The 57,468-nt window shown below is 33.6% G+C and carries 66 protein-coding genes and 1 other annotated feature (1 of these 67 only partly in view); of the genes, 13 read left to right on the top strand and 53 right to left on the bottom strand.

The genetic code is table 11. The features are described 5' to 3' along the window. The 3 genes in view from B5E75_RS05810 to B5E75_RS05800 are tightly spaced (each overlapping or abutting the next) and all read left to right on the top strand, a layout consistent with a single transcriptional unit that may run on beyond the window. A protein-coding gene (locus tag B5E75_RS05810; RefSeq protein ID WP_087357829.1) for an RrF2 family transcriptional regulator crosses the window boundary here: on the top strand, positions 1 to 429 show its 3' portion. The gene continues 9 nt to the left of window position 1, outside the view; only the last 429 of its 438 coding nucleotides appear in the window; its start codon lies off the left edge, out of view; it ends in the stop codon at positions 427 to 429. Continuing rightward, positions 426 to 1,460, top strand: a complete 1,035-nt coding sequence (locus tag B5E75_RS05805; RefSeq protein ID WP_087303440.1) for a M42 family metallopeptidase — start codon at positions 426 to 428, stop codon at positions 1,458 to 1,460. The genes B5E75_RS05810 and B5E75_RS05805 overlap by 4 nt, the downstream gene beginning before the upstream one ends. Then, positions 1,453 to 2,265 carry a Cof-type HAD-IIB family hydrolase gene (locus B5E75_RS05800; RefSeq protein WP_087357828.1) on the top strand — a complete coding sequence of 271 codons (813 nt, stop codon included), beginning with the start codon at positions 1,453 to 1,455 and terminating at the stop codon, positions 2,263 to 2,265. The genes B5E75_RS05805 and B5E75_RS05800 overlap by 8 nt, the downstream gene beginning before the upstream one ends. A gap of 23 nt (positions 2,266 to 2,288) precedes the next feature. Here the strand turns inward: B5E75_RS05800 and B5E75_RS05795 are convergent, their stop codons facing one another. The 6 genes from B5E75_RS05795 to B5E75_RS05770 form a co-directional block, all read right to left on the bottom strand. Next, positions 2,289 to 3,095, bottom strand: coding sequence for an AAC(3) family N-acetyltransferase (locus tag B5E75_RS05795; protein WP_087357827.1), 807 nt, complete (start codon positions 3,093 to 3,095; stop codon positions 2,289 to 2,291). After that, the gene (locus B5E75_RS05790; RefSeq protein ID WP_211962352.1) at positions 3,092 to 4,075 is read right to left on the bottom strand and encodes an alpha/beta hydrolase; all 984 of its coding nucleotides are present in this window, start codon (positions 4,073 to 4,075) and stop codon (positions 3,092 to 3,094) included. The genes B5E75_RS05795 and B5E75_RS05790 overlap by 4 nt, the downstream gene beginning before the upstream one ends. A gap of 66 nt (positions 4,076 to 4,141) precedes the next feature. Next, entirely contained in the window at positions 4,142 to 5,707 is a 1,566-nt protein-coding gene (locus B5E75_RS05785) for an ABC transporter permease/substrate-binding protein (protein WP_087357825.1), read from the bottom strand. Next, a complete protein-coding gene (locus tag B5E75_RS05780) occupies positions 5,707 to 6,828 on the bottom strand; it encodes a betaine/proline/choline family ABC transporter ATP-binding protein (RefSeq protein ID WP_087296980.1) in 1,122 nt (373 codons plus the stop codon). The genes B5E75_RS05785 and B5E75_RS05780 overlap by 1 nt, the downstream gene beginning before the upstream one ends. A gap of 165 nt (positions 6,829 to 6,993) precedes the next feature. Next, the gene (locus B5E75_RS05775) at positions 6,994 to 11,214 is read right to left on the bottom strand and encodes a 2-hydroxyacyl-CoA dehydratase (RefSeq protein ID WP_087357824.1); all 4,221 of its coding nucleotides are present in this window, start codon (positions 11,212 to 11,214) and stop codon (positions 6,994 to 6,996) included. A gap of 81 nt (positions 11,215 to 11,295) precedes the next feature. Beyond that, positions 11,296 to 11,724: a MarR family winged helix-turn-helix transcriptional regulator gene (locus B5E75_RS05770; RefSeq protein WP_087357823.1), complete on the bottom strand. Its 429-nt coding sequence runs from the start codon at positions 11,722 to 11,724 to the stop codon at positions 11,296 to 11,298. A 149-nt stretch (positions 11,725 to 11,873) separates the two neighbouring features. On the opposite strand from B5E75_RS05770, the gene B5E75_RS05765 reads away from it, so the two are divergent. Next, positions 11,874 to 13,190 carry an amidohydrolase gene (locus tag B5E75_RS05765; RefSeq protein ID WP_087357822.1) on the top strand — a complete coding sequence of 439 codons (1,317 nt, stop codon included), beginning with the start codon at positions 11,874 to 11,876 and terminating at the stop codon, positions 13,188 to 13,190. A gap of 34 nt (positions 13,191 to 13,224) precedes the next feature. Here B5E75_RS05765 and B5E75_RS14555 read toward each other — a convergent pair whose 3' ends face one another. From B5E75_RS14555 to B5E75_RS05690, 17 genes are all read right to left on the bottom strand, one after another. Further along, positions 13,225 to 13,383, bottom strand: a complete 159-nt coding sequence (locus B5E75_RS14555) for a hypothetical protein (protein ID WP_158093981.1) — start codon at positions 13,381 to 13,383, stop codon at positions 13,225 to 13,227. A gap of 100 nt (positions 13,384 to 13,483) precedes the next feature. After that, positions 13,484 to 14,275 (bottom strand): hypothetical protein, encoded by a 792-nt coding sequence (locus B5E75_RS05760; RefSeq protein ID WP_087357821.1) that lies wholly within the window; start codon positions 14,273 to 14,275, stop codon positions 13,484 to 13,486. Between the two features lie 244 nt (positions 14,276 to 14,519). Further along, a complete protein-coding gene (locus B5E75_RS05755; RefSeq protein ID WP_055273812.1) occupies positions 14,520 to 14,996 on the bottom strand; it encodes an MGMT family protein in 477 nt (158 codons plus the stop codon). Positions 14,997 to 15,160: 164 nt separating this feature from the next. Continuing rightward, positions 15,161 to 15,832 (bottom strand): methyltransferase family protein, encoded by a 672-nt coding sequence (locus tag B5E75_RS05750; RefSeq protein WP_087357820.1) that lies wholly within the window; start codon positions 15,830 to 15,832, stop codon positions 15,161 to 15,163. 27 nt (positions 15,833 to 15,859) lie between these two features. Next, positions 15,860 to 16,591, bottom strand: coding sequence for an ABC transporter permease (locus tag B5E75_RS05745; protein ID WP_087357819.1), 732 nt, complete (start codon positions 16,589 to 16,591; stop codon positions 15,860 to 15,862). Further along, positions 16,588 to 17,319: an ABC transporter ATP-binding protein gene (locus B5E75_RS05740; protein WP_055273818.1), complete on the bottom strand. Its 732-nt coding sequence runs from the start codon at positions 17,317 to 17,319 to the stop codon at positions 16,588 to 16,590. Before B5E75_RS05740 ends, B5E75_RS05745 begins: the two co-directional genes overlap by 4 nt. After that, a complete protein-coding gene (locus tag B5E75_RS05735) occupies positions 17,306 to 17,884 on the bottom strand; it encodes a TetR/AcrR family transcriptional regulator (protein ID WP_066557107.1) in 579 nt (192 codons plus the stop codon). Before B5E75_RS05735 ends, B5E75_RS05740 begins: the two co-directional genes overlap by 14 nt. A 289-nt stretch (positions 17,885 to 18,173) precedes the next feature. Beyond that, entirely contained in the window at positions 18,174 to 19,145 is a 972-nt protein-coding gene (locus tag B5E75_RS05730) for a helix-turn-helix domain-containing protein (RefSeq protein WP_066557110.1), read from the bottom strand. A gap of 144 nt (positions 19,146 to 19,289) precedes the next feature. Then, positions 19,290 to 20,006, bottom strand: a complete 717-nt coding sequence (locus B5E75_RS05725) for a flavodoxin family protein (RefSeq protein ID WP_021949696.1) — start codon at positions 20,004 to 20,006, stop codon at positions 19,290 to 19,292. A 3-nt stretch (positions 20,007 to 20,009) separates the two neighbouring features. Continuing rightward, positions 20,010 to 20,582 (bottom strand): TetR/AcrR family transcriptional regulator, encoded by a 573-nt coding sequence (locus B5E75_RS05720; protein ID WP_055273826.1) that lies wholly within the window; start codon positions 20,580 to 20,582, stop codon positions 20,010 to 20,012. A 202-nt stretch (positions 20,583 to 20,784) separates the two neighbouring features. Then, on the bottom strand, positions 20,785 to 21,162 hold the full coding sequence (locus B5E75_RS05715; RefSeq protein WP_066557113.1) for a TnpV protein: 378 nt from the start codon (positions 21,160 to 21,162) through the stop codon (positions 20,785 to 20,787). Positions 21,163 to 21,186: 24 nt separating this feature from the next. Further along, on the bottom strand, positions 21,187 to 22,347 hold the full coding sequence (locus B5E75_RS05710; RefSeq protein ID WP_241146632.1) for a plasmid recombination protein: 1,161 nt from the start codon (positions 22,345 to 22,347) through the stop codon (positions 21,187 to 21,189). 288 nt (positions 22,348 to 22,635) lie between these two features. Continuing rightward, on the bottom strand, positions 22,636 to 23,598 hold the full coding sequence (locus B5E75_RS05705) for an AAA family ATPase (protein WP_087357818.1): 963 nt from the start codon (positions 23,596 to 23,598) through the stop codon (positions 22,636 to 22,638). Then, positions 23,591 to 23,737: a hypothetical protein gene (locus B5E75_RS14550; RefSeq protein ID WP_156500714.1), complete on the bottom strand. Its 147-nt coding sequence runs from the start codon at positions 23,735 to 23,737 to the stop codon at positions 23,591 to 23,593. Before B5E75_RS14550 ends, B5E75_RS05705 begins: the two co-directional genes overlap by 8 nt. Then, positions 23,730 to 24,062: a plasmid mobilization protein gene (locus B5E75_RS05700; protein ID WP_066557118.1), complete on the bottom strand. Its 333-nt coding sequence runs from the start codon at positions 24,060 to 24,062 to the stop codon at positions 23,730 to 23,732. Before B5E75_RS05700 ends, B5E75_RS14550 begins: the two co-directional genes overlap by 8 nt. Next, the gene (locus B5E75_RS05695) at positions 24,052 to 25,143 is read right to left on the bottom strand and encodes a site-specific integrase (protein WP_066557120.1); all 1,092 of its coding nucleotides are present in this window, start codon (positions 25,141 to 25,143) and stop codon (positions 24,052 to 24,054) included. The genes B5E75_RS05700 and B5E75_RS05695 overlap by 11 nt, the downstream gene beginning before the upstream one ends. Further along, a complete protein-coding gene (locus B5E75_RS05690) occupies positions 25,143 to 25,331 on the bottom strand; it encodes a transcriptional regulator (protein ID WP_003532935.1) in 189 nt (62 codons plus the stop codon). The genes B5E75_RS05695 and B5E75_RS05690 overlap by 1 nt, the downstream gene beginning before the upstream one ends. A gap of 281 nt (positions 25,332 to 25,612) precedes the next feature. Between B5E75_RS05690 and B5E75_RS05685 the strand changes: the two genes are divergently transcribed. Continuing rightward, positions 25,613 to 26,146, top strand: coding sequence for a helix-turn-helix domain-containing protein (locus tag B5E75_RS05685; RefSeq protein ID WP_066557123.1), 534 nt, complete (start codon positions 25,613 to 25,615; stop codon positions 26,144 to 26,146). A 159-nt stretch (positions 26,147 to 26,305) separates the two neighbouring features. Here the strand turns inward: B5E75_RS05685 and B5E75_RS05680 are convergent, their stop codons facing one another. Then, positions 26,306 to 26,551: a hypothetical protein gene (locus B5E75_RS05680; protein ID WP_087357817.1), complete on the bottom strand. Its 246-nt coding sequence runs from the start codon at positions 26,549 to 26,551 to the stop codon at positions 26,306 to 26,308. Next, entirely contained in the window at positions 26,544 to 27,188 is a 645-nt protein-coding gene (locus B5E75_RS05675) for a YggS family pyridoxal phosphate-dependent enzyme (protein WP_087357816.1), read from the bottom strand. Before B5E75_RS05675 ends, B5E75_RS05680 begins: the two co-directional genes overlap by 8 nt. 135 nt (positions 27,189 to 27,323) lie before the next feature. On the opposite strand from B5E75_RS05675, the gene B5E75_RS05670 reads away from it, so the two are divergent. Beyond that, positions 27,324 to 28,280 (top strand): hypothetical protein, encoded by a 957-nt coding sequence (locus B5E75_RS05670; RefSeq protein WP_087357815.1) that lies wholly within the window; start codon positions 27,324 to 27,326, stop codon positions 28,278 to 28,280. Positions 28,281 to 28,317: 37 nt separating this feature from the next. On the opposite strand, the gene metG is transcribed toward B5E75_RS05670, so the two are convergent. Further along, positions 28,318 to 30,312: a methionine--tRNA ligase gene (metG, locus tag B5E75_RS05665; RefSeq protein ID WP_275086205.1), complete on the bottom strand. Its 1,995-nt coding sequence runs from the start codon at positions 30,310 to 30,312 to the stop codon at positions 28,318 to 28,320. After that, positions 30,275 to 30,473: a binding site (T-box leader), on the bottom strand. It overlaps the preceding gene by 38 nt. 172 nt (positions 30,474 to 30,645) lie before the next feature. Between metG and B5E75_RS05660 the strand changes: the two genes are divergently transcribed. The 5 genes from B5E75_RS05660 (at position 30,646) to B5E75_RS05635 (ending at position 34,739) form a co-directional block, all read left to right on the top strand. After that, positions 30,646 to 30,987: a DUF4299 family protein gene (locus B5E75_RS05660; protein ID WP_087357813.1), complete on the top strand. Its 342-nt coding sequence runs from the start codon at positions 30,646 to 30,648 to the stop codon at positions 30,985 to 30,987. Between the two features lie 439 nt (positions 30,988 to 31,426). Continuing rightward, positions 31,427 to 31,885 carry a hypothetical protein gene (locus B5E75_RS05650; protein WP_087245141.1) on the top strand — a complete coding sequence of 153 codons (459 nt, stop codon included), beginning with the start codon at positions 31,427 to 31,429 and terminating at the stop codon, positions 31,883 to 31,885. Positions 31,886 to 31,896: 11 nt separating this feature from the next. Further along, a complete protein-coding gene (locus B5E75_RS05645; protein WP_087357811.1) occupies positions 31,897 to 33,066 on the top strand; it encodes an iron-containing alcohol dehydrogenase in 1,170 nt (389 codons plus the stop codon). Next, complete coding sequence (locus B5E75_RS05640) at positions 33,056 to 34,426, top strand: aldehyde dehydrogenase (protein WP_087357810.1); 1,371 nt, start codon at positions 33,056 to 33,058, stop codon at positions 34,424 to 34,426. Before B5E75_RS05645 ends, B5E75_RS05640 begins: the two co-directional genes overlap by 11 nt. Positions 34,427 to 34,502: 76 nt before the next feature. Continuing rightward, a complete protein-coding gene (locus tag B5E75_RS05635; protein ID WP_087357809.1) occupies positions 34,503 to 34,739 on the top strand; it encodes a TFIIB-type zinc ribbon-containing protein in 237 nt (78 codons plus the stop codon). 42 nt (positions 34,740 to 34,781) lie between these two features. Here the strand turns inward: B5E75_RS05635 and mscL are convergent, their stop codons facing one another. From mscL to upp, 14 genes are all read right to left on the bottom strand, one after another. Then, on the bottom strand, positions 34,782 to 35,177 hold the full coding sequence (mscL, locus tag B5E75_RS05630) for a large conductance mechanosensitive channel protein MscL (protein ID WP_087357808.1): 396 nt from the start codon (positions 35,175 to 35,177) through the stop codon (positions 34,782 to 34,784). 74 nt (positions 35,178 to 35,251) lie between these two features. Then, entirely contained in the window at positions 35,252 to 36,685 is a 1,434-nt protein-coding gene (locus B5E75_RS05625) for a polysaccharide deacetylase family protein (protein ID WP_087357807.1), read from the bottom strand. 61 nt (positions 36,686 to 36,746) lie between these two features. Further along, a complete protein-coding gene (locus tag B5E75_RS05620) occupies positions 36,747 to 37,619 on the bottom strand; it encodes an N-acetylmuramoyl-L-alanine amidase family protein (protein ID WP_241146631.1) in 873 nt (290 codons plus the stop codon). A 19-nt stretch (positions 37,620 to 37,638) separates the two neighbouring features. After that, positions 37,639 to 37,947 (bottom strand): PTS sugar transporter subunit IIB, encoded by a 309-nt coding sequence (locus tag B5E75_RS05615; RefSeq protein WP_087357806.1) that lies wholly within the window; start codon positions 37,945 to 37,947, stop codon positions 37,639 to 37,641. A gap of 83 nt (positions 37,948 to 38,030) precedes the next feature. Further along, on the bottom strand, positions 38,031 to 38,432 hold the full coding sequence (atpC, locus tag B5E75_RS05610) for an ATP synthase F1 subunit epsilon (protein WP_087357805.1): 402 nt from the start codon (positions 38,430 to 38,432) through the stop codon (positions 38,031 to 38,033). Beyond that, the gene (gene atpD, locus B5E75_RS05605) at positions 38,419 to 39,825 is read right to left on the bottom strand and encodes a F0F1 ATP synthase subunit beta (RefSeq protein WP_087357804.1); all 1,407 of its coding nucleotides are present in this window, start codon (positions 39,823 to 39,825) and stop codon (positions 38,419 to 38,421) included. Before atpD ends, atpC begins: the two co-directional genes overlap by 14 nt. Before the next feature lie 11 nt (positions 39,826 to 39,836). Further along, a complete protein-coding gene (gene atpG / locus B5E75_RS05600; protein WP_087357803.1) occupies positions 39,837 to 40,688 on the bottom strand; it encodes an ATP synthase F1 subunit gamma in 852 nt (283 codons plus the stop codon). A 3-nt stretch (positions 40,689 to 40,691) separates the two neighbouring features. After that, positions 40,692 to 42,215, bottom strand: a complete 1,524-nt coding sequence (gene atpA, locus B5E75_RS05595; RefSeq protein WP_087357802.1) for a F0F1 ATP synthase subunit alpha — start codon at positions 42,213 to 42,215, stop codon at positions 40,692 to 40,694. Between the two features lie 8 nt (positions 42,216 to 42,223). Next, positions 42,224 to 42,754 carry a F0F1 ATP synthase subunit delta gene (locus tag B5E75_RS05590; protein ID WP_087357801.1) on the bottom strand — a complete coding sequence of 177 codons (531 nt, stop codon included), beginning with the start codon at positions 42,752 to 42,754 and terminating at the stop codon, positions 42,224 to 42,226. Beyond that, entirely contained in the window at positions 42,754 to 43,257 is a 504-nt protein-coding gene (atpF, locus tag B5E75_RS05585) for a F0F1 ATP synthase subunit B (protein ID WP_087357800.1), read from the bottom strand. The genes B5E75_RS05590 and atpF overlap by 1 nt, the downstream gene beginning before the upstream one ends. 35 nt (positions 43,258 to 43,292) lie before the next feature. After that, positions 43,293 to 43,535, bottom strand: coding sequence for an ATP synthase F0 subunit C (gene atpE, locus B5E75_RS05580; protein ID WP_087357799.1), 243 nt, complete (start codon positions 43,533 to 43,535; stop codon positions 43,293 to 43,295). 56 nt (positions 43,536 to 43,591) lie between these two features. Further along, entirely contained in the window at positions 43,592 to 44,257 is a 666-nt protein-coding gene (locus B5E75_RS05575; RefSeq protein ID WP_087357798.1) for a F0F1 ATP synthase subunit A, read from the bottom strand. After that, positions 44,258 to 44,623 carry an ATP synthase subunit I gene (locus B5E75_RS05570; RefSeq protein WP_087357797.1) on the bottom strand — a complete coding sequence of 122 codons (366 nt, stop codon included), beginning with the start codon at positions 44,621 to 44,623 and terminating at the stop codon, positions 44,258 to 44,260. Between the two features lie 74 nt (positions 44,624 to 44,697). Then, complete coding sequence (gene upp / locus B5E75_RS05565; RefSeq protein WP_087357796.1) at positions 44,698 to 45,324, bottom strand: uracil phosphoribosyltransferase; 627 nt, start codon at positions 45,322 to 45,324, stop codon at positions 44,698 to 44,700. Between the two features lie 286 nt (positions 45,325 to 45,610). Here upp and B5E75_RS05560 point away from each other — a divergent pair, with 286 nt between their 5' ends. After that, complete coding sequence (locus tag B5E75_RS05560; protein ID WP_087357795.1) at positions 45,611 to 46,021, top strand: hypothetical protein; 411 nt, start codon at positions 45,611 to 45,613, stop codon at positions 46,019 to 46,021. 84 nt (positions 46,022 to 46,105) lie between these two features. Here the strand turns inward: B5E75_RS05560 and B5E75_RS05555 are convergent, their stop codons facing one another. The 7 genes from B5E75_RS05555 to B5E75_RS05525 form a co-directional block, all read right to left on the bottom strand. Further along, positions 46,106 to 47,344, bottom strand: coding sequence for a serine hydroxymethyltransferase (locus B5E75_RS05555; protein WP_087357794.1), 1,239 nt, complete (start codon positions 47,342 to 47,344; stop codon positions 46,106 to 46,108). A 1-nt stretch (position 47,345) separates the two neighbouring features. Further along, a complete protein-coding gene (gene rpiB / locus B5E75_RS05550; protein ID WP_087357793.1) occupies positions 47,346 to 47,786 on the bottom strand; it encodes a ribose 5-phosphate isomerase B in 441 nt (146 codons plus the stop codon). Then, entirely contained in the window at positions 47,783 to 48,385 is a 603-nt protein-coding gene (locus B5E75_RS05545; protein WP_087357792.1) for an L-threonylcarbamoyladenylate synthase, read from the bottom strand. Before B5E75_RS05545 ends, rpiB begins: the two co-directional genes overlap by 4 nt. Before the next feature lie 178 nt (positions 48,386 to 48,563). After that, positions 48,564 to 49,034, bottom strand: coding sequence for an IS200/IS605 family transposase (tnpA, locus tag B5E75_RS05540; protein ID WP_087357791.1), 471 nt, complete (start codon positions 49,032 to 49,034; stop codon positions 48,564 to 48,566). A gap of 170 nt (positions 49,035 to 49,204) precedes the next feature. Further along, complete coding sequence (locus B5E75_RS05535; protein ID WP_087357790.1) at positions 49,205 to 49,411, bottom strand: hypothetical protein; 207 nt, start codon at positions 49,409 to 49,411, stop codon at positions 49,205 to 49,207. Positions 49,412 to 50,005: 594 nt separating this feature from the next. Then, entirely contained in the window at positions 50,006 to 51,031 is a 1,026-nt protein-coding gene (locus tag B5E75_RS05530) for a zinc-dependent alcohol dehydrogenase (RefSeq protein ID WP_087296951.1), read from the bottom strand. Between the two features lie 82 nt (positions 51,032 to 51,113). Continuing rightward, the gene (locus tag B5E75_RS05525; RefSeq protein WP_087296950.1) at positions 51,114 to 51,665 is read right to left on the bottom strand and encodes a TetR/AcrR family transcriptional regulator; all 552 of its coding nucleotides are present in this window, start codon (positions 51,663 to 51,665) and stop codon (positions 51,114 to 51,116) included. Positions 51,666 to 52,322: 657 nt separating this feature from the next. On the opposite strand from B5E75_RS05525, the gene B5E75_RS05520 reads away from it, so the two are divergent. Continuing rightward, positions 52,323 to 53,246, top strand: a complete 924-nt coding sequence (locus B5E75_RS05520) for an alpha/beta hydrolase (RefSeq protein ID WP_241146630.1) — start codon at positions 52,323 to 52,325, stop codon at positions 53,244 to 53,246. 24 nt (positions 53,247 to 53,270) lie between these two features. On the opposite strand, the gene B5E75_RS05515 is transcribed toward B5E75_RS05520, so the two are convergent. The 6 genes from B5E75_RS05515 to B5E75_RS05490 all read right to left on the bottom strand — a co-directional run. Beyond that, positions 53,271 to 53,822: a DUF5714 domain-containing protein gene (locus B5E75_RS05515; protein ID WP_087357788.1), complete on the bottom strand. Its 552-nt coding sequence runs from the start codon at positions 53,820 to 53,822 to the stop codon at positions 53,271 to 53,273. Between the two features lie 87 nt (positions 53,823 to 53,909). Further along, positions 53,910 to 54,560, bottom strand: a complete 651-nt coding sequence (locus B5E75_RS05510; protein ID WP_087357787.1) for an ABC-2 transporter permease — start codon at positions 54,558 to 54,560, stop codon at positions 53,910 to 53,912. Beyond that, positions 54,554 to 55,420 carry an ABC transporter ATP-binding protein gene (locus B5E75_RS05505; protein ID WP_087357786.1) on the bottom strand — a complete coding sequence of 289 codons (867 nt, stop codon included), beginning with the start codon at positions 55,418 to 55,420 and terminating at the stop codon, positions 54,554 to 54,556. Before B5E75_RS05505 ends, B5E75_RS05510 begins: the two co-directional genes overlap by 7 nt. Before the next feature lie 2 nt (positions 55,421 to 55,422). After that, positions 55,423 to 55,797, bottom strand: a complete 375-nt coding sequence (locus B5E75_RS05500) for a GntR family transcriptional regulator (protein WP_087357785.1) — start codon at positions 55,795 to 55,797, stop codon at positions 55,423 to 55,425. Positions 55,798 to 55,925: 128 nt separating this feature from the next. After that, positions 55,926 to 56,546 (bottom strand): flavodoxin family protein, encoded by a 621-nt coding sequence (locus tag B5E75_RS05495; RefSeq protein ID WP_087357784.1) that lies wholly within the window; start codon positions 56,544 to 56,546, stop codon positions 55,926 to 55,928. Between the two features lie 136 nt (positions 56,547 to 56,682). Further along, positions 56,683 to 57,468: M17 family metallopeptidase (locus B5E75_RS05490; protein WP_206413962.1), on the bottom strand; the 786-nt coding region annotated here is incomplete at its 5' end.

The raw sequence follows: 57,468 nt of genomic DNA, 5'->3' as shown, positions 1-57,468 counted from the left end.
AGAAAGAGTTTTGAACAAGCTATTTGTATATTACTTTTAATAGGTGCTAATGATAAACCCATTAAAAGTCATGAACTGAGTGAAAAACTATTGGTATCAGATTCTTATCTCAAAAAAATCACCAGACAACTTGTTGTTTCTGGTTTGATTCAATCTATGGCTAATAAGCGTGGTGGTTTTGTTTTAACAAAATCGCTTGAAAATATTTCTTTATTGGATATTTTTGAAGCTATGGAAGGAAAAGAACCTTTTGTGAAAACAACACATTTGGTTGATAAGGTTTTTGATTCTCATTTAAAGGTTAAGGAAACAGAAGATTTTATTGTTGATTATTTAAATGCTGCTGAATATCAATATAAACAAAAATTAAATGAAATCACTTTATCACAAATTATAAATGCAGCCCATCAAGGAGGAGAAAATTTATGAATGAATACATACTTTCTATTTTAAAAGATATTATGGCGATTGACAGTCCTTCTGGTTATACTAAAGAAGTCATTGAATATTGTCAAAAAGAAGCACAAAATTTAGGATTTGAAACAAAACTGACTAAAAAAGGTAATCTACAAATATTCGTAGATGGACAAGATGATTATACAATTGGGTTCTGTGCTCATGTTGATACACTAGGATTAATGGTCAGAAGTATTAAAGATGATGGAACTTTAGCTTTTACGAATGTTGGTGGTCCTATTATTCCAACATTAGATGGTGAATATTGTCGTATTATGACAAGAAATCATGATGTTTATACAGGAACAATTCTTTCCAATTCACCTGCTGCTCATGTTTATAAAGATTCTAAAGACAAAGAAAGATCATGTGATACAATGCATATTCGTCTTGATGAAGTCGTTAAAACAAAAGAAGATGTAAAAAAGCTTGGTATTGATAATGGTGATTATATTGCGATTGAACCTAAAACAACATTCACTGATTCAGGATTTATTAAGTCAAGATTTTTAGATGATAAAATGAGTGTTGCGATACTTTTTGGTGTTTTGAAATATTTATCACAAAATCATATTCAACCTCAACATAATCTTTACTTTATGATTTCTACATTTGAAGAAGTGGGGCATGGTAGTAGCTATGTTGATTCAAATGTTGATGAATTGATTGCGGTAGATATGGGATGTATTGGAGAAGATTTAGCTTGTAGTGAATATGATGTCAGTATTTGTGCGAAAGATTCCAGTGGTCCTTATGACTATGAAATCACATCTACATTTATAGAACTTGCAAAAAGAGAGAATTTACAATATGCAGTTGATATTTATCCATTCTATAGTAGTGATGTTTCTGCTGCTTTAAGAGGTGGACAAAACATCAAAGGTGCTTTAATAGGACCGGGCGTTCATGCTTCACATGGTATGGAAAGAACACATATCCAAGCTGTAGAAAATACGTATCGCTTAGTTCTTGCCTATATTCATCAAGGTGAAAATCATGAATAAAAAATTACTATTATTTGATGTTGATGGTACACTGATCAGCTATGATGGGACCGTTCCTCAAAGTTGCAAAGATGCATTAAAACAAGCGAAAGATTTAGGACATTATGTATTTGTTGTGACAGGAAGAACACGTAATCGTGCAACTGTAGGAGATATTGAAGTCAGTGGTATGATTTGTGGAAATGGTGCTTATATTGAATGTGAAGGAAAGGTGCTAAAAGATCAAAAACTTTCATTAGCACAAGTGAAAGAAATTACTGATTATTTAGATTGTCATGATTTATGTTATTTCATGGAAGGGAATGATGGTTTATATGGTTCCCATGATTTTGAAACAAGAGCGGTTCCTACTTATCAAAAATATGGTCATCAAGGTGATATTAAAATTCGTGATATTTATCCAATGATGACATTTCCTGAAAGCATGTATCAAGAAAATATTACAAAAATCAATTATATTTTAAATAGTTATCAAGATTATCTTGATTTCAAAGAGCATTTTCCACAATTTCAATGTTTAACTTGGGGTGGACAAGGAGAAGAAGCTTTATTTGGTGACTGTGCTTTACCTCATATTGATAAGAAGAAAGCCATTGAACAATTAATAGATTATCTACAAATAGATCAAGTTGATATTTATGCTTTTGGTGATGCTGAAGTGGATATTCCTATGTTTGAATGTGCTGGTACAAGTATCTGTGTAGGCAGTGGTAGAGAGGCAGCCAAAAAAGCAGCCACTTATGTCACTGATGTTGTTAAAAATGATGGCATCTTCAAAGCTTTAAAACATTTTCAGATTATTTAAAAAGGACAAAAATTTTGTCCTTTTTATAGTCTATTTACTTTGATCCATTCATATGCAAAATCACAAAGAGGTTTTATTTCTAAATACCTCGTTTTTGCTAAACCCACAGTTCCAGCTTCGATATGATATTGGCTTTCATAAGCCTGACCTATATCCAAAAAATCACTATCATCATAAGCAATCTCTAAAAACTCTTTCCACACACGTTTGCCATTTTCAATGATGGCTGCCCCATTGGTATACCATTGAGGACACTCTTGCCAAACTTCAGCTAAATGCATACAAGTACAATGCTCATAGCTGACTCCTAATAGTAAAACATGTGCATTCAAGTCATATAATCTTTGTAAAGGTGAATCTTTGCCAAATCCTGGTGATAATGGATGTTTTTCAACAATCATGTTTGCCATTTTTCCTCTAGCACTAAATGATACTTCTGGATGATAGGAACGCAAAACTTGAGGATAATGCCAAAAGGCTTCCGCAATCTTTCCCATTTCTCTTGTTGGTGTTTTATCACATTCAAAAGGAGGCATATAATCTTTAATCACAGATATCCAATCGGCTGGAACAGGAGGATTTTGCCACAATTCTGGCTGACTGTTTTCTCCACTAAAGCTTGGCATAACAATTGTTCCTTCTTCTCCCACTGTTTCAATTAATGCTTCAATCACAGCTATTTCTCGTCCAGCAATCCATCCTATTTGTGACATGGACGAATGCACTAAAACAATATCTCCTTTTTGTATTCCTATCTTTTGAAAATCTTCTTTCAAAGTATCTTTAGTTTGTGGTCTTATACTCTTTTGAATAACACTTGCTTCACTCATAATGTTCCATCTTTCCAAATGTTTTGATCAATAAAATCAAACACTTTATTCCAATAGTCTTCAACATCATAGTCTTTTGCTTGAGCATGACCAGCTTCTTTTACAATATAAAGCTCTTTCGTCGTAGGACAAGCATCATAGACTTCATAAACCATATCTACAGGCACAAAATCATCTTTACCCCCATGAATAAATAACATTGGTGCATTCGCTTTTTTAACCTGTTCTAAACTCGAAGCCTCTTTAAAATCATATCCTGCTCTTATTTGTGCCATAAAATTGGAAATATCTAATACTGGAAATGTTGGTAAAGAAAAACGCTTATCCAGTTCACTAGCAAAAATATCCCACACACTTGTATAACCACAATCTTCAATATATCCAACCACATGTGGTAAATGATCTCCTGAAGCCATCATCACTGTTGCTCCACCCATTGAAACACCATGTAAAATAATTTGAGCTTGATTATCTTTTTCAATAATCCAGTTAACCCAACAGGCGATATCATCTTTATCTAGCCAACCCATACCAATATATTCTCCATCACTTTTCCCATGAGCACGATTATCTGGTAAGACAACATTATATCCATGTTCATAATAAGTTGCCCCATAAGACATCATATTTTCATTACTTGATTTATAACCATGAATCAAAATGACCCATTGGTGTGTATTTTCATGATCTAAATATTTACCTTTTAAATTTAGTGAATCATCACTACTCACAATCATAGGTTTCGTTTGACTTTCAAAATCAATCCCTTTCACCATTTCTTTTTCTTGATTTTGATCAATCTGTTTTTGAACAGAATCACTGAGTTGAACTTCATCACTTTCATCTATTTCTCTTTGATCAGAAGAACTACTTGGCGATAATGCATAATTTACAAAATAACTCCCTACTCCATATCCAGCACTTAAAAGAATAGAAACAACAATAAAAGTGATAATAAACCATCTTTTTTTCAAAACCATCATCCTTTCATACTGGCTTATTGTACTGAAAAAATATGAATTCTTCAAGAAAATGAGTAGGAATTCCTACTCATTAATTAATTTATTTTCAATTAAAAACTGTTTTGCAACATCACTTGTTTTCTTATTTAATTCATCAACTTGATAATTCAATTCTACCATAACATCATCATTTAAATAATTCTGTAACTGATTAATCAAATCAACAACTTCTGGATATTCATCAACAATAGTATTATTGACAATCGGTATCGCATGATATGGCAGGAAGAAATTTTTATCATCTTCTAAAACCTGTAAATCAAACTTCTTTAATAGTCCATCAGTTGAATAAGCATCAATGACATCACATTCATTGTTCATTAATGCTGTATAACGTGGTGCTCCATCAATAGGAACAGTCTGTTTGAAATGAATAGGATATGCTTTTTGTAATCCTACCCAGCAATCTTCTCTTTCCATAAACATTAATGTTGGTGAAAATGTGAGTTGTTGAGAAACTTTACATAAATCACTTATTGTTTTGATATGATACTGCTCAGCTGTATCTTTTCTAATCGCAAGTGTATAAGTATTGTTGAAGCCTAGAGAATCTAAAACATTTAAATCATATTGTTCTTTCATCTGTTCTTTGACAGTGTTATAGACTTCATCAACATTTCCATTAGGTTCATTTCCTAAGACATTACCATAAATTGTTCCTCTATATTCTACATACATATCAATGGATCCCGTACGCACAGCATCTAAGACAATAGAACTTGAACCTAGAGATAATGACTGTTCCACATCTATGTCTGTATTCCCTTCAATATAATACTTCAACATATAATTTAAAATCTCTTGTTCAGTAAAATCCATGCTTCCAATTCTAATGACTTGACTGCCATTTGTCTTTGCTAAGCCTGTATAAACAAAGCTGGCTGCTAAAGCAAGACATGAAATAACAATGACAACTTTATCCAATATACCTTTCATTTTGGATCTTGGTTTTGATAATTGGAAACTCTTTGGTGTGACTAATCTCTCTAAAATAGAAAATATATAATCTATAAGTAATGCCAGTAAGCAGGCAGGTATAGCTCCAGCTAAGATTTGAGCATTATTGACCGTTCGAATACCCGCATAAACCAAATATCCTAAACCATCAGCGCCAATAAAAGCTGCCAAAGTCATCAAACCAACCGAACTAACTGCACTGACTCTGACACCAGCCATGATAACAGGTGCAGCTAATGGAATCTGAACTTTATATAAAACCTGAAATTTATTTAAACCAATACCTTTAGCTGCTTCTAAAGTTTCTCCGTTAATATTGTCCAGTCCTGTGACTGTATTTTTAATAATAGGTAATAAAGAGTAAAGTATCACCATGACAATGGCTGGTTTTGTTCCAATGCCTAAAAGAGGAATCATAAAACCTAATAAGGCCATTGATGGAATCGCCTGAATAATATTTGCTAATGCCATAATTGGTTTTTTAGATGGCTTAAAATAAGTAATAAAAATACCTAAAGGGACACCTATAATAATCGCAATCAAAATAGCCATAACAGTCAATTGAACATGACCTATTAATAAATCAAAAATCTGCATATAGTTTTGGGAACAATAATCTATAAATGCCTGCATTATTCTCCCTCACTTTCATCATATTTTTTAGAAAGCGTTGTAACCAGGGTACTCTTGGTAATTAAACCTTTTAAGATCCCATCATCTACAACAGGAATTGTATACATATTCTTCTCTTTGGTGATATTTAAAACATCAACGATTGATTCCTGTGAAGAAACTGTGATACATTCCTTTTGCATAACATGACCCACAATTTCATCTTTATTTTTTTCATCAGCTGCATCAGCCGCATGAATAACACCTTTAAAATGTCCCTGACGATCTATTACCATCAAACTATCAACGCTTGAATTAAACATCATATTTAAAGCTTTTACACATTTTAAACGATCATAACAGGTAATTGGTCGATCTATCATAATGTCTGCTGCTTTGATTAATTCTGGTGAATCCCAGATACGCTTTTTCCCAACAAAGTTTAAAACAAAGTCATTGGCAGGATGTTTTAAGATTTGTTCTGGTGTATCGTACTGTTGAATCTTTCCACCACTCATAATACATATACGATCTGCTAATTTGATAGCTTCTGCCATATCATGTGTCACAAACACAATCGTCTTTTGAACACTATTTTGTAATGTCAACAGTTCATCCTGTAATTGATTTCTCGTAATAGGATCTAACGCACTAAAAGGTTCATCCATTAAAATAATATCTGGTTCACTTGCAAAAGCTCTTGCAACACCTACACGTTGTTGTTGACCACCACTCATCTGAACAGGATACTTATCTAAATATTCATCTGGATCTAAACCAACCATATTTAAAACATCTTTCACTTTTTCCAAAAGATGTTTATCATTTTTATTTTTTAACTTTGGAATCAGTTCAATATTTTCTTTCACTGTCATATGAGGAAATAATCCTGTTTGTTGAATAACATAACCAATATTACGTCTTAATTCAATTTCATTTTCCTCACTAATATCCTTTCCATTTACATAAATTGTCCCCTGGCTTGGTTTAATCAACCGATTAATCATCTTTAAAGCAGTCGTTTTTCCACACCCACTGGGTCCAATCAAACAAACAAATTCACCATCATTCACTGTAAAATTGATATCTTCCAATACATGTTTATCTTTAAATGACTTGTAAACATTTTGAAATTCTATCATAAGCAAAACACCTCACTTAAATACATTTTATATCTTAGATGTGACTCTTATGTGAATTCTTTAATTATCTATATCTTTATATCCTTAAAATATAGAGTTTTTTTATTTATATCCTAAATAATAACATAGATATCATTTGAATTTTGACGAAAAAAAGAATATGAATTACGACTTCATATTCTTAAATGCAGTTGAAAGCATCAACTTAATTCTATTTAATTGGTTAACTTCACTCGCACCTGGATCATAATCCACAGCCACAATGTTACTTTGTGGATATTTTTTACGTAAGGCTTTAATAACACCTTTACCTGTTACATGATTTGGTAAGCAGGCAAATGGCTGCATACACACAATATTTGGTGCACCTTCTTCAATTAATTCAATCATTTCTCCAGTTAAGAACCATCCTTCACCTGTCTGATTTCCAATAGAGACAACTTCACTTGCTTTTTTCGCAATTTGATCAATAGGTGTTGGTGGATCAAAACGTTTTGAATCTCTTAATGCCTTAATCATATCTTTTCTTAAGAAATCAACAAACCAGATGGCAAAATTACATAACCATACTGAAGATTGTGAAGCATCAAAATGTTCATGTTCATACCAAGTGTTATAGAAACAATACTGGAAGAAATCAATTAAATCAGGCATAACGGCTTCTCCACCTTCTGATTCAATGATTTTCACAATTTCATTATTGGCAGTAGGATGGAATTTAACTAAGATTTCTCCAACCAATCCAACTCTTGGTTTTTTAATATCTAATAATGGCAATTCATCAAAGTCTTTGACAATTTGATAAACATTCTTTTTAAATTCTTTCATACTACCATTTTTCACATTTTCCTGACATTTTGCAACCCATGATTCATAAAGTTTATTGGCTGAACCTTTGACTTTTTCATAAGGACGTACACGATAAAGAACGCGCATAAATAAGTCCCCATACATAGCACCAATGATTACTTTTTTAGCAATCTTATATGTAATCTTAAATCCAGGATTACTTTCTAATCCAGATAAGTTTGCAGAGATAACTGGAATTTGTTCCATATCTGCATCTTTAAGAGCTTTTCTGATAAATGCAATATAGTTCGTTGCACGACATCCTCCACCTGTTTGAGAGATAATCAACGCCACTTTATTCAAATCATATTTTCCACTATTTAAAGCATTCATCATTTGTCCTACAACCAAAATACTTGGATAACATGCATCATTGTTGACATATTTTAATCCCTGTTCTACTGCATCTTTATCAACTGAAGGCAACACTTCAAAGTTATAGCCTTCCGAATTCATTGCGGTTTCAACAAACTGGAAATGAATCGGTGACATCTGTGGACAAAGAATTGTATAACGATCTTCTTTCATCTGTTTTGTAAAAGGTACTTTCACCTGTTCATACTTCTTAGATAAATCAATAATATCTTCTTTCTTTTCAATTGTAGCTTTTAAAGAACGAATACGGATACGAATAGCTCCTAAATTGCTTCCTTCATCAATTTTAATTAAAGTATATATTTTATTTCTTGCTTTTAAAATTTCAGCTACCTGATCAGCTGTAACAGCATCCAAACCACAACCAAATGATGTTAATTGAATCAACTGTAAATCTTTTTGTGATGATACAAAAGATGCGGCTTTATATAAACGAGAGTGATAAGTCCATTGATCAACAACACGTAATTTTAAATGTTCTTCATCTAAATAACAAACACTATCCTCACTTAAGACAACAAATCCTTCACTCGTAATTAAATCTGGAATTCCATGATTAATTTCAGGATCCACATGATAAGGACGACCTGCCAAAACAATACCTTGCATATGGTTTTCACGCATATATTCCATGGCACGTTTTCCTTCTGCACGAATATCCTGCTGACAGTGATCCAATTCTTCATACGCCTTATCAATGGCATGATGTAATTCCTGATCTGTAATATGAAATTCACTTAATTCTTCTTTTAAAACATTGAATAATGTTTTCTTATTATTTAAAGAAATAAATGGATTTTTAAATTTTATATTTTTCTGCTCAAGATTATCAACATTATTTCTAATGACTTCTGGATAAGAAGCCACCACAGGACAATTGTAATGATTTCCGGCATTTTCATTTTCCATTCTTTCATAAGCGACTGATGGATAGAAGATAAAAGGCACTCCTCTAGCAATCAGATTTTCAATATGTCCATGTGTAATTTTAGCAGGATAACAAGCACTTTCACTTGGAATAGATTCAATTCCTTTTTCATAGATGGCTTTAGATGAACGAGATGATAAAACAACTCTAAATTTCAATTCTGTAAAGAAAGTATGCCAGAAAGGATAGTTTTCATACATATTTAAAGCTCTAGGGATACCAACAATACCTCTAGGAGCATCTTCAATTGGTAAAGAACGATAATTGAAAACACGACGATATTTATAATCAAATAAGTTTGGTAATGATTTAGATTTTAATGGTAAATTAGCTCCTCTTTCACATCTATTTCCACTAATAAACTCTCTTCCATCATTAAATGAAGTAATTGTCAACATACAGTTATTTGTACATTTACCACAATTTTTCATACTATTTTGATATGTTAAATGTTCTAATTCTTCACGTGTTAATAAAGTTGTCCCTTTGCCATCATCTTTTTCTTTCGCAATTGTTGCCATTCCATAAGCACCCATCAATCCTGCAATATCAGGTCTAATGACTTCAATACCTGCTTCTTTTTCAAAAGCACGTAAAACGGCTTCATTATAGAATGTTCCACCTTGTACAACAACATTTTTACCGATTTGGTCTTTACTTCTTAACTTAATAACTTTATATAAGGCATTCTTAATAACGGAATATGATAATCCTGCTGAAATATCTGCTAAAGATGCACCTTCTTTTTGAGCCTGTTTCACTTTTGAATTCATGAAAACTGTACAACGACTTCCTAAATCAAGTGGATGTTTTGACATCAATGCCATCTCGGCAAATTCATCAATTTCATATCCTAAAGAATGAGCAAATGTTTCAAGGAAAGACCCACATCCAGATGAACATGCTTCATTCAATGTAATATCTTGAATGACTTCATCCTTAATGGTGATAGCCTTCATATCCTGTCCACCAATATCTAAAATAAAGTCAACATCAGGTTCAAAGTGTTTAGCTGCTGTGTAATGAGCAATTGTTTCTACTTCACCATAATCCACTTTTAATGCTGCTTTAATTAAAGCTTCACCATATCCAGTGACACCAGTTTTTTGAATATGACATCCTTCAGGAATTAAATCATAGATTTCCTTCATAATTCTAATAATTAAATCTAAAGGATTTCCTTCGTTAGAATTGTAGAAAGAATATAATATTGATCCTTCATCATCAATTAATACAACTTTAGATGTTGTTGAACCAACATCAATACCAACATAAATATTGCCTTGATATTTTTTTAGATTTCTTTTCTTTGTCATTGCTTGAAGATGACGATCTCTAAATCCTCTTAATTCATCTTCATTATGAAATAAAGGTTCTAATGTATGAGCTGCTTCTGTTCCATTATCTTTTAAAACTTTTAAATCATGAATCAATTTTTCTAATGAAAGTGATTCTTCAACATCTTTTGCATTTAATGCAGCTCCCATAGCTACAAACAATTGGGAATTATCTGGGAAAATAATATCATCATCTTGAAGCTCTAATGTTTCAATAAAACGTTGTCTTAGTTCACTTAAGAAGTATAAAGGTCCTCCTAAAAAAGCCACTTTTCCTTTAATCGGTTTTCCACAGGCTAACCCACTGATAGTCTGATTCACAACTGCCTGAAAAATAGAAGCCGCTATATCTTCTTTTCTTGCGCCTTCATTGATTAAAGGCTGAACATCAGTTTTCGCAAAAACCCCACAACGAGAAGCAATTGGATAAATACGCTGATGATTTTTGGCTAATTCATTCAATCCTGAAGCATCAGTCTGTAATAAAGTGGCCATCTGATCAATAAATGCACCTGTTCCACCGGCACAAGTTCCATTCATACGTTGTTCTAACGAACCTTCAAAGTATGTAATTTTCGCATCTTCTCCACCTAATTCAATGGCAACATCTGTTTGTGGAATATAAGTTTCTATTGTTTTGGTACATGCAATCACTTCCTGTACAAATTTGACATTCAATGATTGAGAAATTGACAATCCTCCTGATCCTGTAATAACTGGATAAATATTGATTCCTGGATATTCTTGATGAATTTCTTCTAATAATGTAAGTATTGTATTTCTGACATCTGAGTTATGTCTGACATAACGTGAAAATAAACAGACATCCTTTTCATCTGTTAAATAAGCTTTAACTGTTGTAGATCCCACATCAATTCCTAAATAATATTGACTCATAACACTTCTCCTTTAAACATTACAACTTATCTATAATTTTTAATCTTATCTTATTTCGACATTATCTTCAATTGATATGCTTTACTTCAAATCTTTAATAATTTGATTAATCTTTAACGATAAACGTAAATATTCTTTAGTATCTTCTTCTCCTAAACATTCTAAAAGATGACCAAAATAGGCTTCAATTTCTTTTTGTTTTTCTCTAGCAAATGCTTTCCCTTTATCCGTAATAAACACCTTTATTTTTCTTTTATCTAATGGATCGACTATCCTTTGGATATAACCTTTTTTAGATAATGTATTAAGCACTGCTGCAACTCTTGACGTATTAATATCAAAACGCTGACTAATCTCGGAAGCATTGACTCCATCACCATCCATCAAATAAATAAGAACTGCACATTCCCCTCTGGCAATTTCACTGATATCACGATGACAAAACTTAAATGCCTGTTCATTTTCTATCATATAACCTATTAATTTTCTAGCATATTTACGATAATCCATTTTATTTACCTCACACTATGAGCATTTTATACAACTTTATTACTTTTGTCAATTTTTTTGTTTATTTGTCTATTTGTGAAAAATAAGCGATATTGTTTGATGTTCAAATTTGATGTTGATACAATAAAGAAAAGAGGGGGGAGATACATATGTATGAAAAAATAAAAGAACTTGCAAAGTTATATTATCCTGATACTGTAAATTGTCGTCGTGATTTACATAAGTATGCTGAAAAAGGCTGGTTAGAAATGCGAACAGCCTGTTATATTGCTTCTACATTAGAGGAATTAGGATACGAAGTGCTTGTTGGTGAAGATATTATGAAAAAAGAAGCACGTATGGGTGTGCCAGCAGAAACAATTTTACATTTAAATTACCACCGTGCTCAAAAGCAGGGAGCAAATCCTTACTATTTGGAAAAAGTTAAAATGGGAATGACTGCCGTGGCAGGTGTTTTAAAATGTGGCGAAGGTCCAACACTTGCTTTAAGATTTGATATTGATGCTTTAGGCCTCATTGAAGAATCATCATCAAGTCATTTTCCTTTTACGAATGGTTTTGCATCTGTACATCGTGGAACAATGCATGCCTGTGGTCATGATGGTCATACTGCAATTGGTTTAACCACAGCGAGAATACTTATGCAAATCAAAGAACATTTACATGGAACAATCAAACTTATATTTCAGCCTGCTGAAGAAGGTGTCATGGGAGCAAGAAGTATTGCTGAAAGTGGATTCTTGGATGATGTTGATTATATTTGTGCAGCTCATATTATGCCTCAAGAAGATCAACCTTATGATTTGTATTTTGGTATGGATGAATCTTTTGCGACAACAAAACTTGATATTACTTATCATGGTGTTTCGACTCATGCTGCTGAATCGCCACAGTTTGGAAAAAATGCTTTATTATCAGCTGCCAACTGTATTTTAAATTTACACTCTATTCCTCGAAACAGTGATGGTCAAACACGTGTGAACGTTGGAACTGTTCATGCAGGAACGGGAAGAAACGTTGTACCTGAAACAGCTAAACTTGAAATTGAAGTTCGTGGGGTGACAAGTGAACTCAATCGCTATATGGAAATCTATGCCAGAGATATTATTGAAGGTTCTGCACGTATGCATGATACTGTTGTAGAAATCAAAGAAATGGGTAAAGCCTATGCTCTCAACTGTGACGATGACTTCATGAATACCATTCGCTCTATGTGTCAACAGTATCTTCCTGATCTAAAATTACCACCTTATAATTTAAGTCCACTTGGGGGTAGTGATGACTTTTCATATTTCATGGAACGTGTTCAAGCTCATGGTGGTAAAGCCACTTACATGAAACTTTTAACACCTATGACTTCTTCCCCTCATAATGATGCTTTTGATTTTGATGAAAAAGTTCTAGCATTAGGACCTCGCATCTTTGCAAGTCTTATCTATTATCTTTCTCATGAAAACAAGGCATAAGAGATACAAATCAAGTATCTTTTATGCCTTTTCATTATTTATTAGCTTTCTTATAACGTTTTCCTTTGGTTACACCATTATCAATAAGTTTTTCATTTTCTACTAGTTCTTTTAATAATGTTTGAACACGTCTTTCCTTAACACCCAAAATATCTATAAAATCTTTTACCTTATACCATTGTCCATATTCCATATAAGAAAGAATTTGTTCATATTGTTTGAATGTTTTTCCTGAACTTTTTTTCTCGCACTTTTTTCTCGCACTTTTTTGAAAATATTCTAATGAAATAATTTTATATAGCTTTTATATAACGTTCAAAATTATCACTTAAATATTCCTGAACGAGTGCATTGAGCTTTGAATCAATATCTAAAATACGTTGATGATTGACTATAGGATTAATATATCTTTTTTTAGCGTTCACCTTTAAATATCCAGTTTGAGGAAATGAAGATCTCAGAACTTTATGAAAGTGTGTATAATTTTCATAAAGTTCTTTTGTTAAGGAATGACTTATTAATTTTTGAATAACTTGTGTTTCGGTTGTATATAAATCATCATATGAACAAACATGAAGATTTATAGCTAAACGCATTAATCTTGCAAGATATTCCATACAATAACGATTTTCATCACTTGTATAACATAAACTGCATTTCAACATCACTTGAGTAAATAGTCTAGCTATCTTGAAATCATCAAAAATCAATTCGTCTTTGGAATCATTGACTTGAACATGTTTATAAATATTGCCTATTTCTTCTTTAGTCATTATTTTATAATAGACTGCATTTGATAATGTATATTCTAAACGATCAGCTGATAATTGGGGTGTATCATTATCAGCAATGGGATAATCATGATAATTCATGACTTTATCACTATCAATATGATAATATTCAAAAATAGATTGAAGTTCTAAACTCTTTTGAATCATTTCCTCTGTTAAATTTTCTGTTGTTTCTTGATGTATATAATCATGATACATAAAATCAATCACATGAGCAAATACAGGTGTGGCTATATCATGAAGTAATGCAGCAATCGTTTGATGTTTATCGTGTGTAAAATGATAAACAATCAAAGCGACTCCTATACGACAAAGCCTAATCAATTTTGTTTAGAGATTATTCTCTGTCGTATTCGTGGTACTTTTGATTATTTGATATATCCATATTATCCTGCCTATATGGGCTAATGTTATCAATTTGTTATCGGGGTTGATAACACTGGCTCTGAAACTGCGGATAATAACAATATGTTCTGGCTCACATTATAAGCGATTTTGTTTAGAAAATCAAGATATTAAAATCGTTTCCCAAAAACATCTATAACACAAATAGAGCTCTTTCATAGTCTTTAACATAGTATCTGATATTTTTCCTGCCTTTTTGGACAATCGTATGTCCTTCCGCTTCCAACTTTTCTTTCTGAGCTTCTATGCCGCCGGGATATTTGGCGTTTAATTCCCCATTCGCCTTTAAGGTGCGCCAATAAGGTGTTACATCCTTGGAACGCTGATAGCTCGCCCACGCAACAATCGAAACAAATATTCCTGCTGTAATCGGCTCTGTAAAATCGGCTCCATTTTCATTTGCAAAATATTCTCTTATCGCACCAACAGTAAGCAGTTTTCCATACGGCACAAGACGCATAACCTTATCATAATCAATCGGCGGCGCAAAATACATTTTGTTTCCGCCATACTTCTCTATGCTTTTTTCATCTGTGATCGTCTGAAATTTGGGCATATCCTTACTATCATGCAGCATCGCATTAAAATCTTTTTTATCTTCATTTGCCATTGTAAGCACCTCCTGTACACAAGTATAAGTCAATGAAAAAACCTATGCAATGAGACGGTTTTAAAATTTCCGTTTTTAAATTTAATACTCAGTTCTCCAGCTCTGCATCTTAGCTGATAGCAATTTAATCCCTGTTACCTTTTTCTAAATAATATAATTTAAGACTACCAAATATAAGGTATTAACCTGTATTTAACTTTCTTTTTATAATCTGCATATCCGTCAAGTTCGGTTTCAAGTACCTGTTCTTCGTTTTTTATTCTTTTTGCGAAAATCAGAGGATAAAAGAGAAACACAACGAAAGAGAGTATTGATCCAAGCATCAACGGCATTGTAAGGAAAAGAATAATTGTTACACTATACATTGGATGTCTGACAATACCGTAAAGTCCTGTATCAATTACCTTTTGATTTTCCTGCACCTCAATCGTTCTGGAGAGATATGTATTTTCCCGTAAGACTTCTGCATAAAGCAAATACGCAATCAAAAATATAGCAGCCGCTATGTAAGGCACTGTTTTAGGAAGCGACAGCCAGCCAAAACGAAAATCAAGCCCTGCCAATACAAAGCCAACAACAAACATCAAGCCGCTAAGTTTTATTACAAGACTTTGCTCGCTTTGCTGTTCCTTAGCGTTAAGACGCTTACTTAATAATTGGGGGTTTTTGAACATCATCACAATACCGGCGACAAACATAGGAACAAACAAAACTCCCATAAGCAACCAACCGTTGGGATATTGCACTGTTCCCGCAGGCAGAAACAGAAGTAGCCCTACAAGAATAATTCCAAGCACAAATTTTATGATTGCATTGCAAAATAATTTTATTGTCATTGTACCGCCCTCCTTTGTCGGCTACTATTATTGTTTTTTCATCTGCCGCAAAAATAAAAGCACAGCCCCTGCAACAGCCACAATGGTATAACCGAGCACCCACCAAAGGTGCGACAGGATACCCGAATAATCCGCACTAAAGACAGCCCGTTCCAATTCAACAGCATGGATGAAAGGCAAAGCATTTGCGATTTTCTTAAATACGCCGCCTACAAGGTCTACATCAAACCAAATCCCCGACATCCAAGCGGACAAATTGGTAAGTAACGCTCCACAGATACCGCCGACCTGCTTTGAATTAAAAACGCTTCCGCAGATAAGCCCCAAAGCAATATAAAACAATGCTACGGGAATGAGAAACAGCAAGGCATATAAAACAGTGATTGTCAGCTTCAAGCCGAGCAGAGCCGCCGCTATGTAGCAAATAACCCCCTGTGCTACTGCAATCGGTAAAATTGGCAGGGTATAGCCGAAAATAAAATCCGAAGCGGTAAGCGGAGTAGTATAAAGCCTTTGCAGCAATGCACTTTCTCTATCCTTTGAAATAAGGACAGCGGCAAACAAAGTCATAAAGGATAATCCAAATACCGTTATGCCGGGGGTTAGATTGTCAAGCTCAAACATCGGCACAGGAATATTTGCCTGTATTGCAGTAAGCAAACCGATAAGGACAAGAGGAAAGCCTAAGCCAAAAAACAGGTTAAGCGGGTCACGCAGTATTTCTTTTGCCGTTCTACCCGAAAATGCAAGCAATCTCATAATTTTTTACTCCCTTTTACAATAGCAACAAAAGCGTCCTCGAATTTTTCCGTTCCCGCCTTTGCTTTCAATGCCTCCGCTGTTCCGAGCGCAAGCAGCTTGCCGTCCTTCATAATACCGATACGGTCTGCAAGAGCTTCCGCTTCCTCCATATAGTGCGTGGTCAAGATAATGGTTATTTTCCCTTTAAGTGTACGAATGGTATCCCATAAGTCGCTTCGTGCCAGAACATCAAGCCCTAATGTCGGTTCGTCAAGAAAAAGTATCTGCGGCTCGCTGATAAGAGCCATTGCAATGCTTAACCTGCGTTGCCACCCGCCCGATAATTTACCTGCCCTTTTGCTCAAAATAGCGGTTAAATCAAATTGTTCGGAAAGCTCCTTGGTTTTAGCATGCATCTTCTCTTTTGTAAAACCGTGAACACCGCACATCAGCTCAAGGTTTTCCCTTACACTTAAATTTGGGGCAACGGCTGTCTCCTGCGGAGATACGCCTATGATACTTTTCACCGCAGCCACATCAGTAACAATACTGTTGCCGTTCACAAAGGCGTTGCCGCTGTCGGGCTTTGTCAAGCAAGTAAGCATTTTAATTGTGGTCGTTTTTCCTGCCCCATTTACGCCAAGCAGAGCAAATAATTCGCCTTGCCGGGCCGTCAAATCAAGGCCGTCAACGGCGGTTACATCCTTATATTTTTTTGTAAGCTGAACAGTTTTAATTGCCTGCATTGTCTTTTCCCTCCGTATAGCGGTATTTAAGTCCCATATAAGCATCGGTAAGCACTCTGCTGATAAATTCATCGTCCCAATCAAGATAGGAAGTGGCTATCATCGTAGCAATACCGTGAACATAGAGCCACATTTCCAGATGAAACAAATATGCTTCATCTTCACTAATCCCTAAATTTTGCTGTATTAACTGCATAAGGGGTCTGATTTCTTCTTTGTTTTCTTCTATTTTTTCACGGCTTCGGTCACGCATAAAAAGCAGCTTGAAAAGCTCCCTTTCTTCTTTGGCAAAGCGGATATATGCCATGCCGCTTGCCTTATAGGGGGGATATTTTCCCTTAGCCATATCTTCACGCAAATAATTCTGATACAGCAGGTCAGAAGCTATAAAAACCTCCTGCCCGACTTCCTCCATATTTTTGAACAGTCCGAAAATCGGTTTGACAGAGCATCCAAGCTCCGCAGCCAACGCTCTTGCGGTCAATCCAGATATTCCATTCTTCCGTGTTACATTCAAAGCGGCATTAGTTATTTCATCTCTTGTAAACTTAAATTTCGGGGGCATTTGTTCATCTCCTTAAGGCAACATTTATTACGCAACATTTGTTTCTTATTATATAGAAATAGCTGCTTTTTGTCAAACAGCTATAACAGTGAAACGGAATATGTAACGCTTTTGGGTGTCAAAACGCCCTGTTTAAGCGTTTAAGAGAGCAAAAAAGACGGGTAAGGAGTTTATCCCTACCCGCCACAATTTTACAGTTGTATGCGTTACATTGCGTTATTTGCAGTTGTCATTCTTCGTCTTAAGCGTGTTAATATCACTTCTGCCCTTAAAATGCGATAGGATTTTATCAATCTTTCTTGTCTGTGAATAAACGGCAGATCGCCATAACACCTGCAAACAAGACCCCTGCCACCGGCCACACAATCCAGGTAGTCTCCCATGCGTTTGTTAAAAAGCTCCAGACAAGGTATATAGCTGTTGCTGACAGCCAGTACGCTGTTGCAATCGTTTCCTTAATGTAGCTTTTCCTTATCTCTTGGGGTGTATATTCACCCTCTTTCAGCAACTTCTGCATACTCGCCCATCGAACGCCGGCTATGATAAATATTCCTGCTCCGATTCCGGCGAGCAGCAAAGTAATTGCCAGCATGATAACGATTAAAAATTCGTTTTCGGTAAACGCACCGACCAGCAGAGGAACGGGGGATAGAATACAGATACCGGTTGCAATCATATTGCTCCTTACATAGACAGGTCTATATTCTTTTTGTCTTTCTTTAACCATTCCCGTTACGCCATATTCTGTTTCAAAAGGTTCTTTATCAATGAAGTCATAGGGTGCATTTTTAAAGCCGCAGTGCAGAAAGATCGCAACTGCAACAGCAACAAAAACGAACAGAGAAACAAGCCCGATCCCTCCGGCGACATTTTCAGATATGGAGAGAGCAACCTCGGACACCGCTCCCAAAAGCAAAAGAGGGATTACCGCAATAACGCAAAGAAAAGTTGCTACGGCAATTTTTACGGACGCAGACTTTCTCCATTTCAAAAAATGATCTGCCTGTGACAAAGTAATCCGTTTCACAGGTATATCTGTTTCATCTGTGAACTCCTCATCTTCCATTTCGTCCTTGAGAAGATAATCGGTCGTCACGCCGAACAAATTTCCAAGCTGAAGAATTTTTTCTAAATCCGGTGTAGTCTGTGCAGCCTCCCATTTGGATACCGCCTGACGGGACACATTCATTTTTGCAGCCAGTTCTTCCTGAGACCAGCCATTTCTTTTTCTCAATCGAATAATCTTATCCGCTAAAATCATAATCATTTACCTCCGTTTGATACTGTAGTGCAATCGCCCTATTTCTATGTATAGGATACTCTTTTCAAAGGTTGCATACCACCAAACGGCGGTTTGAAATGTGTCAACCTGCGGTTGCAGAAGTATTTTTCCATACAATACAAACTATTTCCACGGTCTGCTGTCGGCAAGCCAGCCTTGCTCCGCCCAATACTTTCCGTCAAGGTATTCGGGATCTGATCTATGTATGGATTTCTGCATCATACGGCAGAAGAAAAACTTAAATTTCGTAATCAAATTTGTATGTGCGGGCTTTGTATAATCTATATGAGCAAACTTCCGAGACAGCTTTTGAAGCTTTCCCGCAAGCTCGGCTTGTTTCTTTTGCGGCAATTTTTCCCAGACGATATCGCTCATCAATGCACCGGTAAATATCTCGATTTTGGAAATGCCCCACCACGATAAGCTGTGCTTCATATCTTTTGCCGCAGATTTTGCTCCGCTGCCCAAGCATTGTGTTATGATGACAGCTCGTTTTCCAAACATTTCAGGAGCAGGACGGTGCGGTATCCAACGATAGGCAAAATGGTCAAGTAACGCTTTCATTGCACCGGTCGCATGAAAGACATATGCAGGCGATGTCATCACAATCAAGTCCGCTTCCAAAAGTGATTTTTCAATTTTCCTGATATATTCAGCATCCTTGCATTTCTGTTCGCCCTTTAAGATACAGTTTGTGCAGCCAGCGCAGAAAGCGGGGCAATCCTTTGGAAGATAATATTCTGTAATATTCGCATTATCACTAAAGTCTGCTAAAAACATCTCTTTTAGACGATAGGTAACGCCGTGTTTTTCCGTTCCGTTTATCACTGTTATATTCACTCTTTATACCTCCAAAATATCGTGTAAAACTTGTGTGTGAAAATTCCTGCGGTTTTCTTTCTGTCTAAGGTCAATCCCCAATATTTGCGATATAATTTCGTATCGTAGGAACATTTGCTGCATAACGGTAATCAAATACAGCGTTTTTCGTCTTATCGCCGCTTCATCAAGGTCAGGACGGCAGGCTGCAACAAGCGGAAGATATGCCGCATAAGTTCTGTAAGTGTTGTCATTTTCTTTCGGTGACTGCATATCGGTAAGAACAGAAATTTTGGAAATGGCATAATGTTCAAACAGAAAATCAAGGGTTATATTGCCGAGATAAGTGAGCTTCTCAAAAGGAGTAAAGCCGTCTGTTTTCTCTCGTATATTCTGAAAATGCTCAACTGTTCCGTTTATCATACGCTCAATACATTGCTCGATGAGTTGATCCTTGTTTCCAAAATGATAATTTACAAGGCCTAATCCAACGCCTGCTCTTTTGCATATCTCACGGACTGTAACTTCGTCTAAATGTTCCCCTTTTTCCTCAATTAGTTTAATCGTCGCCTGTATAATGGCTTCTTTATTATCCACACTATACCTCCTTTTGAACATTGTTCAAATACATTATGCTGAACGCAGTTCAAAAAGTCAAGAGATTGTGACTAACAAGTGAAGTATGTAACGCTTTTCGGTGTCAAACCGCCCTGTTTAAGCGTTTAAGAGAGCAAAAAAAGACGGGTAAGGAGTTTATCCCTACCCGCCACAATTTTACAGTTGTATGCGTTATAATGCTTTAATTATAGATAATTTCCTCGTTTACAATATCCATTGCTCTATTACGAATACTGTTCATTGTCTGTACCCACAGCATTGAATTTTCTGCCTTTAGCTGTTCAGTTAAGCCCTCTCGCTCCGCTATCTGTTTTACCAGCCGAAGAAACGTATCTTCCGCCTGCTCGTCAATATCCACAAGATAGCTGTTCAGCTTGCCGCTTGTAAGCAGGTTGGTATAAAGCACCTTGCGGTGCTGTTTGAGATAGCGCAAATGCCGCTGCCCCCATACGCCGATAGGCTTGGTTTCTTTTTCGGCGGGTAAAGACAGACAAGGAAGAAAATAATCTCCCTGCTGTATATAAGTGCCGCCCAGTTCTTCAAAAATCATCTTTGCCATTTTGTTTTCCTCCTGAAAAATGATTTATCTTGAGCGTGTGTAATCACGCTTTTGACCTTTGAGATTTCTCGCCTGTTCAAGCAAGCTGTCTATCTGTTTGTGTCCGAATACTCTGCGAAGCAGCGAATAATCTTTGTTTTCAGCCCTCAGCCTTGTGTTTTCTTCGGTAAGCTTACCGTTAATTTTTGAGAGCTTTTCGTTTTCACGATATAGATTTCCGTTTGTGATGTTCAAGCTGTGATAACTGTCCAACGCCTTGAAATATCGTGCAAATAAGGTGCTGATTAAAGATTTAAATCGGGCTACAAGCGGCTCAACAAACTTTGTCTTGTAGCTCCTTGCCGACATCATCGCAGAAGGCTCAGGGAGCTGATATTCAGGCCCGTTCATGATACTCTCATCAAGATTTTGCAACGCTCTTTCGCCATTATCAAAGTTTTTAATACGGTCAGCCATAACACGAAACTCATCTTTTTTCTCGACAAGCTTATCTTCAAGAGCGTTAATTTCCTTTTCTCGCTCCTGCTTTTTGTAATCCAAAACAGAGAGATGTTTTTCATGAGTCCCCTTGTGTTCCCACTCAATTCCGTGGCGTTCCATAACAAACGCTAAGGCGGATTTTTCTGCGCTTACCCATTGATTCCACTCGGTATCTCCACGAGTACCGCCCTTGAAGCCCTGTGCTGCAAGCGCCTGTTTCAACGACACTCTTGTATCCAGTCCACGCTTGCTGCCGGTGGTAAAGGGAACAAAATCAATGTGCAGATGCGGTGTTGCCTCATCCATATGCAGATGAGCCGAAAATACTTTTAACTGCGGATTTCGCTCCTGAAACCCACGATAGTATTCATCTAAAATCTGTCGGGCAAGCGTCCCGTTTTCGCTTTCAGCGCTCATATTTTCCTTATCGCCTATCTGCAAAATCAGTTCGTGAAACGGTTTTTCCTGTTTGGAACTGCGGATTTTTTCATAGTAGTTTTCTATCTTTCGGTCAGCTCTTGTCTGCCTGTCGTTGTATCTTTTCAGCGCATCATCGAATAATTCGTGATACACTTTCCTTATCGGCTCGTTGCAGTAATCTATATTGAGATGAGTGCGGTTGCCGTCTACATTCTCCGCTTTGAATTTGCGGCTGTTGTGGTTGACTGAGCCTTTTCCGACCATTGCGCTGATCGTTCTTTGCATAAATTACACCTCCAATCTCTTAAAAATCGTTCTTCCTCGGTTCTGTTACTCTTGCCAAGAGTAACGCAAAAGCACTTTTGACAGCCTACTGCCATCAAAAGCTGCTATTGCGCTCTCCGAGGGGGTTATGGGGCGTTGCCCCGTTGTCTGCGGACAACTCCCCCGTAAGGGCTGTCCTTTGAAAAGGACACCCTTGCAACCCCGTCCAAACTTTATCACTTCCCGAAAAAGGAACATTGCAAGGTTGCAGATGTGCTAGCTTTTGCAATGTTGCAACCTTGAAAAAACTCACTCCATTTTTTCGGGAAGCTGCCAGTACCACTGACTGCCTTCCCTAACCGATTGGACATTCAGCGCTTTCTTTGCCTCATCCAGCACACGCTTCGAAATACCCATCGCCTGTGCTTTCTTTACCAATTCTTTCTGCGGATATCTCCCCTTTGAAAGATATTCAAGGATAAGATTTTCCGCTTGCTCGGATTTCTTTTCTTTTGGAATCCCGCTGAGTAAATCGTCCACTGATATATCGTAATGACCGAGCCAGCGAAATCCGTTTTCCCTGTCCAGCTCAAAAGCAATCGCTTCGCCCTCTGGAGCAAGGGAGGATTTGTCCTGTACCATCACTCTGACCTGTGGATTGTCTTTAATTCTCCCGACAATCAGAACACTTCTCGCCGAAGCCTGAAAGTCAATCGAACCAAGTCCACGGTAGGAAGATTTATTTCCGCTGCCTTTGTTCATATGACCAACAAGCAAAATAGAACAGTCATATTTTTCTGCGACTCGTCCGAGCTGTGCCATCACATTACGGACTTCGTTAGCGTTGTTCATATTGATATTCGCACCAACATACGCCTGAATCGGATCAAGGATTACCGCCCTTGCACCGACTTCTATAATTGCTTTTTCAATTCGTTCATCCAGCATACTGAGTGCAGCTTCCGATTCATCTATGACTTTAATTTGCGTACAGTCTGCCTCAGCGGATTCCAGTCTCGGCTTGATGGTATCTTCCAGTCCGTCCTCGGCAGTTTGATAGATAATCTTAACAGGCTCACGCTTGGCATCATCGTAGGGCAGCGGCTCTCCTTTCGAGAGAAGCGCCGCCAGTCTTAACGCCAAAGTTGTTTTGCCCTCGCCGGGATCGCCCTGAATGATTGTGATTTTCCCGTATGGAATATATGGATACCAGAGCCAATTTACTTCCTTGCTCTGTACTTCGTCCATACTGATGATTTTCAGTTCAGCCATTCCTGTCACCGCCTTCCAGAAGAAAAGCATTGATATTTCTGCCTTGATTGGTTATACTATTATTGGTTACATGGAGTGACTGCCTTTCATCTGCGCCAACAGATGATGTTCGGGCGGTCATTTCTTTTTGCTTATTCATTCTGTTCCTCTCCTTTCAAGCCGCCGAGAATGACGGAAATCAGCTCAATGACATTGAGTAGTTCCTCATCTACACCATTTCCCACTTCAATCCTCTGTAACTCCGTAAGGACGGCGGAAAGCTCCTGCTTCAGAGCCTTATACACCCTCGGATTGCCCTGCACCACCACATCCTGATTGAGACAGCGACGGTAGCAGTATTCCTGCTTCGGCAGTCCCGATAAGGCGACCGCTTTGTTAATGCGTTCATTTTCTTCGGGCGATACCCGAAATCCCACCGTGATATTTCTCCAACGGTTTTTGTTGTCTCTGTTCTTAGCTGACATTTTCAAAATCTCCTTTCCCTAAATCGTCTAATCGCTTCGCCATTTCCGTCTGTTTGGACGGGAACAGATGAGCGTACTGATAAGTGATTTCAATGCTTTCGTGTCCTACACGGTCGGCAATCGCCACCGCCGAAAATCCCATATCAATCAGCAAACTGATATGGCTGTGACGAAGGTCATGAATACGGATACGCTTCACGCCTGCGGCTTTTGCACCTCTGTCCATCTCGTGATGAAGATAGCTTTTCGTTACTGTAAAGATACGGTCTTTCTTTTTGAGTCCGTAGAGCATACCGAGATATTCCTGCATTTCCTCACAGAGAAAATGCGGCATTTTAATGGTACGGTTGCTTTTCTTTGTTTTCGGCGTAGTAATCACATCTTCCCCGTGCAAACGCTGATAGGATTTGTTGATCGTGACCGTTTCCTTGTCAAAGTCGAAGTCCGAAGGAGTCAGCGCCAGCAGCTCGCCCTCACGGATACCGCACCAGTAGAGCATTTCAAAGGCGTAAAAGGAAACGGGCTTGTCCATCATCTCAAAGGCAAACTTCTTGTATTCCTCTTTCGTCCAGAACAGCATTTCCCTGTGTTCCTCGCTTCCCATATTTCCCACCTTTGCGGCGGGATTGGAACGCAGCTCGTAGTAACGCACAGCATGGTTGAAGATAGCGGAAAGCTGATTGTGCAGCGTCTTCAGATAAGTCTGTGAGTACGGTTTTTTCTTCTCGTCACGATAGGCAAGCATTTCATTCTGCCAAGTGATGATTTCTTTTGTAGAAATCTCGCTGATTTTTAGCTTGCCGAAAAAGGGCAGTATCTTCGTGCGGATAATATGCTCCTTCGTCAGCCAAGTGTTTTCCTTCAGACGGTTTTTCACATCTCGGATATACAGCTCCGTAAAAGCCTCAAAGCTCATATCAAGGTCAGATGAGTTCTGCAACTGGAACATTCGCTCCCATTCCTGCGCTTCTTTCTTTGTGGCAAAGCCACGCTTGCATTTCTGCTTGCGCTCGCCTTTCCAGTTCACATACCTTGCCATCACATACCAAGTACCGTTGTCCTCATTTTTAAATACCGGCATTATTCCTTCTCCTTTCCGGCTCCGTAGAGCCTTTCATAAAAATACTGGCGGTTGACACGCCCCGCAATCGTAATAAATCCCTTCGCTTTCAGTTCCTCGTTCAGCTTCCTGATGAGCTTATAGGCATAGGGCTTGGATACATTCAGTTCCTGCGCCACATCGTCGGCACGGATAAACCTGTTTTCCATATACATCACCTTCCCTTCTGTTTTTAGTTTCATTTATTTCGTGTCGGAATACTTTCTTGCCGCCTTCCGATTTGCCCGGGCGGGTACGCCATTACCGTGACGCACGACGGATATTTAATTAAACTTATTTGCTTAATTCCATTTCATTATACTAAGCATATTTGCTTTTGTCAAGCGGTTTGCGAGAAAATATTAAACTTTTTTGTTTCGTTTTCTCTTGACTTTTACTAAACATATCTGCTATACTAAATACACTACATAAAGCAAGGAGCGATAACACTATGGCTATTGGTGAGAGAATCCATTTTTTCAGGCTTCTGCGTGGCATGACGCAAAAATATCTTGGTACGGCTGTCGGTTTTCCCGAACGAAGCGCCGATGTGCGATTGGCGCAATATGAAACAGGCTCCCGAAAACCAAAAGCAGACTTAACGGCTGCATTGGCGCAGGTGCTTGATGTTTCCCCGCAGGCTCTTGATGTTCCCGACATTGACAGCTACATCGGTCTTATGCACACCTTATTTACCCTTGAAGATATTTACGGTCTTACTGTCAGCGAAGCAGACGGAGAAGTCTGTCTGAAAGTCAATAAGGACAAAGGCAAGGACGCTGCCGAGCTATCAAAAATGCTCTGTGCTTGGAAAGAGCAGGCGGACAAGCTATCTTCCGAGGAAATCAGCAGGGAAGAATACAACAACTGGCGTTACTACTATCCGAAATACGATACCTCGCAGCTCTGGGCGAAAGTGCCTTCGCAGGAGTTAAGCGATACGCTGGTGGAGGCGTTTCAGGACAAGCTCAAAAAAGATGAATAAGAACGACAAAAAGCCCTTAGCTATGAGTTATTACCCACAGCTAAGGGCTTTCTAATATGGATTTCTTTCGCCATACAAGCCGCCTTTTATCATTCTGTAACCCGTAAACCACTGGGCTACAAGAATAATGGCTCTTGTATGGCTGTTATCAAATTGTTATCAAAAGACTTCTTGAAACGCCGCAAGCCCGCATAAATACTGGGTTTTTGCGGTGTTTCGTTTTATTCCCACTCTATGATTATATCTTGATACACCTCGACAATCTTTAAATGGTTCAAACTGAGTATACTCCATACCACAATTCATACCCACATCTTTCAATCTTTGAAAAAGAGATGTTTTCATTATATCCTGTACATAATCAGGAATAAATTCATGATATAAATTATAAAGACTGTTACTCATGAAATAAAGCTCTGCCAATTCTGACTATTGTTGCCCCTTCTTCTAAAGCAATCTGATAGTCTTGTGACATACCCATTGATAATTCATGTAATGGATATTGTGGATATGTTTCTTTTAATCTTTCTAATAATTCTCTTGTCTGTCTAAAATAAATACGTGTATCTTCTGGTTCAATATTTGGTGCCATCATCATCAGTCCATCAACAATCAAAGATGGACATTTCATCAAATAATTCATCACTTCATCCATTTCTTCTATATCAAACCCATGTTTGCTTTCCTCTCTAGCAATATTTACTTGTAATAATATATGAACTTTTAAATCATGTTTTTTTGCCTGTTTTTCTAATTCATCAATCAAATGATAACTATTCACAGAATGAATCAAATCAACCTTATCAATAATATATTTCACTTTATTCTTTTGTAATGTTCCAATAAAATGCCAATGTCCTTGACCATGATATTGTTCATATTTATCTAAGAAAGCCTGAACTCTATTTTCTCCAAAATATAAACAACCACATGCTTCCAGTTTTTCTATTTCTTTTTCATCTATATATTTCGTTGCTGCAACAAGTTTAGCTGGTTTCACTTTCTCTAATATTTCTTTTACTGCTTGTTCATTGACATACATAAAAAAGCCTCCCATCTTTATTCGATATTTCTATTATATAATCTTTTTAACATAACTTAAATTATAAAATCATACATTTATCAAAAAGAGTTCATAAAATCGTGTTATAATGGATGCATAAATGAGGTGAAGTCAATGAATGATTTATTAGAAAGATATCTAGGTGCTGTGTGTTCTTATTTTTTTGGAAGAAAACGCCAATATGTTTATCATGATTTAAAAACTCAAATCAGTCAATCGGTACATCAATATGAAGATATGGAAGACTTATTAATGAGTTATGGACATCCACTAAGTGTTGCTTACTCATATGGCTATCGTCCTACAATTTATCATCATTTTAATCCTAAAATAGTTAATTTCATTGAAAAACTTGTTTTTTTAATTTCAGGTATTTATCTTTTTTTATCAACCCTTTATTATCTTGAACAATTTGGTTGTTTATCATTTCAATCAACAAACAATGTTGTGACAACAATGAATACTTCATCTATCTTTGAAGCTTTTCTTTCTTATCCAATCATTATAATGATTGGTATCATTGCCATAGCAATCTTAGCTTTAATCATATTGGATAAAAAAGAGCCTATTCCTCAAGATTTAAATCTCCGTTGGAATATACAAGATCTGGATCATTTACCCCATCCATCCCATTATCCAAATCATACTATTGAAACCATCTTTATGATTATATTTATTGCTTTCTTTATTTGTTATGGTTTTTTCTTTTCTAGTGATATTATTATTAAAATACAACATGAATCATATCAAATGATTCATATGATGACCTATTTCTTTCAACCATTTATTATGATCATTATTTTTGATTATTTTATAGATATGACCAAAAAAATATACACCAAAAAATATTTAAAATATAGCTTTATCATTAATTTATTTACTATTGTTTCTTTAACAATCTTTGTTGTGAATTCTCATTTTTTGAGTCAATATTTATTACCTATAAATACAAATTTTCAATATATTCTTGTTAATGCATTTATTATTACAGCTTTATTCTTTATCTACTTTATTTCATTATATAAATTAGTGAGAAACATAAAATCATATCGTTTCTTATTTAAAAAATAGACCATAGAAATGATTCCATTTCTATGGTCTTGTGTTTTTATCTTATTTTTGTACCATTTGGTAAGTTTTCTACAGACACAAGTTCTAACATTTTTTTCTTAGATCCTGCAAGAATCATACCTTGAGATTCAACACCTCTTAATTTTGCAGGTTTCAAGTTAGATACAACAATAACTTTCTTACCAATCATATCTTCTGGTGTATAGAAATCTGCAATACCACTGACAATTTGTCTTGTTTCTTTACCGATATTGATTTGAGAAACTAATAACTTATCAGCATCAGGATGTTTTTCACATTTTTCAACTGTTCCTACAACCAATTCAATTTTTGCAAAATCATCAATTGTAATTTGATTGTCATCCTCTTGTTTTTCTTCTTTTTGAGGATATAAAGCTGCTACTTTCTTTTCTACTTCTTTAGGATCTAATCTTGCAAATAACTGTTGAGGTTTTTCAGTGACTTTTGTTCCTTCTTGATATAAACCAAAAGCATTTAAGTCTAAGAAGTTTCTTTGATCTGTATTGATTTGATCTAAAATCTTTGTAGATGTTGAAGGCATATAAGGTTCTAATGCAATAGCAGCAAAACGGATGGCTTCAATTAAGTTATAAAGAACTGTTGCTAGACGATCTTTCTTGCTTTCATCTTTTGCTAGTGCCCAAGGCATTGTATCATCAATATATTTATTTGTTCTTCTTAATAAGACAAAGATTTCATCTAAGGCTTTAGATGCTTTAAATTCATCCATGTAAGCCTGAACTTTCTTTGGCATAGCTAAAGCAATTTCTTTTAATTCATCATCAACAGGTTCACTCACACCTGGATTTGTTACAATACCATCAAAATATTTATTTGTCATGGCAATGGTTCTATTGACTAAGTTACCTAAAATATTAGCTAAATCAGAATTAATACGTTCAACTAATAAATCCCATGTGATACTTCCATCGTTGTCATAAGGAATTTCATGTAAAACATAGTATCTGACAGCATCGACACCAAAAATTTTAACCAAATCATCTGCATAGATTACATTTCCTTTAGATTTAGACATTTTACTTTCACCTTGTAATAACCAAGGATGTCCAAAAACTTGTTTTGGTAAAGGAATATCTAAAGCCATCAACATAATAGGCCAATAAATCGTATGGAATCTCACGATATCTTTACCAATTAAGTGTAAATCTGCTGGCCAATATTTCTTATATAATTCACCATGATTTCCATCAACATCATAGCCAAGTCCTGTAATATAGTTTGTTAAAGCATCAATCCATACATACACAACATGTTTAGGATCAAAGTCTACAGGGATAGACCATTTGAACGAAGTACGTGAAACACATAAATCCTGTAAACCTGGTTTTAAGAAGTTATTCATCATTTCATTTTTTCTTGAAATAGGTTGAATAAATTCAGGGTGTTCTTCAATATGTTGAATTAAACGATCAGCATATTTAGATAATTTAAAGAAATAAGCTTCTTCTTTTGCATCATGAACTTCTCCACCACAATCAGGACATTTTCCATCAACCAATTGAGATTCAGTAAAGAATGATTCACATGCTGTACAATATTTACCTTCGTAATGTCCTAGATAAATATCTCCCTGATCATATAATTTTTTAAAGATTTTTTGCACTTGTTTCACATGGTATTCATCTGTTGTTCTCATGAAACGATCATATGTTGTATCCATCATATCCCAAATTTCTTTGACAACAGCTGCTTTTTCATCAACAAATTGTTTAGGTGGGATACCAGCTTCTTGAGCTTTTAACTCAATCTTTTGCCCATGTTCATCAGTTCCAGTCTGAAAATAAACATTGTATCCTTCCTGTCTTTTACTTCTTGCGATAGCATCAGCTAAAATAATTTCATATGTATTTCCAATATGAGGTTTTCCTGAAGTATAAGTAATCGCCGTAGTTAAATAATAATCTTTTGGATCTTTCATCATATCTCCTCCTTCAAAATAAAAAACGTCCTTATAAAAGGACGTATTATACGCGGTACCACCTTTTTTTATATCTGTCGATATACCCTCAAAACTTTAACGCAGTTAACGTTTATCTCTCACTATTCAAGATAACAGCTCCCAGCCCATCTTCATAAAAGTTATGTCCTGATTTGCACCAACCATCAGTTCTCTACAACGCCCTTTTAATCTCTGCTGTTCTTTGCCTTTTTTATACTCTTAAACATTATCAAATATTTTTTTTAAAGTCAATAAAGTTTCATAACTATTTTTATAAACCACAAAATAAAGATCTATCTTTTCTATTTAAATAAACGAAATAAATGATTTCATAACAATTATAATGATATAATAAAATAAATAAGAATAGAAAGGACTGATTTTATGGGTTTATTTAACAAAAAGAAAAAAATTGACGTTTGGGAAGATGCTTATAAAGCCACACCCCATTTTTATAAGCAGTCTGATGGGAATGTATTTGGTGCGATGAGTTTAACTGAAGGTGTGAAAACAATGTTCTTAAAACAGCCTCAAATACATTTTGAAGTTGAAGGTCAGCGTATATCACAATGGAGAATCGCTCTTATCGATGCGACAAATGATTCTATGATAGGTGATATGGATTATTTTATGGCTTTAAAGAAATTACAGCCTTATATCCTTGCTGAAGATAGCAATTTTATTTTAGTAAGAGGATTAACTTTAGATGAATTAAAGAGCTTATAAAACAAGACATCATAATGATAATCTTGTTATTGTTTGAATGATCTCATCAAAAACAGATATGGAATACATGAAAGAAAGGTGAAAAATAATGATTTTAGGTATTATTTTAGAGTTCATTGTTGTTTCTTGTATCATAGTCAAGATTTTGAATATAAAATATCGTGACCAAGAGCATTTAAAAAAAGCTAATTCTCTTTTCACTGCTTTGTTATTGATTTATCTACTGATTATCAACACGCAAAGAGATAGTGTCATCTCTTTTATTTCTTCTTATTCTATTATATATATCATAACTTTGATTATTTATATTGTTCTTATCATTATTGAAACAATAAACATAATGAGGGGAAAAGGATAATGTATAAAAAATAATGGTCAAGTTTTATCTTTTTACTATCACTTTTTTAAATGTTATAATATTGATAAGGAGTGAGTGCATATGAAAAAGCTGATTATTTGGGTTGTGATGCAGTTTTTATATCGCGGTATGAAAGTTCTTTATCATGATGATCCACGTATGAAAGAGGAATTAGACGGATGGAAACAAGATAAAGTTTTAACATTACAAGTCATGCATGGACCTTCCATCACAATCAAGTACACATATCAAAAAGGATTACAGAAAGTCAAAAATGTAAAACCTGATATTTGTATTACCTTTAAAAGCATTCAGACAGCTTTGCTTGTTTTTACAGGTATGATGAGTGTCAAGAGTGCTTATTTAGAACATCGTTTTTCTTTAAGAGGAGATGTTTTTGAAAGCATGAGATTTGTCAGATGTGTGGATTTGGTGGAAACTTATCTTTTCCCTCGTTTTATGACAAAACGTATTTTAAATCATCAGGAAAAGAAATATAAACCGACTTTATTGATTTATATAAAAGCTTTATTTGCTTAGGAGGGATCATTATGTATTTTGAATTTGTCAATAAAACAAAGGTATGTGCTGGGCAAAATGCTTTAAGCCAACTTGAATACGAATGTCAACAATATCATATGAAACATCCTCTGATTTTAACAGACCATGTTTTATATCAACTCAAATATGTTGATATTCTTACCAAACATTTATCATTAGATTATAGTCTATATACAGATATTCCTGTTGATTCTTCTATTCATACCATTGAAAATATTACAAATTATTATTTAAAAGAAAATTGTGATGGATTGATTGCTTTAGGTGGTGGAAGTGTTCTAGATACTGCTAAAGGTGTTTATTTGATGTTATCACAGGAATGTGAATCCATTGAAGATATTTTAGGTTTTGAAGATTTAAAACTTGGTAAAGATGTGCCATTCTTTGCTATTCCAACAACAAGTGGTACTGGTAGTGAAGCGACATGTGTTGCTGTAGTCAGTCATCCTGAAAAGCAAGTCAAACTAGAAATTATTTCTCAACACATTCAAAGTCATGTGGCTTTTCTTGATCCTGTTTTAACACAAAATCTTCCATTAAAAACAACAGCTTCTACTGGTATTGATGCTTTAACACATGCGATTGAAGCTTACACATGTTCACAAAAAAATCCTATCAGTGATGCCTATGCAATTTTAGCTATCCAAACCATATCACAAAATATTTTAAAAGTTGTTGAAAACCCTAAAGATGAAAACATTCGACTGAATTTAGCTTTAGCTTCTTATGAAGCAGGATGTGCTTTTTCAAATTCAATGGTTGGTATTGTTCATGCGATTGGTCATGCTTTAGGTGCTGTCTGTCATATTGCACATGGTGATGCAATGAGTATGTTATTAGTTCCTTGTATGCGTTATAATCTTGAAGTCAATAAAGACTTATATGGGGATTTATTATTATATCTTGGACAAAAAGAACTTTATAGTCAAACACCAAAAGAACAATTAGGACAAAAAGCTATTGATTATATTGCTTCTTTATTACAGACTTTACATGAAAAGACAAATCTTCCTATTTCTTTAGAAAGTATTGAAAATTTAAATGAACATATAGACGAAGTCATAGAAAAAGCATTAAATGATGGGGCATTGATTGTTAATAATAAGTATGCAAATAAACAAGACATTCGTAATATATTGGAGGGTCATTATGGATATTAAAGAATTAGTTCAAACACAACGTGAGTTTTATCAAACACAATATACAAAAGATGTAAACCATAGAATACAAACACTTAAATCTATAAAAACTTGGATTTTAGAACATCAAAATCGTATTATTGATGCTTTAAAAAAAGATTTAAATAAAGATGCAGTAGAATCTTATATGTGTGAAATTGGTTTGGTTTTAAGTGAATTAAATTATCAGTTAAAACATATTAAAAAATGGAGTAAAAACAAATATGTCTGGACACCTTTAGCTCAATTTTATGGAACAAGCTTTGAATCTTATGAACCTTATGGTGTCACATTAGTTATGAGTCCTTGGAATTATCCTTTTATGTTATCGGTTGAACCAGCAATAGGAGCTATAGCTGCTGGAAATACTGTCATTATTAAACCAAGTGCCTATGCTCCTCATGTATCACATGTCATTAAACAAATGATTGATGAAAGTTGTAATGAAAAATATGTGGCAGTTGTAGAAGGAGGTAGAGCTGAAAATACTGAGCTTTTAGAACAACGTTTTGATTATATATTCTTTACTGGTAGTGTGACTGTAGGTCAACTTGTTATGGAAAAAGCCAGTCGCTATTTAACGCCTGTTACATTAGAATTAGGTGGTAAGAGTCCTTGTATCGTTGATGATGATAAAAGCTTAAAACTGGCTGCTAAACGTATTGCTTTTGGTAAGTTCTTAAATGCTGGTCAAACATGTGTTGCTCCTGATTATTTATTGATTAAAAAAGAATATAAGGATATGTTCATTCAACATATGAAAGATATTATTCAAGAGTTTTTTGGAGATCAGCCATTAAATAATAGTCAGCTTGTCAAGATTATTAATCAAAAACATTTTGATAGACTCTCTCATTTATTAGAAAATCAAGATATCGTGATTGGTGGAACAGGAAATCCAGAAACTTTACAAATAGAACCAACGGTTGTAGATCATGTTGATCAAAATAATCCATTAATGCAAGAAGAAATTTTTGGTCCTATTCTTCCTATTCTGACTTATTCACATATAGATGAAGCTATAGCTTTTATCAACCAAAGAGAAAAACCTTTAGCTTTCTATATCTTTTCGCATGATAAAGCCATTCAAAAGAAACTATTAAAACATTGTAGCTTTGGTGGTGGTTGTATCAATGATACAATTATCCATCTTGCAACAAGTGAACTTGGTTTTGGTGGTGTAGGGCATAGTGGTATGGGTGCTTATCATGGTAAAAAGAGTTTTGAAACTTTCTCACATACAAGAAGTATTGTAAAAAAAGCAACATGGATTGATTTACCAATGCGTTATTATCCTTATAATTCTTTTAAAGATAAATTGATTCGTATGTTTGTGAAATAATTTTACACAATCTTAACATATCCTTAAACAAAATCATGTATAATATCTTTATATCATTCATTTGGAGGTATAAATTATGAAATGTCCCGTATGTAAAGATGTCACATTATTAATGAGTGAAAAGCATGGTGTTGAGATTGATTATTGCCCTGAATGTAGAGGTATCTGGTTAGATCGTGGTGAACTAGATAAAATCATTGCAAGAGCTTCAGGAGAACAAAAACAACATGCATCTAAAGATCATGACAAATCACATAAAAAGAAAAAAAGCTCTACCTTATTAGATATTCTTGAAATCTTTGGTGGAGAATAAAAAAGCTGCAAGAATAAGCGACATAAGCTGTTCTTGCGGTTTTTATTTTTCTAACTGTGATGTACAATGTGGACAACGTGAAGCTTGTATATGGATTTCTGATTGGCAATAAGGACATATTTTTGTTTTTGGAGCAACTGGTTCTTCTTTCTTACCAATTGACATTAATCTATTAAACATCTTTAATAAACAAAACAAAATAAATGCCATAATCAAGAAATTAACAACTGATGAAATGAATGATGAAGCAAAACCAGCTATATCTTGTAAAGAATAGATTCTTCCACCAGTAAAGAAATTTAAAATAGGGTTTATAAAATTATCAGTTAATGATGTCACTATTCCCGTAAAAGCACCACCAATGATAACCCCAATAGCCATATCGAGCATATTTCCACGCATTGCAAATTGTTTAAATTCATTAATAAACTTTTTCATAAACTCGCCTCTTTTCTTTAGACAGAATAACATATTTTTTGATAATAGAAAATAAAAAGAGTCAGTTTTTGACTCTAATTATTAACCCCATGATGAGGTGTAAATGATGTATCATCAATACCTTTAAAAGTATATCCTAATTTTTGATAATGTTCAATAATCTTTGGTAAAGCTTCCACTGTTGTTGATTTTGCAGCTGTATCATGCATTAAAAGATTAATATTTTTTGCTTTACTTGATGTTCCATTTTTCACTAGGACTGAAACAGCCTGATTGTTTCTTGCAGCATCTGTTGAATCAGCATTCCAATCATAATACTGATAACCTCTATTTTGGACTTCTGTCACTAATGTTGTCATTAATCCTTTACAATAACTTGCAGATTTTGTATTTGAACTTCCTCCCGGAAAACGAATATATTTAGGAACAAATCCTATTTGTTCTTTAACCATTTGTCCAATTTTATTTAAGTCTTCAAAATAAGCATCAACAGAAGCATAAACTTGATCATATTTATGTGAATAAGTATGTAATCCTATTGTATGTCCTTTTTCATAAGCTTCTTTAATATATTTGTTATATTTCTTTCCATTACCAGTGACAAAGAATGTTGCTTTTGCATTATATTTTTCCAATATATCAAGAATTTTCTTTGTATTTTGTGATGGTCCATCATCAAATGTTAGATAAACAATCTTTTCTTGAGAAGCTGGTACAGCTTTGGAAACAACCTTTTTTAAAACTTTAACATTTCTTGAAAAAGTTGCTGTATTTCCACTACGATCTTTAACTGTATATTTAACTTTATAAGTCCCTTCTTTTTTCAAATTCACTTCACTTGAATCAACTGTCACTTCAGGCTTTGGATCTCGATTATCTGTTGCTGATAAACCAGAAAGATAATCTACTTCTCCATTCACTTTTACAGTCAAATCATGTAATCCTTTTAATTGAGGCTTTTCTTTATCCTTAACAATATTCACTTCTATTTCTTTTTCTGTTTTATTACCTGCTTCATCTTCTACAACAACAGTCATTTTTTGTTGACCTTCTTTGGTAAAATCATAATCCTTTTTAAAATATGCTTTTGTTTTTGTAGAATCTTTAATATCAGATACAACATCTTTTATATCAACTTTCATTCCAACATCAATATCTAAATTCTTTGTTTTATATGTTGGTGCCTTTGTATCTACAACATGAACTAATAAATCATATTCTTTATCATTCAGTGTATATTTTATCTTATACTCACCTAATTTTTTTGTATTTACTTGACTTGAATCAATTTTAATATCACTCTCTTTATACTTTCCATTCACCTTTTCAATATAAGTCAATGGATCAGCTAATTTCTCATTAATTTCTATATCTATTTGATTCTTTTTAAACTGAATGTTTGGCTTATTGAATAATCGAAACACAAAAAACATCATAACCACAATACATAAAACACCAGCTAATAATATGAAATTTCTTTTTACATTTTTCTTTAATTTTAAACTCATATTTAACACCTTTCCTTACTGACCATCATATCAAATAGTTTTGAAATTTTTGTGGATATTTCTACTTATTTATATTATTCTGTGTTGAATTGTCTAAAAGATGAGTTTGTACTTCTTCAATAATTCCTTTTGCGATAGCTTTTCCCATTTCCTGTAATTTTTCATCATTACTTAAATAACTATAATCATTATCATTATTTAAATAGCCCAATTCTATAAGGACTGATGGAACCATATTATCTCTTAATACTTGTAAAGACTTTCCTCCATCTAATATTCCCCTATTTTTAGAATAATTTAATGTTTCAATGTTTTTACCAATATTTTGTGCTAAGCTATGACTTTCATCATTTTTTTTATAAATTTCAAAGCCTGATACTTCATCAGATTCATCAAAAGAATTCACATGAATAGAAACAAAATAATTGGCATTATTTTCAGCACTTTTCGCAGCTCTTTTTTTCAGATCATCAATCTTATTATCGGATAATGAAATATCCGTTTCTCTTGTTAAAACGGCTTTAATATTTGCTTCATCTAAAGCTTGTTCAATTGCTTTTGATGTTGTAAGGGAAATATCTTTTTCTAATACATTACCCACATTAGCTCCCGGATCCCAATCTCCATGTCCCGGATCAATCACAACTGTTGCAATATAATTTTTAGGTTTTTCAATTTCTGGCTCTACGACTTCTTCTTGAACATCAGGTGTTAATAATGACGTTATACTTTGAAACGCCCATGTTATTCCTTTATATAGACCAAACCCTATAACCAATGCAATAACACATACAATAATAACTCTTTCTACTCTTAATTTTTTCTTTTTTCTAACCACATCATCACTTCCTTTTATAATCGTTGTTATTTTATCATTTTTTGTCATATATTCAAATAAAATAATTTTTTTATTTATTGAGAAAATAAAAATCATACCGAAAATCTCGATATGACTATTTTTTAGATTCAATTAAATCTAAAGCATCTTGTAAAACTTTTTTTCCATTCATCATTCCATAATCTTTCATATCAATAACAGCAATTGGTTTTGTTTTATCAAATAATGAACGAATGTGATCTTCTTGAAAACGAACTTGTGGACCTAACATAATTGCATCTGCATCTTTTCCATAAATAACAGTATCAGCAATTGGTCTGGCTTCAATATCAACATTTAAATGTCTTTCTTTTGCAGATGCCAACATTCTTTCAACTAATAAACTTGTTGACATTCCTGCAGAACATACTAATAAAATTTTCATAGCTATTCCTCCATCTATAACTATACCAATTTCAATTGAAGATGTAAAATATTTTAAAAAAACATAGAGAAAAAATCTCTATGTTAGTGTGTTGTTTTCACGTTAATTCTTGTGATTGCTTTCTTTAATGCTATTTCAGCACGTAAAACATCAATATTTTGTGATGATTTCAATCTTTCTTCTGCTCTTTGTTTAGAACTTTTCGCACGTTCTAAATCAATCTCATCTACTGATTCAATAGCACTAGTGATTATTGTCGTATCATTTTCACCAACATATACAAAACCACCTGCAATTGCAAAATATTGTCTTTCATGATTTTCATCAATATAATTCATTTCAGATATTTCAATATGACTTGCCAAAGGAATATGATGAGCAAGAATACCAATTTGTCCCGTTGCTGTTCGTAGATTTAACATCTCAACATCAGTTTCTTTATAAACACCAGCAGGTGTTACAATCTTTAATTTAAATGTTGTCATTTGTTAATGTCTTTGCCTTTGCAACTGCTTCTTCAATAGAACCTACATTATGGAAAGCCTGTTCTGGTAAATGATCCCATTTCCCTTCAAGAATTTCTTTAAATCCTTTGATTGTATCTTCTACACGTACATATTTTCCTTCCAATCCTGTAAATTGTGAAGCAACAGTAAATGGTTGTGACAAGTAATTACGAACACGTCTTGCCCTAGCAACAGTCACTTTGTCTTCTTCACTTAATTCATCCATACCCAAAATAGCAATAATATCTTGTAAATCTTGGAATCTTTGTAAAATCTGTTGAACACCATGAGCAACTTCATAATGTTCTTTTCCAACAATTAATGGATCCAATGCACGTGATGATGAATTCAATGGATCAACGGCTGGATAAATACCCAACGCAGCAATAGAACGATCCAAAACAACTCTAGCATCCAAATGGGCAAAAGTTGTCGCTGGGGCAGGGTCTGTCAAGTCATCAGCAGGAACATAGACAGCCTGTACAGAAGTAATAGACCCTTTCTTTGTTGATGTAATACGTTCTTGTAATTGTCCCATTTCTGTCGCAAGTGTTGGTTGGTAACCGGCCTGTGATGGAACACGTCCTAACAAGGCAGATACTTCTGAACCTGCTTGAGTAAAACGGAAAATATTATCAATAAACAATAAAACATCTTGATTTTGTTCATCTCTAAAATATTCTGCCATTGTCAATCCTGTTAAACCAACTCTTAAACGTGATCCCGGAGGTTCGTTCATCTGACCAAAGACAAGTGTTGTTTTATTTAAAACACCACTTTCTTTCATTTCATAATACAAATCATTACCTTCTCTTGAACGTTCTCCAACTCCAGCAAATACTGATAATCCACCATGTTGTGTAGCAATATTATTAATCAATTCCTGAATTAAAACTGTTTTACCAACACCTGCTCCACCAAATAAACCAATCTTTCCACCTTTAATATATGGACAGATTAAATCAATAACTTTTATTCCTGTTTCTAAAATTTCTGTTTCTGTTTTTTGATCGGCATATGATGGGGCATTTCTATGAATTGGCATTTTTTGAATATCATCAGGTAATGCTTCTTTTTCATCAATAGGTTGCCCTAAGACGTTAAACATTCTTCCTAACGTTTCATTTCCAACAGGTACACAAATAGGATGTTGTGTATCTTTAGCTTCTAATCCTCTTTTTAAACCATCAGTCGATCCCATCGCAATACAACGTACAACATCATCACCAATATGTTGAGCAACTTCTACCGTCAATAATTCATCATTATTTTGAATTTCAATTGCAGTATTTAATGATGGTAAATGTCCATCATCAAAAACAATATCAACAACGGGTCCGACTGCACGTACGATTTTTCCTATATTTGACATGCTGCACCTCCTTATTGAGCATTAGCACCAGCGACTATTTCACTAATTTCATTCGTAATAGCACTTTGTCTAGCTTGATTATATTTCAATAATAATTCTTCTATTAAATCTTCTGCATTATCTGTTGCATTTTCCATAGATGTTCTTCTTGAAGCATTTTCACTTGTTATAGACTCTACTAAATATCCATAGATCACTGATTGTAAATACATTGGTATTAAATCATTTAAAACAGTTTGTGGATCTGGTTCAAATAAAGTTGCTTTATGTGTTAATGATTTCTTTTCAAAGTTTTTTGTATCTACAGGTAATAGTTTCATCACATAAGGCTGGAATGTCAAATTGTTAATAAACTTTGTATAAATCATTTGAATACTTCCAATCTCATGATTTTGATAACGCTTTGTTAATTCTTGAACAAGTCTTATCACATCTTTAAAATCTAATGTTGTATTTAAATGAAGATATTGATCATGATAAGGAATCTGATGATGTGTTAAATAACTTGCTCCTTTACTTCCTATCATATATATTTCATCTTCAACTTGAATATATTCACTCATTGCTTTAAAGACATTCGCATTATAACCACCACATAAACCTAAACTGGAAGTCACAACAATATAAACTGTTTTTCCTTGTCTATTTTCCTGTAAATAAGGACTTTCAACCATCCCTTGATTACTTGTAAGAATCTCACTAACAACTTCCTGTGTTTTACTATAGTAAGGTCTTAACTCATCCATCTGTTTTCTTGCTTTTCTTAATTTAGAAGTTGCAACTAATTGCATAGCTTTTGTAATTTTCTTTGTTGATTCTACTGATTTTATACGTCTTTTAATAGACTGCATATCATTAGCCATAGACTAACCATCCTTATTCACTTTTAAAAAGTTTTCTACAAAAGCTTTCATTACTTCTTTCATCTTTAATGTTAATTCATCATCAATAGATTTTTCTTGTTGTATTTGATCAATAATTTCTGGATGTTGATTTTGTATAAACTGATATAATTCATCCATAAACATATTGACTTTTGTTACTGCAATTTGTTTTGTATATCCATATTTTAAAGCAAACAATGTTACCACTTGTTTAGCAACACTTCTAGGAGAGTATTGTGCCTGTTTTAAAACTTCACGAACTCTTTGACCATGTTCGAGTGTCGCTTTTGTTGCAGCATCCAAATCACTACCAAATTGCGCAAATGCCTGCATTTCAGTATATTGTGCAAGTTCTAATTTTAAAGAACTTGATACTTGTTTCATAGCTTTGATTTGAGCTGATGAACCAACACGACTGACAGATAATCCCGTATCAATAGCCGGTCTGATTCCTGAATTAAATAAATCCTGCTGCAAGAAAATCTGCCCATCTGTAATTGAAATCACATTTGTTGGAATATAAGCAGAGATATCTCCTGCCTGTGTTTCAATAATTGGTAAAGCAGTAATAGAGCCTCCACCATGTTCTTCATTTAAACGACAAGCTCTTTCTAATAAACGTGAATGCAAGTAGAAAACATCTCCCGGATAAGCTTCACGCCCCGGTGGTCTTTTTAATAATAAAGATACAGTACGATAAGCAACCGCATGTTTAGATAAATCATCATAAACAATCAAGACATCTTTACCTTCTTCTAACCATTCTTCTGCCATTGCACAACCTGCATAAGGTGCAATATATTGAACAGGTGCTAATTCACTGGCTCCAGCAGATACAACTGTTGTATATTCCATTGCTCCACCTTGTCTTAATTTTTCTACAATTTGGGCAACTGTTGAATTTTTCTGACCAATCGCAACATAAATACAATATATATTTTGTCCTTTTTGATTTAAAATAGTATCAATCGCAATCGCTGTTTTCCCAGTCTGACGATCTCCAATAATCAACTCACGCTGTCCTCTACCAATTGGAATAATCGCATCAATACATGTAATTCCTGTTTGAAGTGGCTGATCAACAGATTTTCTTGTCATAACACCCGGTGCAATCTTTTCAATAGGACGTGTATGCTGATAAACAATTTCTCCCTGTCCATCAATTGGTTGTCCCAAAGGATTAACAACTCTACCTAAAAGTCCATCACCTACAGGAACTTCAATAATTCTTCCTGTACGCTTCACTTCATCTCCTTCTTTGATTGTTCCTTCATCACCAAGTAACACAGCTCCAACAGCATCTTCCTCTAAATTCATGACCATTCCATACACTTGACCCGGAAATAACAACAATTCTCCAAGCATTGCATCATCTAAACCATGAATTAAAGTGACACCATCACCTACTGTCATAACTGTTCCAATATCTTTAGATTCCAGCTGATCAGCAAAATGTTTAATTTGTTCTTTAATTAATGCACTAATCTCATCTGGTCTTAAATCCACATTCTCACCTACTTTCTTAATAATTCCTGTTTCAATAATCCCATCTTATAAGCAAGAGAATTATCATAAACATGATTATCAATTTCAACTTTAATTCCACCTATTAATTGTGTATCTACTTGCTGTTTTAACAATACCTGCTTATTCAATTGAGTAGACAAAGCATCTTGAATCTTTTTAATCTGATCTTCTGTCAATTCATAAGCACTCCATACTTTTCCTACTTGAATACCCAAGGCATCATAACACAACTGCTGAAATTGTTGACAAATCAAAAGAACACATTGAATTCTTCTTTTTTTAATTAATAATAATAAAAACTGATAAACATATGTTTGTATCTTTCCATGAAAGCTTTGTTTCAAGACTTGATATTTATCCTCATCTTGAATCGCAACATGACTAAAAAACTGAAGAATACTTTTATCATGAAAAACAGCTTCAACTGCTTCCATATCTTTTTGATATTGCTTGATGGCATTTTCTTCTTTAGCTAAAGCAAATAAAGCTTCAGCATATCGTAAAGCAACTGTATCCATTAATGGACAACCTGATCAACAAATTCTTCAACCATCTGTTGATTTTCCTGAGAATTCATTTCTTTACTCATCACTTTTGTTGCTGCCTCAATTGCAATATCCACCATTTCTTTTTTCATTTCTTCTCTTGCCTGTTGTTTTTCAGCTTCTATTTCTTTTTGTGCCTGTTCTATTTTGCGAGCAGCTTCTTCTTTTGCTTTTGTTAGTAAATCATCACGTACTCTCAAAGCATCATCTTTCGCTTTTTCTATAATATCATGATACTCCTTAGCTGATTGACGTGCCTGTTCTTCACTTTCAAGCATTAATTGCTTCGCTTTTTCTTGAGATGTTCTCGCATCTTCAATCTGTGATTCTATAAAATCAGCACGTTTTTGAAAATATTTTTGTACTGGAATCCAAAAGAACTTCTTAAAAATAATCAATAAGACACCTGTTGATATTAATTGAATCACAATCGTCGCAAGATTAGGAAACAACTTTCCTGCCACATCAATACTCATTGTATGCCTCCCTTCTTATAAAAAGCTTTTACTTTTTATAAATATAAAGATGGGAATACGAAGATTAAAATAATTGCTATTAACAATCCATAAATCGCAACAGTTTCTGTTAAGGCAATACCTAAAATCATCATTGTTCTGATTTTACCTTCAGCTTCAGGATTTCTCCCTACAGCTTCAACAGCTTTACTTGCTGCAATACCTTCACCAATACCTGTCCCTAAACCTGCACATACTGCAATCCCTGCAGCAATCGCAACTAAACCAAAATCTGTCATATGTTTTTTACCTCCATTATATTTTTTATCTATCAAAACTATTTCTATAGTTAAGATCAATCCTCATTTTCCATCATAATTAATATAGATGAAATGGTTACAAATACTAATGTCTGAATAACACCAGCAAATAAATCAAAATAAACATGAAATACCGGAGCAATCACTGGCCCTAAAAAGTTGACCGTTGTTGGTAAAATCAAACCAGATAACCAAGCAGTAAACTGATAGAGCAGTGACATTAAAATACTCCCACTTAAAATATTACCAAAGATACGGAAAGATAACGAAATTAAAGGAGCTATCGTTCCAAAAATATTCGTTGGTGGCCATATATTACCGACAATATATGATTTGACCCCTTTTTTTCTAATAGCATTAAACTGTATCAAAACAAATGTAATGATTGTCATTGCAAGTGTAATCGAATAATTGGATGTTGGTGCATCAAAACCAATCAATCCACTAATATTCGCAACAATCAAATAACAAAATAACATTGCAAAATAAGGATAATAATTCTTTTCAAAATGACTAGGCATAATAGATTTAAAATAGTTATAAATCATTTCTACACCTGTTTCTACAACCAATACCAATCCCTTAGGTCTTTTGGTCGCATCCGCCAAAGCAACTTTTCTACCAGCGTAAATAAAAAAGATTGCTAATATAGCCATGATAATCAAAGAAAATATCAACTCTACCTGTATAACAATATGCATCTATTTCAACTCCTTTCTTGTTTTTAAATTTAACCATTGTATCGTAATTGGGGTAATTAAATAACCAAAGAATACACTCAAAAGATGAATATAATCTTTAAAAAGAATAGCACTTAAAAATCCCAACGTCATTAAAATTAATTTTGACAAAAACATCAAAATAATAAGTAAAATATGATGTCCTTCCTTTAAAATTATATCACTGGATTGAATAGTTAAAATAAAATTGATATAACATATCATATATCCCACAATGACACCAATAGGATAAGAAAGACTTTTGAATAGAAAACCTACAAAACAAAAAATGAGCAACATGATTAAAAAGATTTTTTTTGATTCTCTTTGAACATCTTTTTCATTCACATTGCTCACTCCTTTGAAATATCATCTTTATTATACCCTGTTTCAAAATCATTGACAATTTATTTGATATTCCTTTATTGATCTGTACCAAATAAACGATCCCCTGCATCACCAAGACCGGGAACAATATATCCTTTTTCATTCAATTTTTCATCCAATGCTGCAACAATCAAATCCACATCAGGATGCTTTTGTTCCATCACTTCAATACCTTCTGGTGCTGCCACTAAACAAGCAAACTTAATATTCTTCGCTCCACGCTTTTTGATATTTGTAATAGCGGCGCAAGCACTACCACCTGTGGCTAACATTGGATCAAGAACAAGCACATCTGCTTCTTTTAAACATGATGGAAATTTCGCATAATATTCTTCTGGTTGTAGAGTTTCCTCATTTCTTGACATACCAATATGTCCTACTTTGGCAGTTGGAATAATTGTTTTAAAACCATCAACCAAACCAAGTCCAGCTCTTAAAATAGGTACTAAAACAACTGGTCTTATTAATTGTTTTCCTGTCATAGGGCATATAGGTGTCACAATTTCAATATTTTGTAATGGTAATGATTTTGTCACTTCATATGCCATTAACATTGCAATTTCATCTAAATTTTGTCTAAATTCCTTTGTCCCCGTTTCTTTATTTCTCATAATTGTGAGCTTATGGTCAATAAGTGGGTGATTTAAAATTGTTGTTGCCATGAATCAAACCTTCTTTCTTTTATTTCTACTACTTTTTATTATATCAAATTATAAATACAAAGCCTACCATAATAACAACAAACTCAAAAAGAGAGTATTTTCTACAAATCTATTTGACACTGGTATAATCAATTGATAACATGTGTTTATAGGGAGTATACGGTTATATAAAAAGAGAGGAAGTGATGAAAATATTGGAATAAAAGCCATGAAATTATGGGGTTAATCTCATTTTATATATGTAAAGCATCATATATAAAATGTAACTATATAGAAAGAGGTCATTATGAAAATACGCTTAAAAATATTATTTATAATTGTTGAAATTTTATTATTCGCATCATTTTTTCTAACTTGGTTTGGTGATGGAGATATGGTTGTTTTAAGAGGCGTAGATTTTGATGTATTTATGGGTTGGCTTATTTTCTTTTATATTGGGACATGGTTTTCGCTATTTTCTACATCAAAAAAGATTCATGTTACATCTCTAATAGCGTCTATCTGTGTTTTCTTATTAGAAATATATCAATTCTTAACTTGGCACTATTTAACTATAACCGGATATATAAGCCTCGCATTTTCTTTTGATATGACATCTCTTGGATTTTATTTATCTTTATTCATTTGTTGTATCAATATTGTTTGTAAAATCATTGGGATGAAATTATGTACTCATTCCATAATAGAAAAGAAATGATTTGATACTGTTGATGATTCATCAACAGTATTTTCATATACCAAAAAGGATTAACTTCATTCTTGAAATTAATCCTCATACTTATTAAAGATAAGATTTCCCTTGATACATTCTCACTTTATCTGTTAATGCTTTCACTCTTTTTAAACATGCTTCTTTAACTTCATCTGTTTCATCATTTTTTAAACGATAAGCAATGATTTTACCAACTTCTCTAAAATCATCTTCATTAAAACCTTTCGTTGTCATTGCTGGTGTTCCTACTCGAATACCACTGGCTTTAAAAGGTTTTTCAGTATCAAATGGAATCGCATTTTTATTAGCTGTAATATTGATTTCATCAAGTAATCTTTCTGCTTTTTTACCACTGATTCCACAACTTGCTTTAACATCAATTAAAATCAAATGATTATCTGTTCCATCAGCAACCAATCTAAATCCTTCTTCTTTTAAAGATTGTTCTAATGCTTTAGCGTTTTTAATAATCTGTTTCGCATAATCTTTAAACTCTGGTTGTAAAGCTTCATAGAAACATGCCGCTTTTGCAGCAATAATATGCATCAATGGACCACCTTGCATACCCGGAAAAACAGCTCGATCAATATCTTTCCCTAATTCTTCTTTACACATAATGACACCACCACGTGGTCCTCTTAAAGTTTTATGTGTTGTTGTGGTAACAACATCAGCATATGGGAAAGGTGATGGATGTAAACCAGCAGCTACAAGTCCAGCAATATGTGCCATATCTACCATAAATAAAGCCCCATTATCATGAGCAATTTGAGCCATATATTTAAAATCAATGATTCTTGAATAAGCACTTGCTCCTGCAACAACCAATTTAGGTCGAATTGTTTCTACCTTATGTTTATAATCTTCATAATCAATTGTTTCTGTATCACGAGAAACACCATAACTATAAAATTCATAATTGATTCCCGAATAATTTAATGGATGTCCATGGGTTAAATGTCCTCCATCAGCTAATGACATTCCTAATACCTTATCTCCATGATCTAATAAAGCTAAGTAAACGGCTGTATTGGCTTGTGCTCCACTATGAGGCTGAACATTAGCATATTCACAACCAAATAATTCTTTTAAACGATTGATTGCTAAGGTTTCTACTTCATCAACAAACTGACAACCACCATAGTATCTTTTACCCGGATATCCTTCAGCATATTTATTTGTTAAAACACTACCAGCTAATTCTAAGATTTCCTCAGATACAAAGTTCTCTGAAGCAATTAACTCAATATTATTTCTTTGTCTGTTTAATTCTTTTTCAACGCTCTTAAAGACTTCATTATCTCTCATTTTATTCACTCTCCAAAGCCATCATCTTGGCAATTCTTTGATCATGTCTACCACCTTCATAATCAGTATGTAACCATGCATTTAATATTTCTAACGCTAAACCTTCACCAATAACTCTTTGACCCATTGCTATCATATTTGTATCATTGTGAGCTCTTGTCGCTTTGGCACTAAATACGTCATGAACCAATGCACAACGAATACCTTTGACTTTATTACAAGTAATTGAAACACCTATTCCTGTTCCACAAACAACAACACCTTTTTCACATTCTCCATTTGCGACAGCTCTGGCAGCCTTTGCAGCATAATCTGGATAATCACAGCTTTCCTCATTATACGTTCCAAAGTCTACAACTTCATATCCTTGTTTTTTCAAATCTTCCATTAAAACATTTTTTAAACGAAAACCACCATGATCACATGCAACTGCTATTTTCATTTGATTACCTCCTCTATATCCTCTTTTGTTATTTTTCCTGCTCTTAATATTTTGATTTCATCCTGACTCACATCAACAACTGTACTGGCAATGTTATCGGATGTCTTTCCATCAACAACCAAATCAATTCGCCCATCTAACTGCTCTAAAACTTCTGCTGTTGATGTTGTATTGGGATGATTTGACAAATTTGCACTTGTTACCAGCATCGGGCCTACTTTTTCTAATAATGACAAAACAAATGAACTATCTGGTATTCTGATACCAATAGTTGGCTTCCCATTTGTCATGGCTTCACTCACAGTTTCTTTTTTCTGAAAGATGAGTGTTATCATTCCCGGCATAAAATGCTCTATTAATTTTTGTGCTTTTTCACTCACATAGGCATATTGAGAAATATCTGCTTTATTTGCAACCATCAATGTAATGGCTTTTGAATAATCTCTATTCTTTGCTTCCATTAAATGATCTAATGCTTTTTCATCTTCAAAACGAATGCCTACACCATAAACTGTTTCTGTTGGAAAAGCAACAATACCACCCTTTTGAATCACATCACAAATCTCATTCATTTGATTTTCTAATACAACTTTTGTCATCTTCATCACCTTAGCTGATATTCTAACACAAATGCTGCTAAAATTATACTAATATCACCTGAAAATTAAATAAATATCCACCAGCTTAGCTGGTGGTTTTTCTTGTGCGGGCAAGCCCTGCTCCCAGAGCGAAGGCTGAAGCCCCTTCATTTCATGCGACCTGTCCCTGCCTCTTGCACTATTTCTTGCTGAATGGATCTCTTAAATCCAAACTTAATTGTTCTGCCTCTTTATCATCTTTCAATTGATTCTTGATATATTCTTGTATTCTTTTCGTATTCTTTCCTGCTGTATCCACATAATATCCTCTACACCAGAAACTTCTTCCTCGATACTGGTATCTCATATTTCCCCATCTTTCATATATCATTTGGCTGCTTTTCCCTTTCAAAAAGCCCATGAACCCTGATATACTCATTTTTGGTGGTATTTCCAACAGCATATGTACGTGATCTTTACATACTTCTGCTTCTACTATATTCACTCCTTTCCATTCACATAATTCTCTTAATATTTTTCCTATTTCTATTCTTTTGCTATCATAAAATACTGCTCTTCTATATTTTGGTGCAAATACAACATGATATTTACAATTCCACTTTGTGTGTGATAAACTATGTAAGTCATTTGATTGATTTCTTTCATTCATTTGATTATCCTCCTGTTTTTAGTTTTGCAGTTTCCAGGCCGCAATACTATTATACAGGAGGTTTTTAACATTATCACTACGCTAAAGCTTTTTACTGACCCACAGACTATCTGTGGGTTTTATTGTATACAAATAGGCGATAGATTCTTTATTTTTCTATCGCCTCACTATTATTCTGTTTGACTATCAATAGATTTTTTAAACCAATGAATACACTTTTGAATGATTCTCCAAATAAATAAGACTTCACCCCAAATCATAACTGCAATACCACTATAAACCAACATCAGTGAAAATGTGGAAAGATAGTAATCAGCCATAGAACCACCTAAAATCATTAAGACTCCCAATCCAAAAATTTCTATTAATTTCTTCATAAAAATCTTCTCCTCTTATATATCATAACAAAAAGATATGGAAACATTATGACTAAATCTGTGATTTGATAACTTTCCATTCCTCTTCTAGCATTGACATCAAAATATCATCTACATACTGATTGCCAACTTTAATAGCATCTCTTAATACACCCTCATGTTTAAAGCCTACTTTTTCATAAGTATGAATAGCTCTTTGGTTGAAGACAAAGACATCTAAAGAAACATGGTGTCATTTTAAAATAACACTTTTTCAATAATATGCTCCCTTTAATCAAAGAAAATAAAATCATAATGATCTTTTGCTTCTACAAAGCGAATAACTTCATCACGCTTATAAGATGATGGGCTCTCAATAAATTTTATAATTTATAAACCCCATATTTTTTATAAAGTCTTGCTCTTTTCAGTTTATTCAATATTCATTTTTTATTGTACAATGACTCTTTGTAAATGAGGAATTATGAGCATGCTTTTTTATTTGAAATATTTTCTTCATTTTCAATATGATATTCTATATATGAATTTGTAAAAGAAAACCCATATGATATTTTCACATGGGTCAAAATTATTATTTATTTGTATAAGATTATTTTATAGTTCGTAATCAATAATAACTTTAATTCCTTGTCCTGAAGCCGCAAATTCTAATGCTTTACTGATATCTTCATGTTTAAATTTATGTGTCACCATAATAGAAGCAATTGGCGTTTTTTTATTTAATATATGATCAATAACTTCAACAATTGTCTCATGCGTATAACCTTGAGAACCATAAATAATTGGTTGGGCTGCAATAAAAGGTCTTCCTTCTAATTCAACCTTTTGGAATACTGAGATTATTGCATATTTTGTATGATTTCTCGCATAATTAAATACTTCTGATAATAATGGTGGAGCTCCTGCTGCGTCTACATACATATCCACATCAGGAATTGGATCATAACTTGGATAAGTACCAAAAATCTCTATTAATTTATCCTTCAAATTTTCAGTAGAGGTATTAATTGTTTTTACTCCTAATAATGCTGCTTTGGATAATCTCAATTCATTTCTATCTACGACAACAACATTTTTTATACCTCTTCCAAGCAATCCCGCAGTAGCCCCTAATCCAATAGGACCTGCACCTAGCACAACAATCTTGTCGTCAAGTTTAGGATTAAATGCTAATGCTCCTTGGGCTCCAACAGACATTGGTTCAATAATAACCGCTTGATCTAAATCGACATCATCATCAAGTGGGTATAGATTCACACCAATTTTTGCATTTTGTACCAAAGCATATTCAGAAAATGCCCCTGCCATAGTTGAACCAGCAACTCCATACGGTTGACTCATGACAGGATCAACAAATACTTTTTCTTCTAATTTAATATCATCAGATACATTTTTTCCTTTTTCGACAACAATACCTACAAACTCATGCCCAAATTGTGATCCGGGAAATACACCATAGTTTTCACCACCATGATAATAGATACCAACATCAGAACCACAGATTCCAGCTCTTAACACTTTCACAAGAACATCATTTTCTTTGACTTCTGGAATAGGTCTCTCTTCAACAGTCACATTTTGAACAGAATTATAAATTGCACATTTCATCATTTTTGTCATAAAAACATCCTCCTTAAAAATATTTTAACAAAATAGATTAAGTGTTCAATTTACATTTTCTATAAAATGTGTAATATCAAGACTACCAGTTTGTTTTTTTATTAATGATAGACTCATGCATATTTTCGTAATTTTTATGTGAATCAAGATAGACTTCAGTCATAAATTCAGGTGATTCTACCATCCCATTATTCAACCATTTCTTGAGAAGCATCACTTGAGTAGAAGCATATTTATATGATAAATAATCTAATTTGATTTGATCTTGAATAATATCTTTATATAAATAAGAAAATACTATTTGATTTCTTTCAATAATTGTATCAAATAAAGAATTTTGTTCATCATCTTTTATAGCAACGATGAAAAAGTTTTTGTTTTTAAAAAAAGCTTTATAAATCTCTGTAATAAACATTTCTGTAGTCATTTTTTTATCAAAACATTCTTTAATTGTACTTTCTATAGTCTCAATATATATATCTTCTGTTATAGATTGTCGATCTGCATAATAATTATAGAAAGAACGTCTTGATATTTTGGCTCTTTTTACAATATCTTTGACAGAGATTTTAACTGTTTGTTTTTCAATGACCAATGCAATAAAAGCATCTTTAATTTTTTCTTTTGTTGTCATATATAATCATCCTGTATTTCATTATTACTATTTTTCTATTTTCATCATATAAATTATTTTAAAAGAATATTTTGGATAAATTCCAGTTAAAGAACTCTTTCATCTCATCTTACTAAAACTATATTCCTTAAGACAAAACTATCTAAAGTTTTAAGATGTTTTTTTAGTTAAGTCAACAGCAATTCATAAAACATCATTGATTAATTGTTTTTCTATCTCATCAATCATGAAGCTTCTCTTTTTAAAAATTCAATTTCATTATATGATTATATTATTTTTTAAAGAGAAGAATAATATAAATTGATAAAAAATAGAAATCAAATGAAAAGATAGTTAGAAATACCTATTGTATTGTCGCTAATTATACATAGTATTTATATATTTATCTTTCTATATAACTACTATTTTAACACTATTCTCAAATTCCATAAATATAAAAAGCATTTTTATTCATTGTTTATATATTCTTACTTTATACTAAAATGTAAATTTCAATCATCTTTATAAGATTCATCAGTATCTTCATTTTTTGATATTCTTAAAATATATCCATCTTTTTGATACATTATATTTTCACTACCTATATTAATTATAGTTGAAAAAGAGTATTATTTTCGTATAAATTTATGTTATGATATTATCATTAAGAAAGGAATGATGATATTGAAAAAGAAAACTCTTGCTTATGGTGCTTTAATATCTGGAGCTATTATTGGTTTTGTTGGAGTCACTGCAATTGATTTCGCATGTCGTAAAGATACACCTTTAAATAAACAAAAACCTAAAGTAGATCCTCGTATTGAAAAATATATTCCTTGGCTAAAACAACAACATTTTGAAACATGGGAAATGACTTCACATGATGGATTAAAACTGAAAGCTAAATTTTTAAAAGCAGATAGGGATACTAATAAGGTATTGATTGCAGTGCATGGTTATCGTTCATATAATTTGAAAGAATATGCTTATTATATTAAATTTTATCATGATTTAGGATTCCATATTTTATTACCCGATAATCGTGCCCATGGTGAAAGTGAAGGAACATATATTGGATTTGGGTGGTTAGATAGATTAGATTGTATTCAATGGATTGATCAAGTGAAAGAATATTTTCATAAAGATTTACAGATTGTTTTACATGGTATATCAATGGGAAGTGCTACTGTTTTAATGGCAAGTGGTGAAAAACTACCTGATGATGTCAAATGTATTATTTCAGATTGTGGTTTTACAAGTGTTCTTGATGAATTTAAACATGAACTTCACCAAAGACATATTCCTGCATCACTTGTTTTACCAACAGCAACTCTATTAAGTAAAAAACGTGTAGGATATAGCTTTAAAGAAGCTTCAACAATTGAACAAGTAAAAAAATCTAAAACACCAACTTTATTTATACATGGTGATCGTGATAATTTTGTGCCAACTTATATGGTTTATGATCTTTATAATGCATGTAGTGCTGATAAAGATTTATTAATCGTTGAAGGTGCAGGTCATGCTCAAAGTTATCTTGTTGATCCAAAACTATGTGAAAGTACAATTATAGAATTCATGAATAAATATATTAAAGAATAAATGACTGAAAACCAGTCATTTTTATTATCTTTGATAAAATGGACATCTTTCTTTGATACATTGTTGATTCAAATAAGAAAACTCACATTTTTCATCTGTATCTTCTAAGACAATATCATAATGTTCTTTGACAAACTGAATAGCTGTTTTTAATGAAAGAAAAGCATTTCTTTTGCAACATCTTGGTCCTCCAATTTCGGCTATATTACCAAGGGCTAAAGAAGTCAATCTTAAGTTATCCTTATAATATTCATTATCTGATAATGGAGTTGTTTGATGAATAATCGCTAAAGCCGCTCCTACAGAAGAACCAGAACCACAAATTCCCCATTGGCCACATGTTGCTCCTGGCATTTTCTTTCCTCTTTTTTCCATCTCATCTAATGCCTCTTTAAAATCAAATTCAACACCAGCATTATGCATAGCTGTTAAAAAGGCATATCCATCAATAATATGATGTATAGGTCCATGAATAGGAATATCTTTTATTTTCATTAATGACTTTACTATTTCAATGGGATTGATACTCTTTTCATTCATGCATATTTCTTTGATCATCTTCATTTGTTCATCCATGATTTCATCTCCTTTATTTCATTGTATAAAAATATATACTTATAATCAAACTTTAAATAAAAAGATGAAATGATATTTCATTCCACCTTATGCATATTTTCTTTTATAAAGTATATAACAAGTATAATAACTGACAATATTCAATATAACAGCAAGTATACATCCTATCATTAAAATTTGATTTAACTTTAAATTCAAAAGTACATCAATACCAAATAATATATGAATACAAATATACCCAAACGCAAATATAATTGTCAGAATCATATAAACAATTGTTCCTTTTTTATTTCCTAACCAAAAGAAACCAATACTTGATAAAGCATTCATAATAAAAGCTGAAACAAAACCAATTGCCCATATAAAAAAGCCATTTTCTAAATTAACAGTATGAAAAATATATGTGTGAATAAATGTAATAGGTAAAGATATACAAATTTGAACGCAGAGTGTAAAAAGAAGAATAGACAACATTTTTGCTTGTATAATCTGTTTTTTTGTTACTGGAAAGGTTAATAGTATTTGATTATATTGAGAAATATCATCTTGTTCCATAGAATATTGTAGTGTCGATACACCTATCATTGGTAATGCAAGATTAATAATCAATAACAAAGAATATAAATTATTTAATAGAAAAGTCATTGTCAATAAAAACAATAGAGAAATACACATACCAATAATATTCTTTTTAATACAAAATGTTTCATAAAAATCTTTAATCATAACCCCTAACATATCTCTTTCACTCCTTTTGCATAAAATAACATGATTTCTTCTATTGTTGGCCTCGTTATCTCTAAATCTTGAAAAACAGATTGTATCTGTTGTCGATTTTTAACAAGAATAGATATACTATAAGGTTCTTGAATATAAGCAACAATATCATCTTGAGATAATGTGTTTAATAAATCTTTTGTTCCATGAATAATTCCATAATTTTCATTCATTTCATCATAAGTTTGCATAAAAATACATTTTCCTTTATAAAGATAAACAATATAATCTGCAATTTTATCTAAATCACTTGTAATATGTGATGAGATTAAAACTGTATGATTTTCATCTTCTGTAAAAGCTCTAATGAGATTTAATATTTCATCTCGAATAATCGGATCTAAACCACTTGTTGCTTCATCAAGTATCAAAATTTTCGCATCATGACTAAAAGCAATTGCAAATTCAAGTTTCATTTTCATTCCTCTTGAAAATAACTTTATTTTTTTATCATAAGGCAATTCAAACTTCTGTAAATAACTTTGATAAAGTTCATGATTCCAGTTTTGAAACGTGCGACTTAAAATACGTTCAATCCAGCGTGGTGTCAATTCCAAATCATAATGTGTGGTATCAAAAATAACTGCTAAATCTTCTTTAATATTTTTTTCATTCTGTTTAAAATCTTTACCAAAATATGTTAATTTATCATATTGTGAGTCTACAATACCTAATATTGACTGAATCAATGTAGATTTTCCTGCTCCGTTTTCACCTATAATTCCTACAACTGTTCCTTTAGGAATTTTCAATGACACATGATTTAATGAAAAATCTTTAAATACTTTTGTTAAATGTTCTATTTCTATTGCAAAATCCATAATTAATTCTCCTCGTTAATATCTTCAATCAATTTCAATAAGAAATCCTTAGAAAACCCACTCTCTTGTGTTAAAGTATAAGCTTCTTTTAAAAGTTCTTTGATTTTCTTTAAGTTTTCTTCACGTATAGAATCCTGATTAGGTGTTGATACAAAGGCACCTTTTGCAGGAACAACAACAATAAATCCATCTTTAGAAAGTTCATCATAAGCCCTTTGTGTTGTAATAATACTCACATGTAAATCCTTTGCCAACTTGCGCATAGAAGGTAAAGGAGTCTGAGGTTTGAGTTGTCCATTCATAATCATCGCTTTGATTTGTAAGACAATCTGTTCATAAATAGGCTTAGAACTTGTTTGACTCAATATAATTTCCATGCATGTTCTCCTTGTTTTATATATACTGTATATATCTTACATATACAGTATATAAGATTATCACCATACTGTCAATACTGTTTATATACAGTATAACAAAAAAAACCATTCAGTAATGAATGGTCTGATTATCGAATAAAATTTGTTCTATGAAATTCTTCTTTTTCTGGTAATCCATATTTTTCTTTTCCATCATGAATACTCTTTAACAAGAATGACATATTTCTTGCGAGAACACGCATTGTTTGTAATCCTTCTTCATCTTGTAAAACTTCTCCCTGTTCCCTTCCATGAATCGCATTCCAATATTGTGTAGAAGCAATCGGCATTCCAGATATTGCAAAGAATTTGTTGATTTCATCATAAGTTGATGAAATACCACCTCGTCTTGCAACAACAACACTTGCTCCTACTTTCATTGTTTTATCAAAAGATGTACTATAAAACAATCTTGTTAGAAATGATATCAATGTTGAATTAGCAGAACCATAATAAACAGGAGTTCCTACAACGAACCCATCACATTGTTCAAATTTCGGAGCTACTTGATTGACAAGATCATCAAAAACACATTGATTCTTTCCTTTTTTACACGTCATACATGCTATACAACCTCTAATATCTTGATGACCAACATGAATAATCTCTGTATCAATACCTTCTTTTTCAAATATCTTAACCATTTCATCCAGAGCTATTCTTGTATTACCTTTTACATGTGGACTTCCATTAATCATTAATACTTTCATTTTCAAATCTCCTCCTCATTATTATTTTATATAATCAAACATAAAAAGTACAATATCAATATCACATACCACTATAATCAAAACGAATAGCAAAAAAAGCCTCAATGTTAAATCATCAAAGCTTTCTCTACTTTATTTATTTCATCACTTCAACAACACTACGAATCATAGCACCTGTTGCACCTGTCCCATCTTGATCAGCAGTTCCAGCGATATCCAAATGAATCCATTGTGTATCTTTTTCAATAAATGATTCTAAGAAATTCGCTGCAATACTTGCTCCAGCACCGGGTTTACCAGCAGAATTTTTAAGATCTGCACTATTTGATTTTAATTTGTCAAGATATGCCTGATCTAATGGTAATCGCCATCCTTTTTCATCTGCTGCTTTCATAGCTTCTTCAAATTCATGATAATAGTCATCGTCATTAGCGAAAACTCCAGTATAAGCATCTCCTAATGCTGTGACACATGCTCCAGTCAAAGTCGCAAGATCAATAAGTTTCTTTGCACCTAATTGTTGTGCATAAGTCATCGCATCACATAAGATTAAACGTCCTTCAGCATCAGTGCTTACAATTTCTACTGTTTTTCCAGATAATGTTGTGATGACATCTTGTGGTTTATATGCCTTTCCACTGACAAGATTCTCAGTGACTGGTACGATTCCATACACATTTGTTTTCGCTTGACTTCTTGCCAGTATCTGCATAACTCCTAGCACATCTGCTCCTCCACACATGTCATATTTCATTCCATAGCTATTTCCTTTAAGATTGTATCCACCTGAGTCAAATGTCAGTCCTTTTCCTATCACTGCCTTATATGCATTGTCACCATCTCCATTATGCTTAAGAACAATCATATATGCAGGAATATCACTTCCCTGATTGACTGATAGGATTCCTCCTGCTTTCATATC

The sequence above is a fragment of the Massiliimicrobium timonense genome, from assembly GCF_002160865.1.
GTDB lineage: Bacteria > Bacillota_I > Bacilli_A > Erysipelotrichales > Coprobacillaceae > Allocoprobacillus.
This window is presented reverse-complemented; position numbering and strand designations above follow the sequence as displayed.

What these genes read in the sequence shown, in the direction of transcription:
- B5E75_RS05805 (WP_087303440.1), top strand. Translation starts at nt 426, where the DNA reads ATGAATGAATACATACTTTCTATTTTAAAAGATATTATGGCGATTGAC.
- B5E75_RS05800 (WP_087357828.1), top strand. Translation starts at nt 1,453, where the DNA reads ATGAATAAAAAATTACTATTATTTGATGTTGATGGTACACTGATCAGC.
- B5E75_RS05795 (WP_087357827.1), bottom strand. Translation starts at nt 3,095, where the DNA reads ATGAGTGAAGCAAGTGTTATTCAAAAGAGTATAAGACCACAAACTAAA.
- B5E75_RS05790 (WP_211962352.1), bottom strand. Translation starts at nt 4,075, where the DNA reads ATGGTTTTGAAAAAAAGATGGTTTATTATCACTTTTATTGTTGTTTCT.
- B5E75_RS05785 (WP_087357825.1), bottom strand. Translation starts at nt 5,707, where the DNA reads ATGCAGGCATTTATAGATTATTGTTCCCAAAACTATATGCAGATTTTT.
- B5E75_RS05780 (WP_087296980.1), bottom strand. Translation starts at nt 6,828, where the DNA reads ATGATAGAATTTCAAAATGTTTACAAGTCATTTAAAGATAAACATGTA.
- B5E75_RS05775 (WP_087357824.1), bottom strand. Translation starts at nt 11,214, where the DNA reads ATGAGTCAATATTATTTAGGAATTGATGTGGGATCTACAACAGTTAAA.
- B5E75_RS05770 (WP_087357823.1), bottom strand. Translation starts at nt 11,724, where the DNA reads ATGGATTATCGTAAATATGCTAGAAAATTAATAGGTTATATGATAGAA.
- B5E75_RS05765 (WP_087357822.1), top strand. Translation starts at nt 11,874, where the DNA reads ATGTATGAAAAAATAAAAGAACTTGCAAAGTTATATTATCCTGATACT.
- B5E75_RS14555 (WP_158093981.1), bottom strand. Translation starts at nt 13,383, where the DNA reads ATGGAATATGGACAATGGTATAAGGTAAAAGATTTTATAGATATTTTG.
- B5E75_RS05755 (WP_055273812.1), bottom strand. Translation starts at nt 14,996, where the DNA reads ATGGCAAATGAAGATAAAAAAGATTTTAATGCGATGCTGCATGATAGT.
- B5E75_RS05750 (WP_087357820.1), bottom strand. Translation starts at nt 15,832, where the DNA reads ATGACAATAAAATTATTTTGCAATGCAATCATAAAATTTGTGCTTGGA.
- B5E75_RS05745 (WP_087357819.1), bottom strand. Translation starts at nt 16,591, where the DNA reads ATGAGATTGCTTGCATTTTCGGGTAGAACGGCAAAAGAAATACTGCGT.
- B5E75_RS05740 (WP_055273818.1), bottom strand. Translation starts at nt 17,319, where the DNA reads ATGCAGGCAATTAAAACTGTTCAGCTTACAAAAAAATATAAGGATGTA.
- B5E75_RS05735 (WP_066557107.1), bottom strand. Translation starts at nt 17,884, where the DNA reads ATGCCCCCGAAATTTAAGTTTACAAGAGATGAAATAACTAATGCCGCT.
- B5E75_RS05730 (WP_066557110.1), bottom strand. Translation starts at nt 19,145, where the DNA reads ATGATTTTAGCGGATAAGATTATTCGATTGAGAAAAAGAAATGGCTGG.
- B5E75_RS05715 (WP_066557113.1), bottom strand. Translation starts at nt 21,162, where the DNA reads ATGGCAAAGATGATTTTTGAAGAACTGGGCGGCACTTATATACAGCAG.
- B5E75_RS05710 (WP_241146632.1), bottom strand. Translation starts at nt 22,347, where the DNA reads ATGCAAAGAACGATCAGCGCAATGGTCGGAAAAGGCTCAGTCAACCAC.
- B5E75_RS05705 (WP_087357818.1), bottom strand. Translation starts at nt 23,598, where the DNA reads ATGGCTGAACTGAAAATCATCAGTATGGACGAAGTACAGAGCAAGGAA.
- B5E75_RS14550 (WP_156500714.1), bottom strand. Translation starts at nt 23,737, where the DNA reads ATGAATAAGCAAAAAGAAATGACCGCCCGAACATCATCTGTTGGCGCA.
- B5E75_RS05700 (WP_066557118.1), bottom strand. Translation starts at nt 24,062, where the DNA reads ATGTCAGCTAAGAACAGAGACAACAAAAACCGTTGGAGAAATATCACG.
- B5E75_RS05695 (WP_066557120.1), bottom strand. Translation starts at nt 25,143, where the DNA reads ATGCCGGTATTTAAAAATGAGGACAACGGTACTTGGTATGTGATGGCA.
- B5E75_RS05690 (WP_003532935.1), bottom strand. Translation starts at nt 25,331, where the DNA reads ATGGAAAACAGGTTTATCCGTGCCGACGATGTGGCGCAGGAACTGAAT.
- B5E75_RS05685 (WP_066557123.1), top strand. Translation starts at nt 25,613, where the DNA reads ATGGCTATTGGTGAGAGAATCCATTTTTTCAGGCTTCTGCGTGGCATG.
- B5E75_RS05680 (WP_087357817.1), bottom strand. Translation starts at nt 26,551, where the DNA reads ATGAGTAACAGTCTTTATAATTTATATCATGAATTTATTCCTGATTAT.
- B5E75_RS05675 (WP_087357816.1), bottom strand. Translation starts at nt 27,188, where the DNA reads ATGTATGTCAATGAACAAGCAGTAAAAGAAATATTAGAGAAAGTGAAA.
- B5E75_RS05670 (WP_087357815.1), top strand. Translation starts at nt 27,324, where the DNA reads ATGAATGATTTATTAGAAAGATATCTAGGTGCTGTGTGTTCTTATTTT.
- B5E75_RS05660 (WP_087357813.1), top strand. Translation starts at nt 30,646, where the DNA reads ATGGGTTTATTTAACAAAAAGAAAAAAATTGACGTTTGGGAAGATGCT.
- B5E75_RS05650 (WP_087245141.1), top strand. Translation starts at nt 31,427, where the DNA reads ATGAAAAAGCTGATTATTTGGGTTGTGATGCAGTTTTTATATCGCGGT.
- B5E75_RS05645 (WP_087357811.1), top strand. Translation starts at nt 31,897, where the DNA reads ATGTATTTTGAATTTGTCAATAAAACAAAGGTATGTGCTGGGCAAAAT.
- B5E75_RS05640 (WP_087357810.1), top strand. Translation starts at nt 33,056, where the DNA reads ATGGATATTAAAGAATTAGTTCAAACACAACGTGAGTTTTATCAAACA.
- B5E75_RS05635 (WP_087357809.1), top strand. Translation starts at nt 34,503, where the DNA reads ATGAAATGTCCCGTATGTAAAGATGTCACATTATTAATGAGTGAAAAG.
- mscL (WP_087357808.1), bottom strand. Translation starts at nt 35,177, where the DNA reads ATGAAAAAGTTTATTAATGAATTTAAACAATTTGCAATGCGTGGAAAT.
- B5E75_RS05625 (WP_087357807.1), bottom strand. Translation starts at nt 36,685, where the DNA reads ATGAGTTTAAAATTAAAGAAAAATGTAAAAAGAAATTTCATATTATTA.
- B5E75_RS05620 (WP_241146631.1), bottom strand. Translation starts at nt 37,619, where the DNA reads ATGATTTTTATTTTCTCAATAAATAAAAAAATTATTTTATTTGAATAT.
- B5E75_RS05615 (WP_087357806.1), bottom strand. Translation starts at nt 37,947, where the DNA reads ATGAAAATTTTATTAGTATGTTCTGCAGGAATGTCAACAAGTTTATTA.
- atpC (WP_087357805.1), bottom strand. Translation starts at nt 38,432, where the DNA reads ATGACAACATTTAAATTAAAGATTGTAACACCTGCTGGTGTTTATAAA.
- atpD (WP_087357804.1), bottom strand. Translation starts at nt 39,825, where the DNA reads ATGTCAAATATAGGAAAAATCGTACGTGCAGTCGGACCCGTTGTTGAT.
- atpG (WP_087357803.1), bottom strand. Translation starts at nt 40,688, where the DNA reads ATGGCTAATGATATGCAGTCTATTAAAAGACGTATAAAATCAGTAGAA.
- B5E75_RS05590 (WP_087357801.1), bottom strand. Translation starts at nt 42,754, where the DNA reads ATGGATACAGTTGCTTTACGATATGCTGAAGCTTTATTTGCTTTAGCT.
- atpF (WP_087357800.1), bottom strand. Translation starts at nt 43,257, where the DNA reads ATGAGTATTGATGTGGCAGGAAAGTTGTTTCCTAATCTTGCGACGATT.
- atpE (WP_087357799.1), bottom strand. Translation starts at nt 43,535, where the DNA reads ATGACAGATTTTGGTTTAGTTGCGATTGCTGCAGGGATTGCAGTATGT.
- B5E75_RS05575 (WP_087357798.1), bottom strand. Translation starts at nt 44,257, where the DNA reads ATGCATATTGTTATACAGGTAGAGTTGATATTTTCTTTGATTATCATG.
- upp (WP_087357796.1), bottom strand. Translation starts at nt 45,324, where the DNA reads ATGGCAACAACAATTTTAAATCACCCACTTATTGACCATAAGCTCACA.
- B5E75_RS05560 (WP_087357795.1), top strand. Translation starts at nt 45,611, where the DNA reads ATGAAAATACGCTTAAAAATATTATTTATAATTGTTGAAATTTTATTA.
- B5E75_RS05555 (WP_087357794.1), bottom strand. Translation starts at nt 47,344, where the DNA reads ATGAGAGATAATGAAGTCTTTAAGAGCGTTGAAAAAGAATTAAACAGA.
- rpiB (WP_087357793.1), bottom strand. Translation starts at nt 47,786, where the DNA reads ATGAAAATAGCAGTTGCATGTGATCATGGTGGTTTTCGTTTAAAAAAT.
- B5E75_RS05545 (WP_087357792.1), bottom strand. Translation starts at nt 48,385, where the DNA reads ATGACAAAAGTTGTATTAGAAAATCAAATGAATGAGATTTGTGATGTG.
- tnpA (WP_087357791.1), bottom strand. Translation starts at nt 49,034, where the DNA reads ATGAATGAAAGAAATCAATCAAATGACTTACATAGTTTATCACACACA.
- B5E75_RS05535 (WP_087357790.1), bottom strand. Translation starts at nt 49,411, where the DNA reads ATGAAGAAATTAATAGAAATTTTTGGATTGGGAGTCTTAATGATTTTA.
- B5E75_RS05530 (WP_087296951.1), bottom strand. Translation starts at nt 51,031, where the DNA reads ATGACAAAAATGATGAAATGTGCAATTTATAATTCTGTTCAAAATGTG.
- B5E75_RS05525 (WP_087296950.1), bottom strand. Translation starts at nt 51,665, where the DNA reads ATGACAACAAAAGAAAAAATTAAAGATGCTTTTATTGCATTGGTCATT.
- B5E75_RS05520 (WP_241146630.1), top strand. Translation starts at nt 52,323, where the DNA reads ATGATATTGAAAAAGAAAACTCTTGCTTATGGTGCTTTAATATCTGGA.
- B5E75_RS05515 (WP_087357788.1), bottom strand. Translation starts at nt 53,822, where the DNA reads ATGGATGAACAAATGAAGATGATCAAAGAAATATGCATGAATGAAAAG.
- B5E75_RS05510 (WP_087357787.1), bottom strand. Translation starts at nt 54,560, where the DNA reads ATGTTAGGGGTTATGATTAAAGATTTTTATGAAACATTTTGTATTAAA.
- B5E75_RS05505 (WP_087357786.1), bottom strand. Translation starts at nt 55,420, where the DNA reads ATGGATTTTGCAATAGAAATAGAACATTTAACAAAAGTATTTAAAGAT.
- B5E75_RS05500 (WP_087357785.1), bottom strand. Translation starts at nt 55,797, where the DNA reads ATGGAAATTATATTGAGTCAAACAAGTTCTAAGCCTATTTATGAACAG.
- B5E75_RS05495 (WP_087357784.1), bottom strand. Translation starts at nt 56,546, where the DNA reads ATGAAAGTATTAATGATTAATGGAAGTCCACATGTAAAAGGTAATACA.